This is a genomic window from Rhodoferax mekongensis (assembly GCF_032191775.1).
In the GTDB taxonomy this organism is placed as follows: domain Bacteria; phylum Pseudomonadota; class Gammaproteobacteria; order Burkholderiales; family Burkholderiaceae_C; genus Allorhodoferax; species Allorhodoferax mekongensis.
This window is the reverse complement of sequence record NZ_CP132507.1, coordinates 983,326-1,040,996: the sequence shown is the minus strand read 5'-3', so window position 1 is coordinate 1,040,996 and position 57,671 is coordinate 983,326. Positions and strand designations below refer to the sequence as shown.

Genomic DNA, 57,671 nt, shown 5'->3' with positions numbered 1-57,671 from the left:
GCACCGTGCGTGCCGACAACCTGCGCTTTGATCTCGGCTTGGACAATGTAGGCCGCGTAGTCGGCAACGGTCGCATTGCTGCAAACCTTGTAAACGCAGGTCAAGTTCGCGTAGGGGCTGGCGAGGCCATGCTCTTGAGCGGCACCACGCACACCAACGCTGGCACGATAGAAGTGCGCAATGGTGGCGAGTTGGAGATAAGCGGCTCGGTAACCCAAGCAGCCAATGGCCGCACGCTCCTGGACAACGCCACCTTGCGCTTCAACAACGGATTGACCAATGCCGGCCAAGTGAACGTGGGCTTTGGCGGTGCATCGGTGTTTGGCGAGGTGGTCAATGCAGCGGGGGGCAAAGTCATTGTGTCGGGCAATAGCCAGGCCACTTTTTATGACACCGTAGAAGCCAAGTCCGGTAGCGAACTGCGCGTTTCTGCAGGCAGCACCGCGCTGTTCTTCGGGCAGGTGTTGCAGCGTAACGGCGCGGCATTCACTGGCAGCGGTACCAAGTTCTATGAAGGAGGCTTGTCGGTGGGCAATTCACCCGGCGCTGCTAACGACGAAGGCTCTGTGAACTTTGGCAGTGGCAACCTGTACCTGGCCGAAATTGGCGGCACGCAGGCAGGCACGGGGTTTGACTACTACAACGTGGCGGGCAACCTGCACTTTGGTGGCACGCTCAAGCTGGTGTCGTATGGCGCCTTCATCGGCCAGGCTGGCCAAACGTTTGACCTGTTTGACTGGGGCACCAGCAGCGGCACGTTTGCCAGCATTGACAGCAGCAGCTTCCACCTTGCTGCGGGTACACGGCTGGATACATCCCACCTGTACCAAAACGGCACGATCAGTGTGGCTGCTGTGCCTGAGCCTGAAACCTACGCCATGTTGTTGGCTGGCTTGGGACTGATGGGGGCGATGGTACGTCGCCGACAGACCAAAGCGTAAGCAAAGGCTGTGAGAAAACACGCATCACCCGACCGTTTTGTCAAATATCAATTTTCCAAGGAGATTCATCATGCATCACTCTTCACCTGTGAGTTCACCAAGCGCTGTAAAAGATGCTCGCAAAGCATCGCGCATCTCGCGACCCCTGATCTCGCTATTTCTCGCTCTAAGCGCACTGTTCCTCGCCATGCCGGCAAGCGCCGGCTTGACAGTCTTCTCAGACTCGGGAAGCTTCTTGGCAGCCACTGGTTCTGTTCAAACTGAAACATTCAATAGTTACACCAACGACCAAGCGGCCAACAACCTTAACTTCGGGGCATTTGTGGGACACAACAGCCTGCAGGTCGATGCACCGGACCTGAAACTTAGCATTGACGGCACCACCAACCTCTATTCCGATATCTCCTACGGCGGCTGGTTCACGCTGCGATTCAATGCGCCGATCATGGCCTACGGTGCATGGTTCTCCGGGTTGAGTTCACGCATAGGTCTTACGGTTGCTGCCGACAGCCTTTCAGGCTATGGCTCATATTCCACTTTGGGCCGCTATCAAGCAACAGCGAGTCCAGATAACACGCCGCAATTCATCGGATTTACCTCGACAGAAGCTTTCAACGGCATTACCTTTGAATCCAATGGCTGCTGCAGCGCCAGATTCGCCTTAGACAACGTGATGTACACCCATGCACTGGCACCCGTGCCCGAACCCGAAACTTACGCCATGCTGCTGGCAGGCTTGGGTGTAATGGGTGCAGTGGTACGTCGGCGCAAGCAAACAAATTGATGGCTCTGGTTCTCGTGACGCGCAGCACCGGTTTGTTCAGCGGACGCACCCTTCTGCGTTGCGGGTTGACTGCTTCAACCGTCTTACGTGTGCTCTACCTCGGCACACTGATGAGTGTTCCGCCACTGCTTCATGCTCAACCGACCGCAGAAGATGGGCCGCCGCCATCAACGTTGGCCGCCGACATGTTTGAGACCGTGACTAAACTGCCGGTCACAGTCAAAGACATGTACGGCAAATCCATCGACGGTCAGATGGTGCTCACCCATTTCAAGCCGCCGGGGGATGGACCTTTCCCCGCCGTGATCATGAACCATGGCCGTGACTCCAACCAGCGGGCAAACCCCTCGCGCTATAGATACTCAGACGTTGCACGCTACTGGTTGCGCCGGGGTGTTGCGGTATTCGTACCCACCCGCCTGGGTTACGGCGACAGTGGCATGGAACAGGATCCGGAATTCACCGGAGAATGCAACTCCAAAAACTTCGACGCAGCCGCCGCCGTCACCAATGTCCAGACATTGGCCACGGTGGAATTCGCCATCAAGCAGCCCTGGGTCAATCCCAGCAAAGTCATTCTCATGGGGCAGTCCATGGGCGGCTTTGCCACCGTGGTGGCCATGGGGACCAAACACCCATCGGTCATTGCAGGCATCAACTTTGCCGGGGGAAGCGGTGGCGATGCAGTCAACCGCAAAGCCAACCCATGCGGCTACCACCGCGTAGCCGCTACGTTTGAGAAAGCTGCCAAAGCCAACGGGGGCAGCACGCCCATGCTGTGGCTGTACTCCGAAAACGACAACTACTGGGGCCCTGACATTCCCCGCAAGTGGCACACCGCCTACACCGGCGCAGGGGGTAAGGCCGAGTTTGCGCCATTCGGCCCGGTGAGCACCGATGGTCACAGCCTGCTGGCCAAAGGCATGTCCATGTGGCGACCTGTGCTGGATCAATTTGTACGTCTCCAGGGCATCGCGATTCCTCAAGCCACTGGTGCGCCACCGGCCAGTGGTTTCGCCGCCATCGGAGACGCCAGCAAGCTCCCCCTTGTCAAACAGGACGTGAAGGAGACGGGCTATGTGCGCTTTCTCGCACTGGACCTGCCTCGCGCACTTGCCATTGGACCCAAGGGCGAATGGGCATTTTTCTCGGGGGAGAACGTGATTGCGCGAACGCTGGATCGCTGCGCCCAAACTGCCAAGACCGCGTGCAAGCTGTACGCTGTGGACGACAACGTCGTGTGGCAGCCTTAAATCAACGCTCGCGTCAAAAGACTACACCGACCACTGCAGCAAGGGCTGCAGCACACTGGCACCCAGCTTCTTGGAACGTTGACCGCTCCAGCCGGTGGTAGGGTCGGGAAGGTTGACATTGTCCTTGAAGGGCATCTCGATCGTCAGAGCCATACAACCGAAGCGCTGGGCGATCCAGTTGGTGGCCAGTGACATATTGGCCTGGCCTGCCGCCACGCGGCCGTAATTGAGCGTGTCCTGGAAGTCGGGGCAGGCACGCATCCAGTCGGTCTTGAAGTCGTCTTCCAGCTCGGCAATACGCGGGGTGTAGCCCGGCGTGCCTTCAGAGCCGACTACAAAGTTGCAAGGCAGCGCTTCGTCGCCGTGCACATCCAGGCACAGGTCCACGCCAGTGGCCTCCATGGCTTGGCGCACCAGGGCCACTTCAGGCGAGCGCTCCATGCTGGGCGCGGCCCACTCCCGGTTCAGGTTAGCGCCCGCAGCGTTGGTGCGCAGGTTGCCCAGCACGGCGCCATCCGGGTTCATGTTGGGCACCACATGGAAGTTGCAGCGCTGAAGCAGGGTGCGGCTGACGGAGTCGTCGGCGTCCAGCAGGCGTTCCAGAAAGCCTTCCACAAACCACTCGGCCATGGTCTCACCGGGGTGCTGCCGGGCGATGACCCACACGTCCTTTTTGTCTTCCTCAGCCACCAGGCTATGCACGTCAGCAACGCGCAGCACGCTCATATCACGCCCCTGCACGGTCGTGCCCAGCCGTTCCACGGTGACCAGCGACGAGGCTGCTGCCGACGCCAGCAGGTCCAGGTGCTGCTCGTACGAATAGGGTTCGAAGTAAGCGAAGTAGATGGCGTTGGTCTGCGGTGTGATGCGCGCAGTCATGACCTCGCCGTCATAACTGGTCTCAATACGGCTCCAGTGTTGGCGATCCTCGCTGCAGACCACCTGGTAACCCTCCCAGCCCTTGGGGTAGGCGCATTGCTTGGCGTTCATGAACCGCAGGGTTACCGGCTCGCCGGCCGCTCCATGTAAGCAGAAGTGGAACCACTGGGCAAACTCTGCTGCCGTGTCCTGGCGGATGCGCAACTGGATGTCGTGCGCAACGTCGAGCCGCAACACCTCGATGGCGCCGGAATCGAACTGAGAAGAGATAGAGAGTGGATTCATAGTGTTTTCAGGCAGTGGCGCTCATGGAATGAGCGCAAGCAGCTACTAAAAATATAGCAAATTACTGCGGCAGCACGACTTTAACCAGTTGACCGGGCGTAGGCTCCCCGCCGCCATAAAAACCATTGATCAAGCGCAACTGTTGCTCAGGTCGGGCAATCGGCGAAGTGCGGGCCAGCTCGGCAAAGCCGCCTTTGGGGTAGGGCACGGACTTGATCACCCAGGGCCGGGCGGCGGCCTTGTCGGCCGTGGTCAGCGCCCGGAAGCTGCCTTCAGCTTCGCGCAGGCCGGCTCGTGCACGCGCCAGTGCATTGGCATCTTTGGCGGTGGACTGCAGCAGATACACCCGATCTCCCGGCCCGGAGACGACCGTGGCTTCCAGTGCCACGGTGGTGCCATTGGCATTGGACCGCGCACCAGTGAATCGCGAGGCCTGCAGGCCATTGATGGTGGTGGCCTCCAGCTTGCCCTGGGTGGGCTTGAGCAGGTTGCGCACCACATCAGCAGGTGCCTTGCCGGCCTGGGCCGGCACCACACGCACCAACAAGGCAGCGTCACGGGCCGTGTTGATGAAGGCGAGTTGCTCCGCATCGTTCTGGATGTACCAGCCGGCAGGTGCTGTGAGCGCCAGGCCCAGAGGCTCATGGTAAAAATTGCGCCCGCGCACCAGCCCCTGGTCCGGGCTGTCGCCGAAGTTCATGTTGCTGATCGCCTGCAAATAGCGGGCCCGGCCTTCGTCGTTGTAACGGTCCTTGCTCTGGTACTGCGCGGCCAGACGGGTAATGGTCTCCAGGCGCTGGTCATTGCTGGGGTGGGATGCCAGCCAGTCGCCTTTGGCAGGCGCCGGACGTCCTTCGGCCTTGGCCTGGTCGGCCGCAAACAGCTCCTGATTTTTGAGGACCTTGATCACGTCGATCATGTTGCGGGGGTCGTAGCGGGTGCGGTAGAGGTATTCAGCACCCAGGCCATCTGCCTGCAATTCCTGCTCGCGCCCGTACGACGCGATATAGCCCGCCGCCACGTTTTGCGACACCTGGCCCGCCAGCTGCCCGGCACCGGTAACGCCGTAGGCCTCTGCCACCGCACCCAACACGCTGGCAGCGAACACGCCCAAGCCCGCGTTTTGCTGGCTGGTGGCGCGCTGTGCACCATGGCGGGCAGTGACGTGGCCGATCTCATGGCCGATCACCCCGGCCAGATCGGCCTCGCTTTCCATGTAGGCCATGATGCCGCGCGTGACATACACATAGCCGCCGGGCAGGGCAAACGCGTTGATCTCGGGGCTGTCCAGCACGGTGAAGTGCCACTGCAACTGGGACCGGTGACTCTGCGCTGCCAGCTTTTGGCCCAAGGCGTTCACATAGGCCTGCAGCTCCGGGTTTTTGACCACACCGTATTCCTGCAACACCTGCTGGTGCCCCTTGGCGCCCTCGGCCAACTCGGCCTCTTCGCTCATGGCCGAACGCTCAGTTTGCCCGGTCACCGGGTTGACCACATTGGTGCCGCAAGCCACCAGCAATGCGCTGCTGACCAGCGCCACACTCCACCAATAACGCATGAGGAAACCTTAGATTACGCGCCGCAACGCCAAGCCCGAATTTTAAGGAAGTCCTGTGGGTCCGTCGTGCCACATCGTCCGGTTGCGGCCCGCCGTTTTGGCCCGGTACAAAGCCAGATCGGCCTGGTGCAACAAACGCGTCAAAAACACCATATCACGCCCCTGGTGCAAAGTCTGTTGGGCGCATGACACCCCGATACTGACCGTGACTGGCTTGTTGTCCACCCTCACCTCCCGCACCAGCTGATGCACCCGCTGGGCAATGGCACTGGCACCATCAGGCCCGGTACCCGGTAGCCAGAGGGCAAACTCCTCACCACCGTAGCGCACCACCACGTCACTGCTGCGCTTGCAGGCCTGCAATTGGCGAGCCAGCTCCTGAAGCACCCGATCACCCTCGTCGTGGCCATAGCGGTCGTTCACGCGCTTGAAGTGATCCACATCCACCATCATCAAGGCAGCGGGAGCCCCCAGTTCGGACTGCATTTGCCATTGCTCAACCGCACGCTCCAGCGCACGCCGGTTACCCAGTCGGGTGAGGGGGTCGGTCAGGCTGAGCGTGGCCAGTTCCCGGTTTTGGGATTCCACGCTTTGGGCGTGCTGAGACAACTGCTGGTGTACCGATTGCAACTCCGCATTGGCTTGTGACAACTCCGCAGCCAAACGTTGCGCGCGTGCACGCGCTTCGACCAACTCGGCCTCAAAGCGGCTGCGCTCCAGGGCTACAAAGAACACCCAAACAATGCACTCCTGCCCGTCCCACTGCCCGCGCCGCGCATTCACCATCACCGGCACCCGCTCGCCCGCCCCATTGATGAGGTGCAGATAAATCTCCTTCACATATCCATGTCGCAGCATCAAGGGCCACACATGGGTCTGCAAAAAGACCCGGCTGGGCGCGGGTAAAAAGCCGTCCAGATAGCGCCCCCGCCAATGTTCTGCATCCTTGCCTACCAAGGCCAACAAGTCACTATTGGCAGTCACGATATGCCCCTGCGCGTCCGTCACCAGTACCGGGCTCGGAAGCAGATCCAGGCGATCCATGAGTGACGCCCCAAGCAAAGCTTCGGGACTCAATCTTTACGGGCCAGGTACGTCTTCATTGCGTCCACCACCAGATGCGGGTGAGACATATGGCAGCAGTGCCCCACGACGTCCAGCACCTGGTAGGTGCTATTGCGCAAGTGCTTATGCAAATACTCCCCCACCTCCACGGGCGCCAATGCGTCATAGCGGTGCTGCAAGATCAAGCTGGGGCAGCTCACGTGCGGCAGGTCAGCCCGGTTGTCCGCATAAAACGTAGCCTCGGCGAAGATGCGCGCAATCACCGGGTCCGTGGAGCAGAAGCTGTCTGACAAATTGTCTGCCACCGGTCCGCCACCCTGTTCACCCGAAATGACAGGGGTGAGATAGTTGGCCCAACCAATGTAGTTCTGGTCCATCAAGGCCAACAAGCCCTCCAGATCGGTGCGCTCAAAGCCCCCCACATAGTCCGGAGGCTGGTTGATGAAGCACGGCGACGGACCCAGCAGGACCAACCGGTCAAACAGTCCGGGCCGTGCGATGGATGCCAACATGCCAATGGAGCAACTCACCGAATGCCCCACAAAGGTGACGCCCGATGTCAGCCCCAACGCATCGCACACATCCAGCACGTCCTGGGCATAGCCGTTCAAGGTGCTGTAACGCCGGCTATCGAAGGCCGAAATGTCGGACTGACCGCTGCCCACATAGTCAAACAGCACCTGCCGGTGGCTTGAGGTAAAAGCAGGTACCACCTGCGACCACATGTGCTGGCTGCAGCCGAAGCCATGGGCATAAAGCAAGACTTTGTCGCCTTCGCCAGTTTCATGGACGTTATTGCGCTTCAAGACATTCATGGACAAGGCTCCCGACGCCTAGGTTGTATTGGGAGACAGTCTAGGTCAAAAACCCTGCCTGTGAAAGAAATCCATGCGGCACTATTCGCACGCGGGTGGGTGGGTGGCGACGGCGGCAATGGGGCTGAACACTTGCTTGACATGGAGTTGCTATTCATCGGCTCAGCGACGATCCTGTGGCCTCTGTGCGTTTGGTATTTGCTGCTGAAACCTTGGTTCGCACATCGCTATGCAGCCAAACAAACCTGAAATCACGCTTCCAGCCTTAAGCCAAAGTACCAAACCGCATCCCCGCTGCCCGCGAAGCGAGACGGAGAACACGGGTCACGCCGCCTGCCGTGCCCCCACCAGCCCCGCCAGACGGTAATTCAGCTCAAAACCTGCCTCTGGCGCTCATGGAACATGCGCGAGCAGCTATAAAAACAATAGCAAAAGCCAGGCCAAGCAAGCCTACGCAAACCACACCGCCGATAATCGGAGCATGACAGCTTTCTCCACCCTTCCCCTCGCACCTGCCACGCTGGCCAACCTGCAACAGTTGGGCTTTGATGCCATGACACCCATCCAGGCCGCCAGCCTGCCCGTGGCCCTGGCCGGCAAAGACCTGATTGCCCAGGCCAAAACCGGCAGCGGTAAGACGGCCGCCTTTGCCTTGCCCCTGCTGGCCAAGCTCAACCCCCGCTGGTTTGCAGTGCAAGCCATGGTGCTGTGCCCCACCCGTGAGCTGGCCGACCAGGTGACGGTGGAAATCCGCCGCTTGGCCCGCGCGCAAGACAACATCAAGGTTGTGACCCTGTGCGGCGGCGTGGCCACCCGCGGCCAGCGCGCTTCGCTGGAAAACGGCGCGCACATTGTCGTGGGCACGCCCGGCCGCATCATGGACCTGCTGGAGCGCGAGTACCTCACGCTCGAAGGCCTGAACACCCTGGTGCTGGACGAAGCCGACCGCATGCTGGACATGGGCTTTTTTGAAGATATCGTGACCGTGGCACGCCAGTGCCCCAAAGAGCGCCAGACCCTGCTGTTTTCTGCCACCTACCCCGAAGGCATCGAAAAGCTGGCCAAGCAGTTCATGCAAGACCCGCAGCAAATCAAGGTGGAAGCCCCGGTGGCCGACAACACCATCGAGCAGCGCTTTTTTGAGGTGGATCGCGAGTCCCGCTTCAGCGCGGTTAGCAGCATCCTCAACCACTTCCGCCCGATCAGCACGATAGCCTTTTGCAACACCAAGCAGCAGTGCAACGAACTAGTGGACACGCTGGTGGCTGACGGATTTGTGGCCCAAGCCCTGCATGGCGACCTGGACCAGCGCGAGCGCGACCAGGTGCTGGCCCAATTTGCCAACCGCAGCTGCTCGGTGCTGGTGGCCACCGACGTGGCCTCCCGTGGGCTGGACGTGAAAGAGCTGGACATCGTCATCAACGTGGACATCACACCCGACCCGGAAGTGCATGTGCACCGCATCGGCCGCACCGGCCGCGCGGGCGAGAAAGGGCTGGCCCTGAGCCTGGCCAGCATGCGCGAGATGGGCGCGGTCGGCAAGATCGAGCAGTACCAGAACGCGCCCTCGGTGTGGCACAAGCTCGACGAGCTGACTCCGAACGGCACGGGCCGCTTGCTGCCCCCCATGGTCACCGTGCAGATTGCCGGCGGCCGCAAAGAAAAAATCCGTCCCGGCGACGTGCTGGGCGCGCTCACCAACGACGAGGGCGGCCCTGCCTTCACCCGTGAGCAGATCGGCAAGATCCAGGTCACCGAGTTCTGCACCTTTGTCGGTGTGGCGCGTGACGTGGCCCAGGCCGCATGCAACAAGCTCAATGCCGGCCGCGTCAAAGGCAAGAGTGTGCGAGCACGTTTGCTGTAAACCCAGGCTCCGTAGTGGCGGGCAAGAAGCCAGTTTATCCGGCTTTGTAAGGGAAATTCCTACACGTTTTCCAGCGCTTGTCTGACTCCACTTTTTGGAGTGCGTGGCTACAGTTCCTCCAAGCGCCAAAGTCACTCGATGGCGCAAACTTTCACCGGAGAACTGCCATGAAAACCACTGCCACCGCACTCAACCCCTTCAGCCTGATGATGGAGCCCGAGCTGGTTCTGCAAACCATGGAGCGCTCCCAGCAATTGCGCGGCCTGCGCCGCCACAAGCTGCGCCCCTTGGACAAACCGCTGATCCCCTACACCAAAGAAGCATTGGCCGCCCGCGCTGCCTTTGACGCCGCCATTGACGCGGAAGATTTCGAAGCCAACGCCGACAGCTACTTGCTGAACTGAACGGAGGCTTGCGCTTTCTGCAACGGTGCAGCGGAAAGCAGGGGTGTTGGGCCGATAATGAAACGGTCCACCCCTCCACAAGGAAAGTTTGCAATGCACCTGCCCCGTTCTGCCCCCTCCCGCCTGGTTTTGACCGCCGCTTTGGCTGCCGCGACTGCAGGTGCCTGGGCCCAGTCCACCGAACCCGTTCGTGTTGGTTTGCTCAGTACCTTGTCCGGCCCCGGCGCCGGCTTGGGCGTGGATATCCGTGACGGCTTCCAACTCGCTGTGAAACTCAACGGCGGCAAACTCGGCGGTCGCCCTGCCGAGGTCATCGTGGCCGATGACCAGGCCAACCCCGAAGTGGGTCGCCAAACCGCAGACCGACTGATCAAACGCGACAAGGTCGACTTCATGACCGGTATCGTGTTCTCCAACGTGATGTTGGCCGTAGGCACCCCGACCTTCCAGTCCAAGATTTTCTACATCAGCGCCAACGCAGGCCCCTCACAGTACGCGGGCGAGCAGTGCAACCCCTACTTCTTCAGTGCCTCGTACCAAAACGACAACATGCACGAGGCCGTGGGCAAGACGGTCACCGACAAAGGCTTCAAGCGCGTGGCGCTGATCGCCCCCAACTACCCCGCGGGCAAAGACGCCCTCACCGGCTTCAAGCGCTTCTACCAGGGCGAGATTGCTTCCGAGACCTACACCGCCCTCAACCAGCTCGACTACGGCGCCGAGCTCTCCAAGCTCCGCGCCACCAAGCCGGACGCGGTGTACATCTTTCTGCCCGGCGGCCTGGGCATCAACTTCATCAAGCAATTTGTGGGCGCCGGCCTGTCCAAGGACATCACGCTGTTCGGCCCCGGCTTCTCGGGCGATGAGGACGTGATCAAGGCGGTGGGCGACCCGATGCTGGGCATGTTCAACACCTCCCAGTGGGGCCACGACATGGACAACGCGGCCAACAAGAAGTTTGTGGCCGAGTTTGAAAAAGAATACGGCCGCCTGCCCACCCTGTACGCAGCCCAGGGCTATGACGCCGCCCGCCTGATGGACGCCGGCGTGCGCGACAGCAAGGGCAAGCTGGACGACAAAGCCGCCGTCAAGAAGGCACTGGAAGCCGCCAAGTTCGACTCGGTGCGTGGCGCCTTCAAGTTCAACACCAACCACTTCCCTATCCAGGACTACTACCTGCGCGTCATCACCCGCGACGCCAAGGGCCGCGTCACCAACCGCACCCTGGGCACCGTGTTCAAAAACCACGCCGACGCCTACGCCGCCAACTGCAAGATGCCCGGCCTCTAAGGCCTGACGCACGCGCATGAGCGGAATTCTGCTGCTGGAGCAGGCCCTGAACGGCCTGCAGCTCGGCCTGATGCTGTTTTTGCTGGCAGCCGGGCTGACGCTGGTGTTCGGCATCATGGACATGGTGAACCTGGCCCATGGTTCGCTGTACATGGTGGGTGCCTACCTGATTGCCACAGCCACCCAAGCCAGCGGATCGTTCTGGTGGGGCTTGGCTGCGGGTGTGGCGGGCACCGCCCTTTTCGGGGTGCTGCTGGAGGTGTCCGTCCTGCGCAGGCTCTACCGGCGCGACCACGTCACCCAAGTGCTGGGCACCTTTGCCATTCTGCTCATGTGCAATGAAACCGTGCGCATGATCTGGGGATCACAACCCCTGTCGCTCAACCCGCCGGCCGCACTCTCGGGCCCGGTGGAGTTGTTGCCCGGCTTTTTCTACCCGGCTTTCCGCTTGCTCATCATCGTGGTCGGCTTGGCCACGGCGCTGCTGCTCTACCTGCTGGTGACCCGCACCCGGCTGGGCATGCAAGTGCGTGCCGGTGCTTCCAACCGCGACATGGCACTGGCCATGGGCACCAATGTGCAGCGCCTGTTCACTGCGGTGTTCGGGCTGGGCGCCGCTTTGTGCGCGCTGGCCGGCGGCATGCTCGGGCCGCTGCTGGCGGTGCAGGTGGGCATGGGCGAGAGCATTCTGATTCTGGCCTTTGTGGTCATCGTGATCGGCGGCATCGGCTCCATCCGCGGTGCACTGGTCGGCGCACTGCTGGTGGGGATGGTGGACTCCGGCGGGCGCACCCTGCTGCCCATGGTGTTCGAGTCGCTGTTCGGCGCAGCGCTGGCGGCTGATGCGGCACCGGCGGTGGCCTCCATCCTGATTTATGTGTTGATGGCTGCGGTGCTGTTCTTCAAGCCGCGCGGCCTGTTCCCTGCCCATGGTTGATTCGAACAACGCCCGCACATCGCTGCACCACACACTGCACCTGCGGGCTGCACTTCCTGTGTTTCTGGTGCTGCTGGCCCTGCCGCAGATCACGGCGGCCTTGCACGCGGAGTTCTACGTCACGCTGGCCACCCGCATTGCGATTTTTGCCCTGGCTGCCAGCAGCCTGAACCTGATTCTGGGCTTCGGCGGCTTGGTGAGCTTCGGGCATGCGGCCTTTGTGGGCGCGGGCGCCTACACCGTGGGCATCCTGATGCAGCATGGCACCGTGCCTGCTGCCATTGCCTGGCCCGCTGCCATGCTGGTGAGCGCGGGCCTGGCCTGCCTGATCGGCTTTATCAGCCTGCGAACCCAGGGCGTGTACTTCATCATGATCACGCTGGCCTTCGCGCAAATGCTGTACTACCTGGCCGTCTCCCTCAAAACCTACGGTGGGGACGACGGGTTGCCGCTGGCCGGGCGCAACACCTGGGCCGGCATTGCCCCCGGCGACACGGCGCTCTATTACCTCGCCCTCGGTGCGCTCACGCTGTGCCTGCTGTTCACCCAGCGCCTGCTCAACGCGCGCTTCGGCCAGGTGCTGCAAGGCCTGCGCGAGAACCCGGTGCGCATGCAGGCACTGGGTTTTCCGGTGCTGCGCACGCAGCTCACCGCCTTCACCCTGGCGGGCGCGATGGCCGGTCTGGCCGGCACCTTGCTGGCCAACCAGGGCGGTTTTGTCAGCCCGTCCATGATGCAGTGGAGCCAGAGCGGCATGCTGATGGTGATGGTGATTCTGGGTGGCGTGGGCCACCTGTATGGCGGCGTGCTGGGTGCTGCCGCTTTCCTGCTGCTCGAAGAAGTGCTGGGCCACACCACTGAACACTGGCAGCTGGGCTTGGGCGCCATGTTGCTGGCCGTCGTGTTGCTGGCACCGCGCGGCTTGGCCAGCTTGCGCAGCGTGTGGACGCGGAGTCAGGCATGAACACCGGCGCCACCCCCTTGCTGCAGATCGACACACTGGTGAAGCGCTTCGGCGCGCTCAGCGCCACCGACCACGCCAGCCTGCAAGTGCACAAAGGCGAGGTCCATGCCCTGATAGGCCCGAATGGCGCAGGCAAGACCACGCTCATCCACCAGATTTCGGGCGCGCTGCAGCCGGATTCCGGGCGCCTGTTACTCAACGGGGCAGACATCACCCGCCTGCCCATGCACGCCCGGGTGAAGCGCGGGCTGGCCCGCTCGTACCAGATCACCAACGTGTTTTTGCGCCTGAGCGTGCAGGACAACCTGGCCCTCGCCCTGCAGGCAGTGGCGGGCAGCAGCATGCGCTTCTGGCGCCCGGTGCACACCGAGACCCAGCGTATGCAGGCGGCGGCAGATGTGGCTGCGCGCGTAGGTTTGCAGGCCCAGTTGCAACGCACCGCGGGCGCCTTGTCGCATGCCGAGCAACGACAGTTAGAGGTGGGCTTGGCGTTGGCCAGCCGCCCGCAGTTGCTGGTGCTGGACGAACCCTTGGCCGGCATGGGGCCGGACGAATCCCAGCGCATGGTGGCACTGCTGCAATCGCTGCGCGCCGAGACCACGCTGCTGCTGGTGGAGCACGACATGGACGCCGTGTTCCAACTCGCCGACACCATCTCGGTACTGGTGGCCGGCCGCGTGATTGCCAGTGGCCAGCCCGATGCCATCCGCCAGAGCGACGACGTGAAGCGCGCCTACCTTGGCGATGAAGCCTTGCCGGAGGCCCACCCATGAGCACCGAGACCCTGCTCGACATTCAGGGCCTGGAGACGGCTTACGGTAACAGCCAGGTGCTCTTCGGGCTGGACATGCAGCTCCAGGCCGGCACCACCTCCACTCTGCTGGGTCGCAACGGCATGGGCAAAACCACCACGGTGCGCAGCATCCTGGGGCTGACGCCAGCGCGCAGCGGCAGCATCCGTTTCCGGGGCGAGCGCATTGAGGGCTTGAGCCCCGACCGCATCGCCCGCATGGGCGTGGCTTTGGTGCCCGAGGGACGGCAGATTTTCCCTAACCTCACGGTGCAAGAAAACCTGATTGCCTTTGCCGCGCGGCGCAATGCCAGCGCCGAGCCCTGGACGCTGGAGCGGATCTACCACCTCTTCCCGGTGCTGGAGCACCGCGCGCGCAACATGGGCAACCAGCTCTCCGGCGGCGAGCAGCAGATGCTGGCCATTGGCCGCGCGCTAATGACCAACCCGCACCTGCTGATCCTGGACGAGGCCACCGAAGGCCTGGCGCCACTGATTCGTGAAGACATCTGGCGCTGCCTGGACACCCTGCGCACCCAAGGCCAGAGCGTGCTGGTCATCGACAAGTATGTGCAGCGTCTGATCGCGCTGGCCGGCCACCACACCATCATGGAGCGCGGCCGCGCGGTCTGGAGTGGCGACTCGACCACCTTGGCCGCACAACCCGAACTCTGGCACCGCTACGTCGGCATTTGATTTCAAGGACACCCCATGCCCAAGCTCTACCGCGACTTTGACACCCAGGCGCAGATCGACGCGCAATACAACCCCTCCATCGCGCTGCCCGACCCGGCTGCTCCCGGCAAGCACTTTGCGGCGCAGGCCGAAAAAGCCCGCAGCACCCTCAAGCACCATGCCGGCATCCCCTTCGGGCCCACGGTGCACGAGACGCTGGACATCTTTCCGGCGGACGTGCCCAACGCGCCAGTCTTCGTGTTCATCCACGGCGGCTACTGGCGCGCCTTCCAGAGCAAAGACTTTCATGGCGTCGCCTTGGGCCTGCACGCCAGCGGCATCACGACCGTGGTGGTGAACTACGCGCTGGCACCCTTTGTGACCATAGACGAAATCACGCGACAGGTGCGCTCGGCCATGGCCTGGACGCTGCGCAACATCCAGAACTACGGCGGCGACCCGACCCGCGTGGGCGTGGGCGGCCACTCCGCCGGCGGCCACCTGGGCGCCATGTGCCTGCAAACCGCGTGGGACACCGACTACGGCCTGCCGCGCGACCCGCTCAAGGCGGGCCTGCTGTTCAGCGGCCTCTACGAGTTGGAACCCCTGCGCTACAGCTACCTGCAACCCATGATCCAGCTGGATGACGGCATCATCCGCCGCCAGTCCCCCACGCCTAACCTGCGTGCGTGCCCTACGCCAACCTGGGTGATCTGGGGCGGTGCCGAGTCCGGTGAATTCGCCCGCCAGTCCACCGGCTACCGGGATGCGGCAGTGGCTCTGGGCAACCCGGTAGAGCTGAGCGCCATCGATGGTGCCGACCACTTCACCGTGATCCACGGGCTGGAAGACGCTAACAGCCCGGTGTGCCGCTGGCTGCACCAGAAGCTGACCACCTGACCTGATGCGCGGCGCACTGCTGCGCTCTCTCCCTGTTTACCCAACCGAAAGCCCCATGCTCACCGGCGACCTCAAAAGCAAAATCGACCAGATCTGGAACGCCTTCTGGTCCGGCGGCATCGCCAACCCCATCGAAGTGATTGAGCAAATCACCTACCTGCTCTTCCTGCGCCGCCTGGACGACTTGCACACCCTGGAAGAAAACAAGGCCACGCGTCTGAAGAAGCCCATGGAGCGCCGCATCTTCCCCGAGGGCAACGACCCACGGGGCCGCGCCTATGACACCCTGCGCTGGAGCCGCTTCAAAAACGAAGCGCCCAGCGAAATGTTTGTCATCGTGGGCGAACACGTCTTTCCCTTTCTGCGCACGCTGGGCTCGGACGATTCGACGTACGCCCACCACATGAAAGACGCGCGCTTCACCATCCCCACGCCAGCCCTCCTGGCCAAGGTGGTGGACCTGCTGGACGCCGTGCCCATGGACAACCGCGACACCAAGGGCGACCTCTACGAATACATGCTGAGCAAGATCGCCAGCGCCGGGCAAAACGGCCAGTTTCGCACCCCGCGCCACATCATCCAGCTCATGGTGGAAATGACCGCGCCCACGCCGACCGACACCATTTGCGACCCGGCCAGCGGCACCTGCGGCTTTTTGGTGGCAGCAGGCGAATACTTGCGCGAGGCGCACCCCGCACTGTTCCACGACGCCAAGCTGAACCAGCACTTCAACCATGACATGTTCCATGGCTACGACTTTGACAACACCATGCTGCGCATCGGCAGCATGAACATGATGCTGCACGGCGTGGACAACCCCGCCATCACCTACCGCGACTCGCTGGGCCAGGAGCATGGGCTGGAGGAAGACCGCTATAGCCTGGTGCTGGCCAACCCGCCCTTCGCTGGCAGCCTGGACTATGAGAACGTCGCCAAGGATTTGCTGCAGACGGTGAAGACCAAAAAGACCGAGCTGCTGTTTCTGGCCCTGTTCCTGCGCCTGCTGAAACCCGGTGGCCGCGCGGCGGTCATCGTGCCCGACGGTGTGCTGTTTGGCTCCAGCACCGCGCACAAGGCGCTGCGCAAAATGCTGGTGGAAGACCAAAAGCTCGACGGCATCGTCAGCCTGCCCGGCGGTGTGTTCAAGCCCTATGCGGGTGTGAGCACCGCCATCCTGTTCTTCACCAAGACCAACAGCGGTGGCACCGATAACGTGTGGTTCTACGACATGCAGGCCGACGGCTACAGCCTGGACGATAAGCGCCAGCCGCTCTTGCCTGAGCATCTTTTAGGCCTCCAGCGCCCGTCGAATGTGCGCGAGCAGCTATCAAAAGAAGAGCATGCCAAAAACAACCTGCCCGACGTGCTGGCCCGCTGGGCACAGCGGGAGGGCACAGAACGCCAGCGCAGCCGCACCGAACAAAGCTTCTGCGTGCCCAAAGCCGACATCGCCGCCAACGGCTACGACCTGAGCATCAACCGCTACAAGGAAGTGGTGCATGCGCAAGTGCAGCACCGCGCACCGCAGGAGATATTGGCGGAGCTGGCCAAGCTGGAGGACGAGATTGCGGCGGGGATGAGGGCGTTGGAGGGGATGTTGAAGTGAGTAGCTTCACAACGATCGCTGACGCGTGCGAACTCGTAACCGACGGCACTCACTACACGCCAAAAGATGTGGGTAATGGCATTCCATTCTTGACCGTCAAAGACGTCTCAGACAGCGGATTGGACTTTGCTGGCTGCTCTTTCATTTCAGAGAGCGACTACCTCGCTGCTAAAGCTGGCAACAGTGCGCCCCTCAGGGGCGATGTCCTTTTTTCGAAGGACGGAACAGTCGGCAAAGTTCATGTGGTTGCCACCGACCAATCGTTTGCAGTGCTTTCCTCGCTGGCAATTCTCAGGCCCAAGGCCGGATTGGTCGATCCAGGCTATCTCGGTCATGTTTTGCGTTCCCCAGCGGTCTTGGACGACGCTCTTAAGAAAAAGACTGGCTCAGCCATTCGGAGAATCGTTCTCGGCGACTTGAAGCGCGTTCGGCTTCCATTGCCCACTTTGGAAGAGCAACGCCTCATCGCCGCCATCCTAGACCAGGCCGAAACCCTCCGCATCCAACGCCGCCAAGCCCTGGCCCACCTCGACACCCTCACCCAGTCCCTCTTTCTCGATATGTTTGGCGACCCGGTGGTGAACCCGAAGGGCTTGCCTGTCGTGAAGTTTGGTGATGTGGGTACTCTGGATCGCGGCATTTCCAAGCACCGACCACGCAATGCGCCGGAACTTCTTGGCGGGGACCATCCTCTGGTGCAGACCGGCGAGGTGTCCAACTGCGATGGCTACATCCGCAGCTACACCCACACTTATTCCGACATTGGTTTACGGCAAAGCAAGATGTGGCCTGCTGGTACGCTGTGCATCACCATCGCTGCGAATATTGCAAAAACTGGCATCCTGACATTTGATGCTTGCTTCCCCGACAGTGTTGTTGGCTTTCGCGCTGACGACCCAGCTACCGTTGAGTACGTCAGAGTGTGGTTGTCCATCTTGCAAAAGGCGCTTGAAGACTCCGCACCTGAATCCGCACAAAAGAACATCAACCTCGCAATATTGCGAGGGCTAAACATTCCGTTGCCCTCGCTCCCCCTCCAACAAACCTTCGCCACCCGCATCCAAGCCATCGAAGCCCTCAAAGCCACCCACCGCACCGCCCTGGCCCAGCTGGATGCATTATTTGCCTCGCTCCAGCAGCGGGCGTTTACCGGAAATCTATAAAAATTTAAAGGGAGATAAGAATGAAACTGCGACGTATTGAGATAGAGAATTTTCGAGGGTTCGCTCACCCTGTTGAAATCGACGTGGATGATTTCACAGCGTTGATTGGTCGGAATGACATTGGAAAGTCTTCCGTACTTTCGGCACTGACAATTTTTTTGGAGGGTGATGGCGTCAAAATTGACTCAGATGACGGGGCCATCAATGGTGACAAAACCCAGGTTCGAATTAGCTGTGAGTTCGATGGTTACCCTGGGAGCATTGTTCTCGATGACCAGTTTGAAACCAGTTTGGCTTCCGAGCGCTTGTTGACTGGTGCTAATCGTCTTCGTATCACAAAGATTTTCGATTGTTCAAAATCCAAGATTGCGCCCGAGGTATTCATTGAAGCGGATGAGCACCCCGTGGACCAAAACGGAGAGTCGCTGATTCCTTTGACTTTGGCAGAGTTAAAGAAGCGTGCAGTCGAGTACGGTGTGGCTCTGGAGGTTGGCGAAGCCACGGTGAAAGCAAAGATTCGTCAAGCAATTGCAAATCGCTCAGCAGCTTTGACGCCTAAGTCGGTCCGTATTCCTGTCTCAAAGAATGATTCAAAAACACTTTGGGATCAGCTTATCCGTGTGTTGCCCATTTGCGCCCTTTTTGTTTCGGATCGAGCCAGCTCTGAGAAGGACAAGGAAGCCCAGACGCCGATGGGCATTGCAGTTGAGGCTGCACTGAATGAAATTCAGGACAAATTAGATGACATTTCCCTCATTATTGAGACGCGGGTTCAGGACGTTGCGAATCGAACGCTAGCAAAACTTCAAGAAATGAACCCTGAGTTGGCGGGGCAACTTCAAGCTTCCTTGCGCGAAAAGCCGAAGTGGAAAGATTTGTTCAAGTACACGCTTAACAGTGATCAAGGTGTGCCAATTGATAAGCGTGGTTCCGGAGTGCGGAGATTGGTGCTTTTGAACTTCTTCCGTGCCGAAGCAGAGAGGCGCGCATTGAACGAGGGTGGTAGGCCCATCATTTATGCAATTGAGGAGCCAGAGACAGCTCAACATCCCGATCACCAAAAAATCCTCGTCAAGGCCCTCATCGAGATTGCATCGAAAGGCGGTCAAGTCATTTTGACGACACATGCGCCTGGATTGGCGGGAGAACTTCCGACGCCTAGCTTAAGGTTTCTGGATGCCGCGGAAGATGGAAGGCGAGTGATCCGCAGCGTTGCCACCGAAGACGCCAACAATTTGTTTGTATTCATCGCCGAGCGCCTTGGGATGTTGCCCGACAACCAAGTTCGAGTATTGATTTGCGTCGAGGGCGCGAACGATGTGCGGTTCTTGAAAGCGGTGAGCTGCACTCTTAGCGAAACAGACGCTTCGATACCCGACTTGTCTCGTGATCCACGCTTTGTTTTTGTACCGATGAAGGGCGGCAATCTCATCGACGTTGTGAATTTACACATCTTCAAGAACTTCCGAAAGCCAGAATTTCACATCTACGATCAAGATGAAGGGCAAACGTACGCTGATCAAGCGGCAGAGGTGAATGCGCGGGGTGATGGGTCTAAAGCTGTGCAGACCAAGAAGCGGTACATGGAGAGTTACGTTCATGCCGATGCGTTGGACAGAACGAAGGGTGTCAAGCTAGTAATTGATGACTCCATTGATTACACGCCGCAATTGGCCGGACTATTGGGTGTAAAGAAGGCAGAAGCAAAGGCCATCCTTTCTTGTGAAGTTGCCCCAGCAATGTCAGTCGAGGAAATTGATGAGGCGGATGGCACTGGTGAAATCCGCAGTTGGCTGATAGAAATTTCAGCTATGGCCGCGTGATGTTCAACTTCAAGGTGATGGGCGCGGTGGAAGCTGGCGCAATACGCGATATTTAAACAGGAAGATATCTAGAAATGCTTTAGGGGAGGTTTGTTTTGAAAATAAATTCAATAAAAACAAAGACTTATAAAACATGGGATTACAAGAGAGCGATGCTGAGCGCAAGCTTTAGCGCGTATGGCTCTTGCTTTAAAAATCTGACCCTATGAGGTCAAATCTGCTGCTTTTGCGAGCAATCAGCCGGTTTTTGCCCTCATGGGGTCAAAAATAATGGCCTCCAACTTCTCATTCCTGCAGGCTGAATGGCCAGCGCTATATGCCGAGGCCACCAAGGCCGAGCAGGCTGCGCTGACCGACCCGCGCACCGCCTGCTTCTATGCGCGGCGCACGCTGGAGCTGGCGGTGGTGTGGCTGTTCCAGGCAGAAGGCGGGCGCTCTGGTCGGCTGCAAATGCCGTACAAGCCGGACCTGTCGGCGTTTTTGTTTGAGCCCAGCTTCAAGGTGCTGGTGGGCCCGGCACTGCACGCCAAGATGGACGTGGTGCGCAAGCAGGGCAACAACGCCGTGCACAGCGCCCGGCCTATCACTGCAAGTGACGGCACCGCCGTGCTGCGCGAGCTGTTTCAGGTGGCCTTCTGGCTGGCGCGTAACTACGGACGTAACGTGGCCGCGCGGCCCGACCCGGCGCTGCAGTTCCGTGCAGAGCTGCTGCCCCGCCCTATCAATGCTGCAGCAGAACAAGCCGCCGCCCAAGCCAGTGCTCAAGCCACACAGGCCGCGCTGCAAAAGCTGGCCACCCTGGCCGACGAGCTGGCAGCGCGCGATGCAGCGCTGGCCGCCGCCCAGCAGAAAACGGCGGCACTGGACGCCGAGCTGGCACAGCTGCGCGCCGAGGTAGCTGCCGCCAAAGCAGCCAACACCGCCACACCGGATTCCCACGACTACAACGAAGCCGAAACGCGCGACCTCTATATCGACCTGCTGCTCAAGGAAGCGGGCTGGAAGCTGGACCAAGCACGCGACCGCGAATTTGAAGTGCAGGGCATGCCCAATAACCAGGGCGTGGGCTATGTGGACTATGTGTTGTGGGGTGACGATGGCAAACCCCTGGCTGTGGTGGAAGCCAAGCGCACCCGGCGGGACGCGCGCGTGGGCCAGCAGCAGGCCAAACTGTATGCCGACTGCCTGCAAACCCAGTTTGGCCAGCGCCCGCTGATCTACACCACCAACGGCTACGAACACTGGTTTTGGGACGACAGCACCTACCCGCCGCGCCCGGTGCAGGGCTTTCATAAAAAGGACGAGCTGCAGCTGCTGGTGCAGCGCCGCACCAGTGCAAAACCGCTGGCGGGTGTGACCATCAACCCCGAGATCGTGGAGCGGCACTACCAGCTGCGCGCCATTCGCCGGATTGGCGAAACTTTTGAGCGCGACCGCCAGCGCAAAGCTCTGGTGGTGATGGCTACCGGTGCTGGCAAGACCCGCACCGTGATTGCGCTGGTGGACTTGCTGCAGCGCGCCAATTGGACCAAGCGCATTCTGTTTCTAGCCGACCGCGTGGCGCTGGTGAACCAGGCGGCTAACGCCTTTAAAGCGCATTTGCCGGATGCAGCGGCGGTGAATTTGGTGACCGACAAGGAAACCGAAGGCCGGGTGTTTGTGAGCACCTACCCCACAATGATGGGGCTGATTAATGAGACAGACGATGGGCTGCGCCGCTTTGGCGTGGGGCACTTTGACCTGATCATCGTGGACGAGGCGCACCGCTCCATCTACCAAAAGTACAAAGCCATCTTTGCCTATTTTGATGCGCTGCTGGTGGGCCTGACGGCCACGCCCAAAGACGAGATTGACCGCAACACCTACAGCCTTTTTGAGCTGGAAAACGGTGTGCCCACCGATGCCTACGGCCTGGAAGATGCGATTGCCGAGAAGTATTTGGTGCCGCCGCGCGCGGTGTCGGTGCCGTTGAAGTTTCAGCGCGAGGGCATCAAATACGCGGAGCTGAGCGAAGACGAGCGCGCGCAGTGGGACGCGCTGGACTGGGATGATGAAGGCCATGCCCCCGACGAGGTGGGCGCGGAGGCGGTGAACAAGTGGCTGTTCAACACCGACACCGTAGACAAGGTGCTGGAGCTGCTGATGACCCGCGGCCACAAAGTGGCGGGCGGCGACCGCTTGGGCAAGACCATTGTGTTTGCCAAAAACAATGCGCATGCCAACTTCATTGCAGACCGCTTCAACGCCAACTACCCGCACTACGCGGGGCAGTTTGCCCGCGTAATCACTTACCAGACCGAGTACGCGCAGAGCTTGATTGACGACTTCTCCATCAAAGAGAAGGCGCCGCACATTGCCATTTCGGTAGACATGCTGGACACCGGCATTGACGTGCCCGAGGTGGTGAACCTGGTGTTCTTCAAAATCGTGCGGTCCAAAGCCAAGTTCTGGCAAATGGTGGGGCGCGGCACCCGCCTCTGCAAAAACCTGTTTGGGCCGGATCAGCACAAGCAGGAGTTTGTGATCTTTGACTTCTGCCAAAACCTGGAGTTCTTTAGCCAGAACTTGGAGGGCAGCAAAGGCAATGTGGCCGAGCCATTGAGCCAAAAGACGTTCAAGGCGCGGCTGGAGTTGTTGAGCGTGCTGGACGAGCAGCTGGCGCAGGAGCAGGGCAGCGCCAGGGTGACCGAGCCTGTAGCGGGCTACGGCCTGACCGCTGCCGCCATGCGGACAGACACTGCCAACCACCTGCACACGGTGGTGGCGGGTATGCAGCTGGACAACTTTGTAGTGCGCCCCCAGCGCCGCTGGGTGGAGCCGTGGAGCCAGGCAGACGCATGGCACAAGGTCACCGGCGACCAGCTGGCGGATTTGGCGCAACACGTCTCCGGTCTGCCCAGCGCTGTGCGCGACGACGATGAAGAAGCCAAGCGCTTTGATTTGCTCATGCTGCGCACCCAGCTGGGTAGCGCGCGCGGAGATGTGGGCTTTGCCGGCTTGCGGGAAAAGGTGCGCGCGCTGGCAGACGGGCTAAGTGAGCTGGGCAGCATCCCGGATGTGAATAAGCACATGGTGCTGATTGAGGCCGTGGCGGGCGAAGAGTGGTGGCAGGACGTGACCCTGCCCATGCTGGAGCAGGCGCGCAGACACTTGCGTGGGCTCATCAAGCTGCTGGAGAAAACGCGGCGCAAAGTGGTCTACACCGACTTTGAGGATGCGGTGGGCGAAACCACCGAGGTGGCTTTGCCCTTGGGCGGCAGTGCGGGTGACTTTGAGCGCTTCCGGCTCAAGGTGCGAGCCTTCTTACGCACGCACGAAAACCACATCACCCTGCACAAGCTGCGCCGCAACCAGCCACTCACCGCGACCGACCTGGCCGAGCTGGAGCGATTGCTGATCGACAGCGGAACCGCCACCGCGGAAGACGTGGCCCGCGCGGGACAAGAGGCCCATGGACTGGGATTGTTCGTACGTGGGCTGGTGGGCTTAGACCGTGAGGCGGCGACCCAAGCGCTCAATGGTTTTGTGGCGGGCAAGACCTTGACGGCCAACCAACTGGAGTTTGTGAACCTGATCGTTACCCACCTGACGGAGCGTGGCGTGATGGATGTAGGGCTGCTGTACGAGCCGCCATTCACCAGCTATGCACCGCAAGGGCCCGACGCGCTATTCACGTCTGCCCAAGTGGACGAGTTATTTGGGGTGCTGGACCACATCAAGGCCACAGCGCTAGCGGCCTGACCCGCCAGATTACAAGCAAAATCGGCCTCTAGCGCACACAGAATGAGCGCGAGCAGCTCCTGAAACAATAGCAAGCTAGCCGGCGATCGGCGGCCGGCGACGGTCCTCGCGCAGGGCGTGGCTGCGCAGGTAGCTCACCCACTCGGCCAAAGGGATCGGGCGGCTGAAGCAGTAGCCCTGCAGCTCGTCGCAGCCCAGTGCGGTCAGGGTCTGGGCGGTAGGCAAGTTCTCTACCCCTTCCGCCACCACCTTCAGGCCCAAAGTGTGGCCCAGCGCAATCACCGCATGCACGATGGCGGCATCGGCACTGTCTTCCAACATGCCCAGCACAAAGGACTGGTCCACCTTGAGCTTGTCGATGTCGAAACGCTTGAGATAAGCCAGGCTGGAGTAACCGGTACCGAAGTCATCAATCGCCACCTTCACACCCAGCGCCTTGAGCGCGGCCACCTGTTGCTGGGCGGCCACCGGGTTGTCCATCAGGTGGGATTCAGTGAGCTCGAGTTCGAGTTGTGCGGGTGGCATGCGGGTATCGCGCAGCACGGCGCTGAGCTGGTCCACCAGCTCGGGGTCGGCCAGCTGCGCGACAGACAAGTTGACCGACAGCTCCAGCCCCTTGCAGATGCCTTGCTCTTCCATGGCCATCCAGTTGCGGCAGGCCTCGCGCAGCACCCAGGCGCCTATGGGTTTGATCAAACCGCTTTCTTCGGCTACGTGGATGAACTCACCCGGAGGCACCTGCCCCAGCAACGGGTTTTTCCAGCGTAGCAGGGCCTCGGCACCCTGCACCTTGCGCGTGCGGGCGTTCAGCCGCGGTTGGTAATGCAGGCTGAACTCTTCATTGGCCAGCGCCTGGCGCAACTGCGTCTCCATGGACTGCCGGGCAAGCACGCGCTGGTCGGTCTCGGGAGAGAAAAAGCGTGCCGTATCGCGCCCGGCGGATTTGGCCTCATACATGGCCGCATCGGCGCGGCGCATCAGCTCGTCCTGGTCCGTTGCATCCTCGGGGTAAAGCGCCACGCCCACACTGCAGGACACGGTGAGCACATGGCCATCCACCGTGGCGGTCTGGCGGATGGTCGGAATCAGGCGGTCGTTGACCATGGCGGTCAGCTCCGGCAGGTCGGTCACATGGCGCAGGATGATGACGAATTCGTCCCCACCCAGACGGCTGACCGTATCGTCTGAACGCACCGCGCTGCTGAGGCGGCGCGCCACGGTGCGCAGCAAGCCATCGCCGATGTGGTGGCCCAGGGTGTCGTTGATGAGCTTGAATCGGTCCAGGTCGATGAACAGCACCGCCACCTTCTCGCCGGTGTGGCGTGCACTGGCAATCGCCTCACCTAGACGCTGCTGGCACAAGGCACGGTTGGGCAACTCGGTCAGCACATCGTGCTGGGCCAGGAAGCGGATACGTTCCTCCTTGGCTTTGCGGTCGGTGATGTCGATGGAGATGCCAATGTAGTTCACCACCTCGCCGCTGGTCGCACTCTTGTGTACGGAGGAGACCATCAGCCATGCGGGGTAGGTGTCACCATTTTGTTTGCAGAAGTGCACTTCGCCTTGCCAGTCGTTCTGGTCTTCGAGGTCGGCCCACACGGTGTCTTGCGGGGTGTTCATCACAAAGCTCAGGTCCTGCCCGAGCGCCTCGTAAAAGTCGTAACCGGTGCTGCGGCAGAAAGCCTGGTTCACGCTGATGATTTTGCGGGCCTCGTCCATGATGATGATGCTTTCGCTGGACGCCTCAAACACCTTGGCCCACAGCTCCAGCCGCTGCTCCATCACCTTGAGTTTGTTGATGGGGGTGAACGCGGTGAGCACGGCGTCGCGACCCTGGAAGTTCAGACGCCGGGCAGACAGCACCGCCCAGGAGGGCGCAGTGCCGCCGTGCCAGCGCACCTCGAATTCATCCACCGCATCAAAGTCCGCCAGACGCTGAAAAAAGCGACCGCGCACACCGGGCTCCAGCCCATGGCGCCAGGGGTCGCCGGTGCGGCCGTTGAGCCAGGGGCGGGCGGGCGTATTCACGTGCAGCACTTCGTGGTCCGGCACCGAAGTCACCACCATGGGAATGGGGAAGGCCTCCACCAATTCTCGCTGGGCTTCCGCAGCGCGGGCGCTGGCGGCCAGCTCCTGCTGCACCAGCCGGTCGCGGTCCAGTTGCTCCAGCATGCCGTTGAAAGCGGCAAACAGTTGACCGATTTCATCCCGGCTGTGCCACTCGGCGCGCAGGCTGTAGTCGGCCTTGCGGCGCACATCGTGGGCCACACGGGCCAAGCCTTGCAGGGGTTTGGCAATCTGGCTGGCCACCAGATACACCAGGCTCAAAATGCAGCCCAGCAACAGCAGCGCCGTACCCAAGTGCAGCCACATGCGTTTGAAAAGCTGGTCCACACGGGTCTGCAACAGGATTTGGAGCTGCGCAATACCCACGCGCCAGCTCTCTGACAAGTCCTGGAGTGCGGCCCGGTAACTCGCATCCAGAAGTGCTGCCTGTTCGCTCGACATGCTGGCACTGTTGACGTCATGCACCGCACGCGCAAATTGGCTGAGTGATGTGCGCAAGGCCTCGCGTGCCGGCCCGAGGGCTGCACGCAGCTCCGGCGAACCGGCCAGCCAGGTTTGCTCATAGTCAGACTCCAGCCCCTGTTGCACCGCGTCCAGCCGGCCCAAGAGGGTGAGCAATTGCGCGTTGGGGTTGAAGCCAGGCACCCGCAAGCCCCAGTTCGCCATGAAGTTGTGGGTGTCCAGCAGCACCTGCAAGAGTTCGGGCAGGCGAAGCAGGGTCAGGGACATGACGTAGTAACTGTCGAGGTCTGGATCCAGAATCAGGTTGGACTGGTTGCCCACGATGGTGAGCAGGTCACGCGCCTGCCCGAGCATGCGGGCATGTTCCGCATCGGTGCGGGACTCGACCAGCAGTTCATGCAAGCGCTGGGACGCAGCTGCCGTATTGAGCTCTGCGTCATAAGCAGCCCGGGCTTTGTCGAACTCCGGCAGGGTTGCCACGCCGGGGCGGTCCGCGGGCAACAAAATCGCGTCCATCACGTTGTGACGCACCGCTTCGGTGTAGCTGGCACCCACGATTTCTTTGCGGGCGAAGTCAATCGCGAGGTATTTTTCGTGGATCAGGATGCCGGACACATAAATGACCGCAGTCAAATCCAGCAGGTAAATGAGCGTGAGTTTGCGCCCGACACTCAGGCGCCCCAACCACAAGGGAATTTTTGACAGCATGTGTAAGGCCCGATCTTCAGAGCCACCCGCCCACGCGGGCTCCAACGGCTTACCAACACGCAAGCAATAAACGCACCAGACGCGCCCCAATAGGGTGCGCGCCTTAGAAACCACGCACTACATATTCCGCCGGTACTGCCCGCCCACCTCGAAAAGCGCACTCGTGATCTGGCCCAGGGAGCACACCCGCACCGCATCCATCAGCACCTCAAACACGTTCCGGTTGTCGATAACGGCCTGCTGCAGCTTTTTGAGCATGGTGGGGGCCTGCGCAGCATGGCGGGTGTGAAAGTCCTGCAGGCGCTTGAGTTGGTTTTGCTTTTCGTCGTCGGTACTGCGGGCCAGCTCCAGCTTGTCCAGCACCGCGTCGCCATGCGGGTTGCGGAAGGTGTTTACACCGATGATGGGCAGCTCGCCGGTGTGCTTGAGCATCTCGTAGTGCATGGATTCGTCTTGAATCTTGCCGCGCTGGTAGCCGGTTTCCATGGCGCCCAGTACGCCGCCGCGCTCGGCAATCCGCTCAAACTCGCCCAGCACCGCTTCTTCCACCAGTTCGGTCAACTCTTCGATGATGAAAGCGCCCTGGTTGGGGTTCTCGTTCTTGGCCAGGCCCCACTCGCGGTTGATGATGAGCTGGATGGCCATGGCACGGCGCACCGAGTCTTCGGTGGGCGTGGTGATGGCTTCGTCAAACGCGTTGGTGTGCAGGCTGTTGCAGTTGTCGTAAATCGCAATCAAAGCCTGCAGCGTGGTGCGGATATCGTTGAACTGGATTTCTTGCGCGTGCAGGCTGCGGCCGCTGGTCTGGATGTGGTACTTGAGCTTCTGGCTGCGTTCGTTGGCACCGTATTTCTCCTTCATCGCCACGGCCCAGATGCGGCGGGCCACGCGGCCCATCACCGTGTACTCGGGGTCCATGCCATTGCTGAAGAAGAAGCTCAGGTTGGGCGCGAAGTCGTCAATGTGCATGCCGCGCGCCAGATACGCCTCCACAAAGGTGAAGCCGTTGGACAAGGTGAACGCCAACTGGCTGATGGGGTTGGCCCCCGCCTCGGCAATGTGGTAACCGCTGATGGACACGCTGTAGAAGTTGCGCACGTCGTGGTGCACAAAGTATTCTGCAATGTCGCCCATCACCTTGAGCGAGAACTCGGTGCTGAAGATGCAGGTGTTCTGGCCCTGGTCTTCTTTCAGGATGTCGGCCTGCACCGTGCCGCGCACATTGGCCAGCACCCATTCCTTGATTTTGGCGACCTCGGTGTCGGTAGGCTCGCGGCCGTTGTCTGCTTTGAACTTATCGATGTTCTGGTCGATGGCCGTGTTCATGAACATCGCCAGGATGCTTGGAGCCGGGCCATTGATGGTCATGGACACACTTGTGCTCGGGCTGCACAAATCAAACCCACCGTAGAGCACCTTCATGTCGTCCAGCGTGGCGATGCTCACGCCGCTGTTACCTACCTTGCCATAAATGTCCGGGCGCGGGTCAGGATCGTTGCCGTACAGCGTGACCGAGTCGAAAGCGGTTGAGAGGCGCTTGGCCGCCATGCCGCTGCTGAGCAGCTTGAAGCGCGTGTTGGTGCGGAAGGCATCGCCCTCGCCCGCGAACATGCGGGTCGGGTCCTCGCCCTCGCGCTTGAAGGCAAAGGTACCTGCGGTGTAAGGGTAGCTGCCGGGCACGTTGTCCAGCATGAGCCACTTGAGAATTTCGCCATGGTCCTCGTACTGCGGCAAGGCCACTTTGCGGATGGTGGTGCCGCTGAGGGACTTTGTGGTGAGCGCGGTGCGGATTTCCTTGTCGCGGATCTTCACCACGTACTCGTCGCCCGCATAGGCCTTTTGCATCTCGGGCCACTGGGTCAGCAGCTTGCGCTCTGCGGCACCCATGCGCTCTTCGCGTTCAGCGGCCAGTTGGGTGACCGCGGTGACCGCATTCATCTTGTCGGGATTGGCTTCGCGCAACATGCGGCCGGACTCACGCAGTTGCTGGATTTCGCGCGCCAGGCGGGCTTGCTCTTTGGCGCGTTTTTTATAGCCGCGCACGGTGTCGCTGATCTCGGCCAGGTAGCGGGTGCGCGCCGCGGGCACCACCGGCGTTTGGTTGGAGCTGTGGCGTACGTTCACGCGGGGCAGGCTGCCCTCATTCAGTGGCACGCCCAGTGACTTGAGACGCGGCAACAGGGCCTGGTACAGGGCGGTGACGCCATCGTCATTGAAGCGCGCGGCCATGGTGCCGAACACCGGCATCTGCTCGGTAGGTGTGTTCCAAGCTTCCTTGTTGCGCTGCACCTGCTTCGCCACGTCGCGCAGCGCATCGCTGGCACCCTTGCGGTCGAACTTGTTGATGGCCACGAACTCTGCAAAATCGAGCATGTCGATTTTTTCGAGCTGGCTGGCAGCGCCGAACTCAGGCGTCATCACGTACAGCGGCACATCCACATGTGGGACGATAGCCGCATCCCCTTGGCCGATGCCCGAGGTTTCCACCACCACCAAATCGAAGCCCGCCACCTTGCACGCAGCGATCACATCCGGCAAGGCCGCGCTGATTTCGGAACCGAAGTCACGGGTCGCAAGCGAGCGCATGAAGACGCGGCTTCCCTGCTGCCAAGGCGAAATGGCATTCATGCGGATGCGGTCACCCAGCAGAGCACCCCCGCTCTTGCGGCGGCTCGGGTCGATGGAGATGACGGCGACGCGCAAGGCGTCATTCTGGTCCAGCCGCAAGCGGCGGATCAGCTCGTCCGTCAGGCTGGACTTGCCCGCACCACCCGTACCGGTGATGCCGATAGTCGCTATGTTTTTGGTAGCTGCTTGCGCACGTATTTCCTGCGCTAGAGCCGGATTGAGCTTGGAAGCCTCAATAGCGGTCAGCAACTGGGCCAGTGCACGCCAACTGGCCTCGGTATGGCCCTGAATGGCGGACAAGTCGGTAGGTGCCAGTGCCGTGATGTCCTTGTCGCAGCGCATCACCATTTCGCCGATCATGCCTTGCAGTCCCATGCGCTGGCCGTCTTCGGGGCTGTAGATGCGGGACACGCCATAGGCATGCAGATCGCGAATCTCGGGCGGCACAATCACGCCGCCGCCGCCGCCAAACACCTGGATGTGCGCACCGCCACGGCTTTTCAGCAGGTCCACCATGTACTTGAAGTACTCCACATGCCCGCCCTGGTAGGAGCTGATGGCAATGCCTTGCACGTCTTCCTGCAAAGCGGCGGTCACGACCTCGTCCACACTGCGGTTGTGGCCCAGGTGGATGACTTCGGCGCCCATGCCCTGCAGGATGCGGCGCATGATGTTGATGGCGGCGTCGTGGCCGTCAAACAGGCTGGCCGCAGTGACAAAGCGCACCTTGTGGGTGGGGCGGTAGTTGGCCAGGGCTTTGAAGTCGGCAGACAGATCGGTCATAGGGCACCAGTGGACGGTTAATTGACGTTTACGTAAACGTCAACTGTAAACCAAGCAGCCTGACAGCGGCTTACAGCCTGCATGGGGGTAAGTACCTAGAGCCCGCCTGCAAATCCGGACGGGCGGCGCGCCGAATCCGGTAGAGTGCGAGCCATAGAGACACAGCTCCCCGGCACCATGACCTTTCTCGCGTTGGACATCGGCAATACCCGCCTCAAATGGGCGCACTATGCGTCCCCCCGCCCCGGCGCCGCCTTGCTGGCACAAGGCGCGGAGTTTCTGGAAAACATCGACAAGCTGGCAGACGGCGCATGGCGCGACATGCCAGCACCTGCCCAGGTTTTGGGTTGCGTGGTCGCCGGTGACGCCGTCAAGCGACGTGTGCAAGAACAAATGGACCCCTGGGACGTGGTGCCGCAATGGGTGGTTGCCAGTGAAGGCGAAGCCGGTTTGCGCAACGGCTATGACCACCCGACCCGCCTGGGGGCAGACCGCTGGGTGGCCATGATCGGGGCCTACCACCACATGTTGAACCAGGGTACGCCCCGCCCCATGGTGGTGGTCATGGTGGGCACCGCGGTGACCGTAGAAGCCATTGCTGCTGACGGCAAGTTTCTGGGCGGGCTGATTCTGCCGGGCCACGGCATCATGTTGCGCGCCCTCGAATCCGGTACGGCCGGCCTGCACGTGCCTACCGGCGAAGTGCGTGAATTCCCCACCAACACCAGCGATGCACTCACCAGCGGCGGCACCTTTGCCATCGCCGGTGCGGTAGAGCGCATGGTGCAACATGTGAGGGCGCACTGCGGTGCCGAGCCCGCCTGCATCATGACCGGTGGGGCCGGCTGGAAAATGGCACCCAGCATGACCCGCCCTTTCGAGCTGGTGGACAACCTGATTTTTGATGGCCTGCTGCAAATGGCCAAGGTCCGCTTCCCGGTGGCCCAAGCGGCCTGAAGGGCTCCGCTGGCGCTACAGGTCCAGCAGCTGGGAAAAGTCGGTATTGCTGGTTCCGGGCGTCTCGCCGGACACCACGGCAGCGGAGTCGAAGGCGTGGTCCAGCACCCGCACTCCGTCACCCGGCGCACTCTGCGCGGAGAGCACCGCACGGTCTACCAAGCGTATCAACTGCGCCCGTGCTGCCTCCTGGGACAAACCATTCAAATCCACGGTCGCCGTGAGGGTCAGCCGCACGGTGGCCAGTTCTGGCACGCGCTGCTCCGGCCGTCCGACAGCACCTGTGTCTTGCAATACCGCGCCGTCCTGGCCGATAAACAGAATGCGTGCACGGCCCTTGGGCGACAACACATGGGACTGCGCATCCGGGTTCACCACCAGCATGGTGCCATTGGCAAAGTCGCGGGCCCAAGCGGTTTTACCCCCCTCAAATCCACGAATCACAAAACCGTATTCACGAGGGGACGCGAAAAAGCGGCCGCTGGCGTCGAGGGCCGGGTCGTCAATCTCCAGCTCATCATGCACAAAGGTGTAGCGGTACTCGCCAGGCCGCGACTGCCGGCGCACGGCAGCCTGCAATCCGCCGGACCGTTCACGCGGGTTGATTTCGCTCCACTGTGTCATGACTCCCCCCCTGTTACATCTTGTAAATCATGATAGCGATTTCAGATGTCAGACGCGAGCCATTCTTCTGCCAAACGCACCCAAAAGGTGGCGCCCAAGGGCAGCAGCTCGTCATTGAAGTCATAGCTCGGGTTGTGCAAAGTGCAAGGGCCGGCGCCATGGCCCAGGGTACGGTGGTCACCATCTCCGTTACCGATAAAGGCGTAGCAGCCGGGTTTGGCTTGCAACATGAATGAGAAGTCTTCGGCGCCCATGGTGGGCTCCTGGGTGAACACCTTGTCGGCGCCCACAATGCTTTCCATCACCTTCGCAGCAAACGCCGCCTCCTTGGGCGCGTTGATGGTGGGCGGGTAGTTGCGCACAAATTCAAACTCCACGCGGGTGTTGAATGCGGCACACAGGTTCTCACTCATCTCGCGCATGCGACGCTCAATCAGGTCCAACACTTCGATGGAGAACGTACGCACCGTGCCCTGCAACTCGCAGCGGTCAGGAATCACATTGGTGGCTTCGCCGGCGTTGATCATGGTGACCGAGATCACACCCGCATCGATCGGTTTCACATTGCGACTGATGATGGTCTGAAAGCCCTGCACCAGCTGGCAAGCTACCACCACCGGGTCGATGGCGTTGTGCGGGATGGCCGCATGGCCGCCCTTGCCGCGGATGGTGATCTTGAATTCGTTGCTGGAGGCCATCACCGGGCCTGCGCTGGCTGCGAATGTGCCCGCTGCCATGCCCGGCCAGTTGTGCATGCCGAACACGGCCTCGACTGGAAACTGTTCAAACAAGCCGTCCTTGATCATTTCGCGGGCACCGCCGCCGCCCTCTTCGGCGGGCTGGAAAACCAGGTACACGGTGCCGTCGAAGTTGCGGTGCTTGGCAAAGTGCTGGGCCGCAGCCAGCAGCATGGCGGTGTGGCCATCGTGCCCGCAGGCGTGCATCTTGCCGGCATGTTTGCTGGCGTGGGCAAAGGTGTTGAACTCTTGCATGGTCAGGGCGTCCATATCGGCGCGCAAGGCCAGTGCGCGACTGGAGGTGCCGGCTTTCACAATACCCACCACCCCGGTAGTGGCCATCCCGCGGTGGATGGGAATGCCCCACTCTGTCAGCTTGGCAGCCACCACATCCGCCGTGCGAACTTCCTGGAAGCACAGCTCCGGATGGGCATGGATATCTTTGCGCAGGGCCGCAATTTCGGGGGTGTTGGCAACAATGGGCTCTATCAGTTTCATGGCAAGTGTCCTCCGCAGGAAGAGAAATGTCCCTCCCTTGTCATCTCAAGAGCATACGCAATTCGGTAAAGTCCGCACCATGCACTCAGACACTCCCGCGACCTCTCCATCCCCCGCAGGCACCGCCCACATTTTGGGCGCCTGCCCCCACGACTGCCCCGATACCTGCTCCATGCTGGTCACCGTGCAGGATGGCGTGGCCATCAAGGTCCAGGGCAATCCGGATCACCCCGCCACCCACGGCGCGCTGTGCACCAAGGTATCGCGCTACACCGAGCGCACCTACCACCCCGAACGGCTGCTGCACCCGCTCAAACGTGTGGGCCCCAAGGGTTCAGGCCAATTTGAGCGCGTGAGCTGGGACCAGGCTCTGAGCGACATTGCCGAGAAGCTCCAGAGCATTGCAAAGCGCGACCCGCAGGCCATCCAGCCTTACAGCTATGCCGGCACCATGGGGCGTGTGCAGGGCGAAGGCATGGCGGCCCGCTTCTTCAACAGATTAGGCGCCGCCCGGCTGGACCGCACCATTTGCGCCTCGGCTGGCGCCGAAGCCATGACGCTCACCCTGGGCAACAAGGTCGGTACCAAGGTGGAGTTTTTTGCAGAGGCCAAACTCATCCTGATCTGGGGCAGCAACTCGATTGCCAGCAATGTGCACTTCTGGCGCCATGTGCAAACCGCCAAACGCAATGGCGCACGCATCATCTGCATAGACCCGCGCCGCTCCGAGACGGCCGAGAAATGCCACCAGCACATCGCCCTGCTGCCCGGCACCGATGCTGCCCTCGCGCTGGGCCTGATGCATGAGCTGATCACCCACGACTGGCTGGACCACGACTACATCGCCCGCCACACTGAGGGGTGGGAAGGGCTGCGTGCGCGCGCCCTGCAATGGACGCCCGAGCGCACCGCAGAGGTCTGTGGCATTACTGCTGACGAAGTGCGCACACTGGCCCGCGAATACGGCCAGACCGCACGCACTGGCTTGCCCGTTGCCATTCGCATGAACTACGGGCTACAGCGGGTGCGTGGCGGCGGCAACGCGGTGCGCGCGATTGCCTGCCTGCCCGCACTGGTGGGCGCCTGGCGGCACCGCGCAGGCGGCGTGTTGCTGTCCAGCTCGGGCTATGTACCCATCCAGACCATGGCGCTTGAACAGCCCGAGCTGCTGGCCGGCCGCACGCCCCGCACCATCAACATGAGCACCATTGGCGACGACTTGCTGCGCCAGGCCAGCCCCGAGTTCGGACCCGCGATTGAAGCCCTCATCGTCTACAACAGCAACCCCGTTGCGGTCGCCCCGGAGTCCGCCAAGGTGGTGCAAGGCTTTGCGCGCGAAGACTTGTTTACCGTGGTGCTGGAACACTTCCAGACCGACACGGCCGACTATGCCGACTACGTGTTGCCCGCCACCACCCAGCTGGAGCACTGGGACGTGCACAGCAGCTACGGCCATACTGACATCCTGCTCAACCGCCCTTCCATTGCCCCGCTGGGCGAGGCGCGCACCAACACCCAGTTCTTCCGCGACCTGGCACAGCACATGGGCTATACCGAAGACGTGTTTTCGGAGTCCGATGAGAGCTTGTGCCGGACTGCCTTTGGCGACAAGGTGGACTTTGGCTTGTTACTGCGCCAGGGCTATGCGCCCCTGCCCGTGCCGGATGCCCCGTTTGCCGATGGTGGCTTTCCGACGCCCAGCGGAAAGTGTGAGTTTTTCAGTGCACGTCTGGCCGAGCGCAGTGAAGACGGCCTGCCCGACCATGTGCCGAACTACGAGCCCGCTGGCGCAGACCCGCGCTACCCCCTGGCCATGATTTCGCCGCCCGCGCGCAACTTTTTGAACTCCACTTTCGTGAATGTGAGAAGTCTGCGCGACATTGAAGGCGAGCCTTTGGTAGAGCTGCATGAAGCCGATGCTACGCCACGCGGTATTGCGGATGGGGATGAGGTCACGGTGTTCAACGCCCGCGGCACCCACCGTTGTGTGGCCCGCGTGTCCGCCCGTGCGCGACCCGGAGTGGTCAATGGCTTGGGCATCTGGTGGCGCAAACTGGGCCGCGACGGCACCAATGTGAACGAGCTGACCAGCCAACGCCTGACCGACATGGGACGGGCGCCCACGTTTTACGACTGCGCAGTGGAAGTGAAAAAAAGTTAGCGCTTTTTGCGCCCGAAATTGAGCAGGCGGGTGGCGATGAAGGTCTCCACCATGAAGCAGATCAGCGCGCTCAGAAAGCACACCACCCCGCCCAAGAAACTGAAGATGGAAATGCGCAGGCCGGGGAAGTCGATGGTCTCTCCGAGGAACAGCACCACGATGGTGAGGCCGATAAGGAAGGCGCACGCGGTCAGCAGTGCAATGCTGGTGTTGGCCAGCAGGCCACGGCTACGCAACTCGGCGAGTTCTGCGTAACCGTCGGCGTCTTCCGCAGGATGCGTGCCTTGTTTGATCCGGGTCTCCACATTGCGTGCGCGATCGATGATGCGCGCCAGGCGCTGTGCCACCGCACCGATCATGCCGGACACCGCCGTGAGCAAAAACACCGGCGCGACCGCCAGCTGGATGCCGTGCGACACCGTATCGGGATCCATTGGAAAAACCATAGCGACTACCTCATCAGAAACAACAACGCGGCCCCGCGGCCGCGCTGTTGCCGGATTGTAGGCCTGACCTTAGCCTTGCTGCGCCAGTTGCTGCTCCAACTGGTGCAACACGCGGTAGCAGTCCAGCACGCGCCCCACGCTGGAGTTGGGTTCACGGCCTTCCTTGATGGCAGCGAAAAACTCGCGGTCTTGCAGTTCGATGCCGTTCATGCTGACAGCCACGTTGCTCACGTCGATTTTCTCTTCCTTGCCGGTGAACAGGTCGTCGTAACGGGCGATGTAGGTCGCTGTATCGCCGATGTAGCGGAAGTAGGTGCCCAAGGGGCCGTCGTTGTTGAAGCTCAGTGACAAGGTGCAAATCGCACCATTGGCTGCGCGCAGCTGGATGCTCATGTCCATGGCGATGCCCAGCACCGGGTGGATGGGGCCTTGGATGGCGTTGGCCTGCACGATGGGACTATTGGCCTGGTAGGCAAACAAGTCCACGGTATGCGCAGCGTGGTGCCACAGCAAGTGGTCGGTCCAGCTGCGGGCTTGGCCTAGCGCGTTGGTGTTGGTGCGGCGGAAGAAGTAGGTCTGCACATCCATCTGCTGGATGTTGAACTTGCCTGCCGTGATCTGCTGGTTCACATACTGGTGGCTGGGGTTGAAGCGGCGGGTATGGCCGCACATGGCAACCAGACCGGTCTTCTTTTGCTCGGCCACCACGGCATCGGCGCCCGCCCAGCTATCCGCCAAGGGTATTTCCACTTGCACGTGCTTACCGGCTTTCAAACAGGCCAGCGTTTGCTCCGCGTGCATCTGGGTCGGGGTGCACAAAATCACAGCATCCAGCTCAGGGATTGCCAGACTTTCAGACAGCTCGGTAGTCACATGGCCCACGCCATACTTGGCGGCCACTTCTTTGGTTTTATCCAGCTCACGGCCAATGAGGGAAATAACTTCCACGCCCTCGATGTTTTGGATGCCGTCCAGGTGTTTGACGCCGAAAGCGCCAGCGCCTGCCAGCGCCACTTTGATGGTTTTGGTCATATCAGTTGTTTTCCAGAATGAGGTGTCCCACCGCCGTGTTGCTGGCGGGTACATGATAAAAACGGTGCTTGACGCTCACGGAGTGTGCGCGGGCTGCTTCCAAATCTGTAGCATCGTAGGGTACGTCCGACATGGCGCCGCGGGCGATCAGCCACATCACCAACTCAATGCCTTCGCTGCCGGCTTCGCGCACGTAGTCGATGTGCGGCGTGGCGGCGCAGGCGGCCGGGTCGGCAATCATCTGGTCCAGCCAGGCGTTATCCCACGCGCGGTTGATCAGGCCGGCACGCGCGCCTTGCAGCTGGTGGCTCATGCCACCGGTGCCCCAGATGTGCACATTCAGATCTTCGTCGTAGCTTTCCACCGCCTTGCGGATCGCCTTGCCCAAGTTGAAGCAGCGCTGGCCGCTGGGCACGGGGTACTGCACCACGTTGACCGCAAACGGAATCACCGGGCAGGGCCAGCTGTCCTTCACAGGGTCTTTTTCGCCGCACATCAGGCTCAGGGGTACGGTCAGGCCGTGGTCCACATCCATTTTGTTGACGATGGTGAGGTCAAAGTCCTGCTGGATCACCGAGTGAGCAATGTGCGAGGCCAGGTCAGGGTGGCCTTGCACCTTGGGCACCGGGCGGGGGCCGAAGCCCTCGTCGGCCGGTGTGTACTCCGCAGCGGTACCGATGGCGAAGGTGGGAATCATGTCCAGGCTGAAGGCGGTCGCGTGGTCATTGAAGACCAGGAAGATCACGTCAGGCTTGTTGTCCTTCATCCACTGCTTGGAATACTCATAGCCGGCAAACAGCGGCTTCCAGTAGTCCTCCTGGGTCTTGCCCAGATCCATGGCGGCGCCGATGGCCGGCACGTGGGAGGTGAATACAGAGGCGGTAATTTTGGCCATGGGGTTCAGTCTTTCTTGCCACCAACGGTGGATTGTTGGCCTTGGGGTTGGCGGTGGGCCTGGGCGTCGCCGTCCTCACCAATGTAGCGGTTTCCTTCGGCCGAGCGGCCACCGGCCAGCATCATGGCGCGGTACTCTTCTTCGGTCATGCCGGTCATGCTGCCGGCCATCTGCTGGAAGCTGCGGCCATGGGTGGCGCCGATCTTGGCCAGGAAGTAGATATTGCCGCCCAGCTGCATGGCGCGGTTCAGGTCCATGTCAATCACGGCCTGCTTCTGCTCCTCGCTCATGGGCCACTCGTTCAGGTAGGCGCGCTGGTCGGCCTTGAAGCGGGTGCGGTTGTCGGCCTTCATGAGGCTCATGCAGAACTGGTTGAGCCAGTAGCCTCTGCGGCTCTGCTCGGCATCAAAAATGATGGTGCCAGGGATGTCCTGGTAGGGTTTATCGAGTGCCATTCAGTACTTTCTCAAAACAATAGAAATCGCCGCAGGGCCGCCCCAAGGCGATTTGCGCCCCCTCCGGGGGCAGCGATCCGCGCAGCGGCAGATCGTGGGGGCCGTCAATCCTTCCAATAGAGGCGGTTGGGGTTGTCCACCAGCAGCTTGCGTTGCAGCTCTGGGGTGGTGGCGATGTGGGGAATGAAGTCCACCAGCAGGCCGTCATCGGGCATGTGGTCCTTCAGGTTGGGGTGCGGCCAATCGGTACCCCACAACACGCGATCCGGGAACTGCTCGACGATGCGTTTGGCAAAGGGGATCACGTCGCGGTAAGCGTGTTGCTCGCCGTTCAAAGCTTTGGGGCCACTAACGCTCAGGCGTTCGGGGCAGCTCACTTTGCTCCACACATTGCTGTGCTCTCGCATGAACTTTTCAAACAAGGCGAATTGCGGACCATCTACCGGCAGCGACACATCGGGCCGGCCCATGTGGTCCACCACCACCGTGGTCGGCAGTGCGGTAAAAAAGTCCCACAGTTCGGGCAGGTCCACCGCCTCAAAGTAGATCACCACGTGCCAGCCCCACTTCGCAATGCGGCCGGCAATTTCCATCAGCTCGTCCTTGGGCGTGAAGTCCACCAGGCGCTTGACGAAGTTGAAGCGTACGCCGCGCACACCGGCATCGTGCATGGCCTGGATCTCTTCGTCGGTGACGCTGCGCTTGACGGTGGCCACACCGCGCGCTTTGCCATTGCTGGCGATGAGTGCATCCACCATGGCACGGTTGTCAGCGCCATGGCAGGTGGCTTGGACAATCACGTTTTTCTCAAAGCCCAAGTGGTCGCGCAAGGCAAACAACTGGTGCTTAGAGGCATCACACGGCGTGTACTTGCGCTCGGGCGCATAGGGGAATTCGGCACCGGGGCCGAACACATGGCAGTGCGCGTCGACAGCTCCTGCAGGCAGTTGGAACGCGGGTTTGGCAGGACCGCTGTACCAATCCAGCCAGCCCGGGGTTTTTTCAAATTGCATGGTTCACTTTCTATGGTTACCTGTAGCCACAGCGGCAGGCTCTTTGCCACTGAGAGCGGATGCCACAACGCGCCGGAACTCCACTGAGTTCATGGCAACCTGGGTTTGGTTGGGCAACTCCACATTGCCTCCTTCAATCGCACGCACTGTCGCCAGCACGCGCGGACGGCCGTCTCGCACGACAACGAAATAGCTATCGCGGTTGAGGTCACCAAAGTAGTCGTAGCTGGTCGAGCTCAGCAGCTCGGGGTATTTGCGCAGTTCAAAGCGGGTGTCGCGCATGGCTTTCATGAACGCTGTCTGGTCGACCTTGCCAGCCACACCCAAGCCTGCCTTGATCGCCTGCACCACGAAATAGCCTTTGATGGCGTTGTGGTCCGGCCGCGCACCGTAGCGCGCAACAAAACGGTTGCTGAAAGCCTGCACTGTGGGAACCGGCGCCTCGGCCGATGCAATCATGTGCGCCAGTATTCCCTCTCCCGCGCCCCCAGCAGCCTCGAGTACGGTCTGACTGGCCACCAGACCGTCAGTAAACACCGGCTTGCTGAAGTTCTGGCGCCGCAGCTCCTTGAGAAGCTCAATTGCTTCCGTCTCGGTCGTGTAAAACAGCAAGGCATCCGGTGCTGCCGCAATCAGCTCGCTCACCTCTTTGCTGAAATCCGCCTGTCCGGGCTTGATGGCCCGATCAAAGCCGATGTTTACATTGCGCCGCTTGAGCACCGTGCTGAGCGCGGCTTTTCCATCGCGTCCGAGATCATTGTCAATGGTGATCAAGGCCAGGCTTTTGAGTTCCAGCCCGAAGGACACCAGCGACGCCAAGCGCGGTGCGGAAGACGGCTGCGACAACGAGCTGCGCAGCAACGTCGGATGGAACTGCCGGGTCACTGACGCCGCCTCACCGGCGGTGAAGTGCGGAATACCAGTGCCGGCCGTCAAGGGCATGGAGGCGAGCGTCAGGCCCGAAAACACGGGACCGATCACCGCAAAAGGCTTGGTGGCAACTGCTTGCGCCATGGCCTCTTTGGCAGCCTCGGGCTTGGTATCAATGTCGTACTGGGTGAGCACCAGCTTTTGGCCGAGCACGCCACCCGCCGCATTGATTTCGTCCACTGCCATGCGGTAGCCGTTTTTGAAGCTGTTGCCTGCCAGGGCGCCGGGGCCCTTGGCCTCGGTCACCGCGGCTAGCGGAATCTGCGCATGGGCCGCCACGACACCGGCGCAGGCCAACGCACACAGGCCGCGCAGTGCTTGAGGTGCCATTTTTCGCAACACGATGGCGCTTCAGTCGATGTACTTCAAACCCAGCGCAGCCAGGGGCTCGCGCATCTTGTACATGTCCAGCCCCAGCACGCCGGCGGCCAGCTTCTCGCGCTTTTCGCCTTCGAAGCTTTCACGCTTTTGGGCAGCGGCCAGCGTGGCAACGGCTTTGGCTGCGGGCACACACACCACGCCATCGTCATCTGCCACGATCACATCACCGGGGGTCACCAGCATGCCGGCACACACGATAGGAATGTTGACCGAGCCCAAGGTGGCCTTGATGGTGCCCTTGCTGCTGATGGCCTTGCTCCACACGGGAAAGCCCATGCGCTGCAGCTCTTTCACGTCGCGCACACCGCCATCAATGATCAACGCGCGGGCGCCGCGGGCTTGGAAGCTGGTCGCCAGCAAGTCACCGAAGAAACCGTCGGTGCACTCTGCCGTGACCGTGGCCACCACGATATCACCGTGCCGCCACATGCATCATCCAGTTGTCGCCGGGTTGCAGCAGCACGGTCACTGCGGTGCCGGACACCTGCACGCCGCTCTGGATGGGGCGCATATAGGGCTTGAGCAAGCCCACGCGGCCCATGGCTTCGTGCACGGTGGCAGAGCCCAAGGCGGCCAAGCCATCTGCGGCTGCGCGGTCTGCGCGGGTGATGTTGCGGTAGCAAACGCCTAATTCATACATATTCAAGACTCCTTCATATTTCTGGCTGCATTTCTCACTGGACCTGCTTTTCGCTGGACCTGCAGCAGAGCAGGGGCAAGTACCTTCGTTCATGTCCCCCGCCCGCTGCGCGGGCTCCTCCTTGTTTTCACTGCGGCACTCACCCCTGCTCTGCTGCTGCGAACGAAATTGGCTTCATTCAGCCACCTATCCAAAAACGCTGGCAAGGCTTGGGGTGGTTATGCGTTTTGCGAAGGTCAAGGAGGAGCCCGCAAAGCGGGCGGGGGACACGCAGCAAAACGCATGGCCACCACTAGCCCTCCAAGAGCAGCGCAAAACCAAATTACCGCCCCTTGGCCTTCAAAACCGCATCCAGCCGCGGAAACACGCGGCGGGCATTCCCCTCGTAAATCTGGTGCCGATCATCCGCACTCAGGATCTTGGACGCCTCGATATACCGCTTGGTGTCGTCGTAATAGTGGCCGGTCTGCGGATCAATCCCGCGCACCGCACCAATCATCTCGGACGCGAACAACACGTTCTTCACCGGGATCACGGTGTTGAGCAAGTCAATACCGGGCTGGTGGTACACGCAGGTATCGAAGTAAATGTTGTTGAGCAAATGCTCCTCCAGCAGCGGCTTCTTCAACTCCTGCGCCAAGCCGCGGAAACGGCCCCAGTGGTAAGGCACAGCGCCGCCGCCGTGTGGAATCAGGAACTTGAGCGTTGGGAACTGCTTGAACAGGTCGCTGGTCAGGCACTGCATGAAGGCGGTGGTGTCCGCGTTCAGGTAGTGGGCGCCGGTGGTGTGGAAGCAGGCGTTGCAGCTGGTGGACACGTGAATCATCGCGGGGATGTCGTACTCCACCATCTTTTCGTAAATGGGGTACCAGTGCTTGTCGCTCAAGGGGGGCGATGTCCAGTGACCGCCGCTGGGGTCGGGGTTCAGGTTGATGCCCACGTTGCCGTATTGCTCCACGCACTTCACCAGCTCAGGGATGCAGGTGGCGGGGTCCACACCGGGGCTTTGCGGCAGCATGGCGGCAGGGATGAAGTTGTCGGGGAACAGCTGGCTCACGCGGAAACACAGCTCGTTGCAGATAGCCGCCCAGGTGGCACTGGTGTTGAAGTCGCCGATGTGGTGGGCCATGAAACTGGCGCGCGGGCTGAAGATGGTGAGGTCAGAGCCCCGCTCTTTCATCAGGCGCAGCTGATTGGATTCGATGGTTTCGATCAGCTCGTCATCGCTGATCTTCAGGTCCGCCACCTTGGGGCCCAGTTCGGGCGTGGACAGGTTGGCGATCTGGGCATTGCGCCAGTTTTCCAGCGCCTTGGGGGCCGTGGTGTAGTGGCCGTGGCAATCAATGATCATGGAAGTCTCCGGTGATGTTGTCGGTATGTGTGCTTATGCGGGCTCCATGCCCTGGCGCAGCTTGGCGGCATGGGCCTGGGGCGATGCCATGTAGTCCAGCAGCGCGCGCACGGCGTCGGCTCGGCTGCTGTGCGCACCGAGGCCCGCAGAAAAGGTGGTGGTGATCTGTATCTCTGCGGGCAGCGGGCCCACGATGCGGATGCCATTCACGTGGATCAATTCGCTGAGCTGCTGAAAGCCCAACGCCACTTCGCCCCGCGCTACCAGCGTGCCTACCGGCACGCCGGGGGGCGCTTGCACGATGCGGCTTTGAATCTCGTCGGCAATGCCCCAGCGCTCAAACAGCTTGGCCAGCGCCACACCGCTCGGGCCGGTGGAGTAGCTCAGGGTAGGCGCTGCCAGCACGGCTGCACGCACTGCAGCTTCCGAGCTAATGTCAGGCGCCGCGGCGCCCTCTTTCACCGCAACGGCGACGCCGGAGTGCACCAGATCTACGCGGCTACCGGCAGCCAGATGGCCTGCCGCCAACAGCTTGTCAATGGCGTCCGACGCCAGAAACACGATGTCGAACACCTCACCCGCTTGCACCCGCTTGGCGGCGTCTACTCCGCCCACAGACTCCAGCGCGAGGTGCACGCCCGTGGCAGCCTCATACGCCTTAGCCAGCTCCGTCAACACTTGGCGCGTGGCCATGGAGGAGATAGCTTTCAGGGTCAGTCCCGCAGGGGCGTGGGAGGGAAAGGCAGGGGTTTGCATGCTGGCTATTCTGTTCGGCCAAGCAGGCTTTGATAAGCCGAGGGGGCGACTAGCAGCTATCACATATCGGCATAATTGACGCGCAGCTATTCTCAGAAGAAACTCGCTCATCTGGGAAAGCCGCTATGGAATTGTTGCTATGGACTTGAAACAGTTGGAATACTTTGTGCGCGTGGCCGAAATGGGCAGTTTTACCCGCGCCTCCATCTCGCTGGACGTGGCCCAGCCTGCGCTGAGCCGCCAGATCCGTCTGCTGGAGGTGGAGCTGCGCCAGAACCTGCTCACCCGCAATGGCCGTGGCGCAGTGCCCACTGAAGCCGGCAAGTTGTTGCTGGAGCACGGCCGCGGCATCCTGCACCAGGTGCAACTCACCCGGGAAGAGATGGGCGCCGCCCGCGGCGCGCTGGCCGGAAGGGTGTCCATAGGCCTGCCGCCCAGCCTGTCCAAGCTGATTACCGTGCCGCTGGTGAAAGCCTTTCGCGAAGCCCTGCCCCACGCCCACCTGACCCTGACCGAGGGCTTCTCGGTGCAAATGCACGAAGGCCTGCGCCTGGGTAACCTCGACATGGCGGTGCTTTACAACCCCGGCCAGAGCACCGACCTGGAAATGAGCACGCTGGATGAAGACGAGCTCTCGCTCATCTCGCACAACCCCAGCGGCGGCAAAAAAGGCAAAGGCAAAGCGGCGCCCGCCATCAGCCTCAAAGAAGTAGCGGCGCTACCGCTCATCCTGCCCAGCCGGCCCAATGCCTTTCGCATCCTGCTGGAGGGCGAGATGATGGCGCTGGGCCGCCGGCCTGAAGTGCTGCTGGAGGTCGACGGGCTCAACGCCATCCTGAACCTGGTGAAAGAAGGCATGGGCCACGCTGTGCTGCCCAGCTACACGCTGAGCAACTTCGACAACCCCGAGACCTTCACCGTGCAATCCATCCACAGCCCGCGCATCATGAGCCAGCTGATGCTGGTGTGGTCCGCTCGCCGCCCTACCACCCAGACCCAGCGCAAGGCGATGGACGTGGTCAGCAAGGTGGTGCTGGAAGCCATTCACCGCTAGCGTGCTCACAGTTTTTTGCATAGCTGCTATTCCGTGCACTGCTTGCTATGCAACCGGCACTGCCCCCACACTGCCGGCACAACTATTCAGAGGAGACACCCATGACCCGGATCGCTACCAAATTCATAGCTGCTTGCGCAATCTTGACGGGCGCTAGCGGCCTGTTTCTATCGCAATCTGCAGTGGCACAGACTGCCGGCACCTACCCTGCCAAACCCATCCGGCTGGTCGTGCCTTTCACACCCGGCGGGTCCACTGACATCCTGGCGCGCGCCATCGGCCAGAAGCTCAACGAAGCCTGGGGCCAGCCGGTGGTCATCGACAACGTGCCCGGTGCAGGTGGCTCGATTGGTGCCGACCGCGTGGCCAAAGCCCCGGCCGACGGCTACACCCTGCTCATGGGCCACATCGGCACGCTGGCGGTCAACCCTTCGCTGTACCCCAACCTGCCCTACGACCCCATCAAGAGCTTTGCGCCTGTATCCTGGGTGGCGCGCGTGCCCAACGTCTTGGTGGTGCACCCCAGCGTGCCGGCCAAGAGCGTGAAAGAACTGGTGGCATTGGCCAAGTCCAAGCCCGGCCAGCTGAACTACGGCTCCGGCGGCAACGGCAGCGCGGCCAACCTGGCGACAGAGTACTTCAAACTGCAAACCGGCAGCTCGCTGCTGCACATCCCCTACCGCGGCACGGCCCCTGCGGTCACCGACCTGGTGGGCGGCCAGATTCAGGTGTTGTTTACCGGCGCACCGGCCGTCATTAACCAGGTCAAGGCCGGGCAACTGCGTGCGCTGGCCGTCTCCAGCCCCAAACGCCTGGACGCATTGCCGGACCTGCCCACCGTGGCGGAAACGGGCTACAAAGACTTCGAAGCTGACCAGTGGTATGGCGTGGTGGCTCCGGCCGGCACGCCCGCCGAGGTGGTGGCCAAGCTCAATACCCAGATCAATCTGGCGTTGAACTCGCCCGAACTCAAAACCCGTCTGAACACAGAAGGCGCCATCGCCACGCCGGACACCCCTGCCAACTTCGGCAAACTGATTGCAGCCGAAATTGCCCGCTGGAAGCCGGTGATCAGTGGCGGGCGGGTGAAGGCGGACTGAGGACACTCACGTGCACCGCAGAAGCGCGCTCCTTCTTTTGGCGATGCTGGTTTCTGGCTGCGCACACCTCACAGGGCAGCGCAGCGAAACGGTGTTGCCCGTGAGCCGTGCCTGGGTGGATGGCCGGCAGGTGGAATATGTGACCACCGATATCTCTGACGCCACCATGGCAAGCGCCCTGGGCGTGAACTACGTCCCCCGCTTGCGCCATGCCATAGGCGCGCCGCAGTCCCTGTTGGAACGCGTTTACAAGTTCAGTGGGAACGAGCAGATCAGCATTTTTCAGTCAGCGCCACTACCTATCGGCGCGCTCAATGCGGACAATGCCTACAGCCCGCTCTGGCGACTCGTGCTGGTCACATGGCGCGCACCTCACACGGCGCGTGTACTGACATCAGAGGAAGAACTGCTGGCTGCGGAAGACGCCGGACAGGTCCGCCTAGACCTCACCGACATCGTGGTCAACTGCCCCGTCACGAAGGCGGTGGGCGGCGAAGGGCTTAGCGGGGTTCGCTGAGCGCATTACACCGGCATCACTGACGCCGACGCCCTCCCCGTAGTGCCTGACTGCACTGGCACCATGGCATCCATGCGCCTCAGAGCGGATAGTGCTTCAACACCCACAACAGCACATTCAACGTGAAGAACGAGCCCACCGTCGCGGCCAGCAATGTGGCTGCGCTCACTTCTTCATGGCCGTACTTCAGCGCGAGGATAGGGTAGACGCCCAGCATGGGCATGGCGGCAAACAGCAAAGCTGCGGTGCGCAGCTGCGGGTCAGCAATCGGCACCACAAAGGTAAACGCGAGAAACACGCACAGCGGGTGCAGCACCAGCTTGCCGAGGGTGATCTGCCCCACTAACCGGCGCTTGCCCTTGAGCTGCAAACCAACGAGAGCCCCGCCAATGACAAACAGCGCAAGGCCGGTAGTCGCCTGCGAGAACAGCGTGATGGTGCGCGCCAATGGGCCGGGTAGAGCCCAGCCCATGACGGACACCAGCAGTGCCAACGGAATCACCACCAGCATGGGCGTGCGCACCCAGCCCCGGGCGATGTCCCGCAGCACGGTGCCCCAGGTGCGGTGCGCGCCGGCATCGGCGTTGTCGGCCAGGGTGAGCAGCACGGGCAGCTTGATGAGGTTTTCAAACAGCATGTTGAGCGCCAGCGCTACCGGCGCAATGCTGCCCAGCACCAGTTGGGCCACGGGGTAGCCCATGTAGCCGCTGTTGGAGCAGGCGGTGCCCATGGCAAAGAAGGCGCGGTAGCTGCCGGTGCTGCGGTTCATATAACGGGCCCACAGGTAGCTGCACAGTAGCATGACCCCTGAGCCCAGGCCATAGGCCAGCAGGTAATCCATGTGCATCACATCCCGCAGGGGGCGCTGGGCAATGGCATTGAACAGCAGCGCAGGCAAGGCCAGGTTGAGCACGAATTTGCCCAGTATCCGCAAATCCGGTTTGCTGAACACACCCGTACGGGTGCAGAGGTAACCCATGGCAATGCACAGGTAAATGGGGCCGGTGATGGCCAGGATATCAAGCATCAGTACCTGTCAGTCAGTGGTGCGGCGGGCGAGGAGCGCGTCAGCGTAATCCTGCCAAATGGCGTTGGGGGCGACGTTTGCAAAGGCGCCGGTGCGGGCCTGGTCAGCCACCCACTGCTGTTTGTCGGCAATGGCGCCGGCCATGGTGGGCGCAAAGCCGGCCTCGCCCACGGTGCGGGCGGATTCGCGCATTTCTTCGGCGCGCCGCTGGCCGTGCTGGGCGACGCGGCTGAAGAAGTAGGAGCCCTGCTTCTCCCAATCGATGCTCGGAAAGGTTTCGGCCAATGTGGGCAGGACATGGGCCTCCACCCCGTAGGCACGCGCGGTGGTGTAGCTTTCGATGACCAGGGCCTCCAGCCCCTTGATCATGACGCTGCGGCACATTTTGATGGCCGAGGCCACACCGATGTCGGCCGACACGGCCTTGGCATCCATGCCCAGCGCCTGCAAAGCGGCGGCCAAGCTGGCGGCCTGCGGGCCACCCAGCAACATGGGCACGCGGATGCCATAGGGCGGCACCGAGGTCATGACGCCGGCTTCCACATAGTGCGCACCGGTGGCCTGCACCAGTGCAGCGGCTTGCTGCTTGGTGCCGGGAGAGGCGGAGTTGAGGTCCAGAAACACCATGCCCGCGCGAAGGTGCGGGGCTGCAGCTTGCGCCACCGACAGGGTGTTGGACGCGGTCACCGCGCTGATCACCCAATCGCTTGCATCGCACAGCGCTTGCATGGAGGTCGCTTGCAGCACGCCGCCCGTGGTGGCCGCACCCGCAGCGTCATGAAATTGGATGTCCCATGCGCTGACGCTTTGAAAGTGCGGTAACAGGCCGGCACTGAAAATGCGCCCGACTTCGCCATACCCCACCAGCCCGAGCCGGCTCGCTGACAGATTCATCTTCCACCCTTGAATTTTTAAGTAATTGGCTGCTAGCGCCCACGCAACATGCGCGAGCAGCTCCTGAAACCATAGCAACTTTCACAAACGCGGCACACCGGCTTTGGAAATGACTTCGCTCCAGCGCTTGATCTCGCTGCCCAACAGCTCGCCTAATTTCTCGGGTGAGGAGCCCTTGGCTTGCACGTTGAGTTCAAACAGCTTTTTCTTCACGTCGGGGTGGGCTAAGGCGGCTTGTACTTCCTTGTTCAGCCGCGCAATCACGTCCTTGGGTGTTTTGGCAGGCGCTGCCAGCGCGTTCCAGGACGACACATCGAAATTGGCCACGCCACTTTGCATGACGGTGGGCACATCGGGCACCTGCGCAGCGCGCTCGTCCCCCAGAATGGCCAGCGGGCGCACCGCCTTGGAGTTGACCTGACCCATCATGGGCCCGAGGATTTCGATAGCCACATCTACCTGCCCACCGCGCAGGGCCGTGGTGAGGGCGGGTGTGCCGTTGAAGGGCACGATCAAGAAGTCCAGCCCGGTGCGCGACTTGAACAACTCGGCCGCAAGGTGCTGGGTGCTACCGATGTTGATGGTGCCCACATTGAGCTTGCCGGGGTTGGCCTTGGCATAGGCCATGAGCTCGCCCAGATTTTTGTAAGGTGCATTGGCCGATGCGAGCACGGCCAAGTCAAAGTAACCCAGCGTGGAGATGGGCGCGAAGTCGTGCTGCGCGTCGAATGGCAGGCTCTTGAAGAGGCCGGCACTCACTGCAGTGCCATTGGACATCAACAGCAGCGTATGGCCATCGGGCTCCGCCTTGGCCACCGCCTCGCCCGCGCCCACACCACCGGCGCCCGGCTTGTTATCGATAATGACCGGCTGCCCCAGCGACTCCGAGAGCTTTTGCGCCACAGTGCGGGCCGTCAGGTCGGCCACACCACCGGCGCCGAAGGGCACCACGATGCGGATGGGCTTGCTCGGGAAGGTGTCGGCAAGAGCGGGGATTGCTGCGGTCAGCGCAGACGCAGCGATAGCAGCCATTGCGCTGCGGCGTGTGAAACGGTTCATGCTTGTCTCCTTTAAAGTAAAAAGAGCTACTGGCGCTTATGGAATATGCGCGAGCAGCTCTTGTTTTGATAGCAAATTACCAGCTATCGGGCCACGCCCAGCAGCCTGTCGAGCAGCTCAGGCTGCTCGCGCAGTCCTTGGGCGGTGCCACTGTGGACTACGGTGCCGCGGTCCAGTACCGCAGCGGTGTCGCTGATGGCCAGAATGGCTTGCGGGTGCTGCTCCACGATGATGGCAGAGAGGCCCTCTTCGCGGGTGATACGGCGGATGGCACGCAACAACTCCTGCACGATGATGGGCGCCAAGCCTTCACAAGGCTCATCCAGCAGCAGAAGCGTGGGGTTCAGCACCAGCGCGCGGCCCACGGCCAGCATTTGCTGCTCGCCACCGGAGAGCTGGGTGCCCAGGTTGGTCTTGCGCTCGGCCAGACGGGGAAATAGCTCGTACACGCGCTCGGGGGTCCACATCGCGGCCTTGCGGCCGGCGCGGGCCGGGCGCGCCACCGCGGTGAGGTTTTCATCCACCGTGAGCGACTTGAAGATGTTGCGCTCTTGCGGCACCCAGCCGATACCGGCGGCCGCCCGCTCGTGCTGGGGCATTTTGTGCAAGTCGGCGCCCCCTAAGCGCATGGTGCCGGCGTGCTGCCGGGTGGCGCCGGCCAGGGTGTTCATGAACGTGGTTTTGCCGGTGCCATTGCGACCCAGCAGCGCCAGCGTTTCGCCTTCGTTGATAGACACTGACACGCCGTGCAACACCACAGCCTCACCGTAACCGGCAGACAGGTTTTCTACTTTGAGCAGCTCACTCATGATGACCTCCCGCCCCCAAGCTCGCCACTCCGTGTGCTCCGCTGCCCCCCGAGGGGGCTTTCGCGTCTTGGGGCGGCCCGGCGTCGCTCGCTCCTTCGCCTTCGGCGTGGCCGAGGTACACCGCCTTGACCTGCGGGTCATTGGCAATTTCTTCGGGGTTGCCCTCGGTGAGCATGGTGCCGTTGACGAGCACCGTCATGCGGTTTGCAAAGCTGAAGACCAGATCCATGTCATGTTCAATCAAAAGGATGGACACATCCGCCGGCAGGGCTGCCACGGTTTGCAGCAGCTCTTCGCGCTCGCCGGCAGGCACACCGGCCACCGGTTCGTCGAGCAAGAGCACGCGCGGCTCGCAGGCCAGCGCAATCGCAATCTCCAGCAGGCGGCGCTTGCCGTAAGCCAGCACCCGGGTTTCCTGGTGCATGACGCTGCTGAGGTGGAACTGCTCGAGCAGTTGCTCGCACCGCTCCAGCACACTGCGCTGGGCGCCCAGCGGCTGCCACCACTTGCCGCCCAGGCCCTGGTGCTGGCTGACCACCATGGCCAGGGTTTGCATCGGGCTCATGCTGTCAAACAGTTGGTTGATCTGAAAGGTACGCACCATGCCGCGGCGCACACGCTGGTGCGGTGCCAAATGCGTGATGTCTTCCCCTTCGAGGACGATGCGGCCTTCCGTAGGCTGGAGCACGCCGGTCAACAGGTTGATGAGTGTGGTTTTGCCGGCGCCGTTGGGGCCGATGAGTGCATGGCGCGCACCTTTTTGCAGGTTAAGCGTGACGTTGTTGGTGGCGGTGATGCCGCCAAACTTCATCACCAGCCCTTGCGCGCTGAGTACGGTGTTGGAATTCATGGGAGTAGAGGTGGCGCTCATGCAGCACCTTCCTTCTTCTTGGAGGACGATGTGCCGAACCAGGTCCAGGGGCGCACCACACGCTCGCGGCCCACCAGCATGAGCACCACGAGGAAAAGGCCGATCCAGAAGGTCCAGTACTGCGGGGTGATGCTGGAGATAGCGTCCTGCAACACCTTGAACACGATGGCACCGATGACGCCGCCATACAACCAGCCCACGCCGCCGATCACCAGCAGTAGCACCAAGTCTGCTGAGCGGTGGAACTCGAACACGTCGAGCGAGGCAAAGCCGGTGGTCTGCGCCAGCAGCGCCCCGGCCATGCCGGCAGCACCTGCAGCTACCGTGTAGGCCACTGCGATGCGGCTGGCCACTGGAATGCCGATGGCCATGGCGCGCAAGCGGTTGTCGTGAATGGCCTTGAGCGTGCTGCCGAAAGGCGAGTTCACAAAGCGGCGTGCCAACACAAACATGATGAACAACACCACGATGGAATAGGTGGCCGCCGTGCTGCCGTACAGGTCGAACTCGAAGCGGCCGAGCAAGGGGCCCATCATCACGCCCTGCAGGCCGTCGGCACCGCCGGTGAGCCAGTCGAGCTTGTTGGCGAGTTCCATCAGGATCAGGCCCACGCCCATGGTCACCATGAGGCGGGTCAGGTCGGTACCGCGCTGCACGGTCACACTGCAAATGGCGCCCAGCACCGTGGATACGACCATGGCCACTGCCAGACCGAACAAGGGGTCGGGGTTGATGTGCTTGGAGAACAAGGCTGCGGTATAGGCGCCCATGCCGAAGAAGGCCGCATGGCCCAGCGACACAATGCCGGTGTACCCGAGGATGATGTCCAGGGACAGGGCAAACAGGGCAACGATGGCAATCTCGTTGATGATGAGTGCGTGGGTGTTCATGACCCAGGGCAATGACAGGGCCACTGCCCAGAGCAGCAGCTCCCACCAGCGCCAGCGGCCGGCACGCATCAGGATATTGGTGTTGTTCATGGAAGAAGAGTCCGGGGTGTTCATGCCTTGCCACCTTTGCGCACAAAGAGGCCTTGCGGGCGCCAGACCAGGATGATGATCATCAGGCTGTACACAATGAAGGCGCCGAGTTTGGGGATGTAGTACTTGCCTGCGACGTCAGCAATGCCCAAGAGCAATGCTGCCAAGAGTGGCCCGGTAATGCTGGAGGTACCGCCCACGGCCACCACGATCAAGAAGTAAATCATGAACTTGAGCGGGAAGGTGGGATCCATGCCCAGCACGTCGGCGCCCAGCGCGCCGCCCAGACCGGCAAGGCCGGAGCCCACCGCAAAGGTAGCCAGAAACACCACATTCACATTGATGCCCAAACCGGCGGCCACCCGTTGGTCGTCCACCGATGCGCGCAGGCGGCTGCCGAAGCGGGTTTTGGTCAGGATGTGCTGCAGGGCAATGGTCAGTGCGGCACACACGGCGATGTTGAACAGGCGGTAGTGGCCCATGCCCAGCATCCAGGCACCCTCACCGATTTCGGTGCGTCCTTTGAGCCATTCAGGCAGCTGCACGATCTGCTGGGTGGAGCCCACAAAGTAGTCCACCGCGGCCACCGCCATGAAGGTCAAGCCGATGGAGAACATCACCTGGTCCAGGTGCGGCCGCTTGTACAAGGGGCGATACAGGGTGCGCTCCAGGATGGCACCCAGCACAGCCGACGTTAGAAATGCAATGGGCAGGCAGACAAGAAAAGGCACATTCAGGCGCTGCATCAACAGCACAGTGACGTAGCCGCCAACCATGGCGAAGGCGCCGTGTGCGAGGTTGACGAAGTTCATCAAGCCCATGGTGACGGCGAGGCCGACCGCGAGGATGAACAACAACATGCCGTAAGCAATGCCGTCAAAGAGGATGGTCAACATAAAGGTGGTGTCCGGGTCGTTCTTGCTGGAAATCGGCGGAGTCCGGGCAACAAAAAAGCGAGGGGGTTGCCATCGCTTTTTTGCCTGCAGACTGCCGCCGGTCGTCAGCGGTCAGATAAGTCGATTAACGGGCTTTGCCTGGGTCTTTGACGTCTTTGATCACATCAAATTCCACGTTGTACAACTGGCCGTCTTTCTTCTCCACTTTGCGCAAATAGATGTTCTGCACGATGTCGCGGGTCTGGGCGTCGATGAAGATCGGGCCGCGGGGGCTCTCGAAAATCTGGCCCTTCATGGCTGCCAACAAGGCATCACCACCGCCCTGGCCCTTGGTAGCCTTGAGCGCTTCGTAGATCACGCGCATACCGTCGTAGCCACCCACCGCCATGAAGTTGGGACGCAAGTTGTTGTTGGCCTTTTTGAAGGCTTCGACAAACTTCTTGTTGACGGCGGAGGGGTGGGCTGCCGAGTAGTGGTGCGAAGTGACCACACCCAAGGCGCCATCGCCCATGTCGTTCAACTGGTCGTCATCGGTAATGTCGCCGGGGCCGATGAGCTTGATGCCGGCCTTGTCCATGCCGCGCTCCAAGAACTGCTTCATCACCGCTGCGCCTGCGCCGGAGGGCACGAACACAAACAATGCATCGGGCTTCAGGTCGCGCACTTTTTGCAGGAAGGGGGCGAAATCAGGGTTGCGCATGGGCACGCGCAGGCTGTCGACGATGGTGCCGCCATTGAAGGTCAGGCGATCCTTGAAGAACTTCTCTGCATCGAGGCCGGGACCGTAGTCAGACACCAGGGTCACAACTTTCTTGATGCCGTTTTTGGGAGCCCAGTCAGCAATGGCGACTGCAGCTTGCGGCAGCGTGAAGCTGGTGCGCACGATATAGGGCGACGCTTCTGTAATACTGGAAGTGGCAGCAGCCATCACCACCTGAGGGGTCTTGGACTGGGTGGCCAGAGGCGCTGTTGCCAGCGCGGAGGGGGTGATACCGAAGCCGGCCAATACATTGACCTTGTCATTGACGATCAGCTCTTGCGCCATGCGCTTGGTCACGTCAGGGATGCTGGTGTCGTCCTTGATGATGAGCTGGATTTTCTTGCCGGCAACGGTGTCACCGTTTTGGGCCATGTAGAGCTTGGCGGCTGCCTCAATCTGGCGACCTGTGGTGGCCTGCTGTCCGGTCATGGGCAGGATCAAGCCGATTTTGAAAATATTGTCTTGGGCAAAGACAGTGGAACCGGCGATTGCCAACGAGGCCAATGCGGTTGCGCGGAGGAAGTGGCGTTTGTTCATGTTTGTCTCCTGAACGGTTTTTCGAATCACACTGCGTGCGACTATCGCCCTTTGCAACTGCTATTGCAACTGCGGATATGCACTCTTAGTTATTCCATTTTGCAATATCCGCCCACTCCGTGCTACATCAATGTGGCCCCGAGGGTTATCGAACTCGCCACTCCAGTCACGGATTTCTCAAGGCTTGCAGCTGCTGGCGCAGTTCCGCGTTCTCTGCTTCCAGTGCCGCTACTCGCTGTTGAAGTGCTGCGACGGTGGCTAAGGGGTCTATTCCCTCTGTGGCAGCGTCGTCAGGTGCGAAGGCCGGCACACTATGTTCAGCCATCGCTTCACGGGCTGCACGCTTGGCGTCCCGCACGCGCTTGGCAGCAAGCTTGAGCTCCTCTTTGCCGGCGCTCGCTGCTGCGACCTGCTCTTCTGCGGGCAAAGTAGCCACTGCAGCGGCTGCATTGATGGAGATGACACCTGATTTCACGGCGGCCACCAGCTCTGGAGCCGCTTGCTTCTGGATTTTTTCAATCATCACCACCTGGCTGCTGCTCAGGCGTGCGGCCTTGGCAAGGTCTTCCCGACTTTTGAAGGCGGGTGCAACCGGTGCGTCGGTGATTGGAGTTGAGGTGACCGTGCTTTCGCTTGTCGCCTGTGGGGCAGGTTCTGCCGACAAGGCGTCTACGAGGGCCAGCTGTTGGCGCGCCGCCAGAATTTCGCGTTTGCGCAAAGCCAGAACACCGCGCTGAAAGTCAGACACACTTCGGCGCCCCAGATGCTGGTCGATCATCCAAAGGTGCACGTCATCCATGGATTTGAACAAGGCACTCTGCACGGTGTTGAATGGCAGGCCGTGCTTGCGGCAGATGCCATAGCGGTTGTGGCCATCCACCAGCACATCACCCCATAGCACGAGGGCGTCCCGGCACCCCTCATTCAGGATGCTTCGCTCCAACGCAGCATGCTCTTCAGGGGTAAGTGGGTCGATGTAAGCCTTGAGCTCTTCGTTGACGATAATGTCCATGCTGAATGTGCGCGCAAAAGGGCTGGATTGTAGGTCGTGGCCCTGCGCGATCACCCCGCCACAGCGAAGCGCTCCAGGTAGCCCATGAAGGCCTCTGCCAAGGGTGACAGGCGCTTGCCCTGCAAATGCACTGTGTACCAGTTGGAAACGATGGGAAAGCCTTTCACTTCCAGTACGGCGAGTCCTTGGCCTGCGATGTCCGGACCCAACGCGTGCCGTGAAACCACCGATAGGCCCAGCCCCCCTGCGACCGCTTGCTTAAGGGCCTCGTTGCTTCCCATTTCCAAGCGGATACGCGGAATGAAATGGTGTGACGCAAAGTGGGCATCGGTATTGAGGCGAGTGCCGGACCCTTTTTCGCGCAGTACGAAGCGCTCGGCCTGCAAGTCTTCCAATGCAATGTTTTTTGTCAGCGCCATTGGATGGGCCAGTGGTGCAATCAACACGAGGGGATTGGCCAGAAATGCGTGGGCGACGGCATCAATGTCGGCGGGTGGCTTGGACATGATGTAGAGGTCATCCACGTTCTCGCGTAAGCGCTGCACCACGCCGTCGCGATTCAGTACTTCCAGCGATATCTCCACCTCTGGATGCATGCGACAGAAATCTCCCAACAAACGGGGCGTGAAGTATTTGGCGGTGCTCACCACGGCCAGCCGAAGACGACCCGCAGTCAGCCCACGCCTTGCGGCAATGCCTTGTTCGAACAGGTCCCATTCATGGAGCATGGCCCGTGCGGTGGCCTCGAGGTCGCGGCCGGCCTCGGTTAACTGCAGTTTTTTGCCCGTTACCTCGTACAAGGGCATGCCGACACTGTCGGTTATCTCCTTGAGCTGCATGGAGACGGTGGGCTGCGTGACGTGCAATGCACGAGAGGCGGCAGTAATGCTCTCTTGCTCGGCTAAGGCGAGAAAGGTTCGCAGTTGCTTGAAAGTGACGTTCATAGATATACACCTATGGTGCAATGCGGTAATTTTGATTTTACTTTATGAGTTCTTGTTTTTAGGATCGCTACATCCTCCAGGACTCTCACATGCAAGCACTTCTAGACCCCGCTATCCTTTTCTTCCTTCTGGGCGTTCTCGCCGGTTTTCTCAAATCGAATCTGGAAGTCCCCGCTCAAATTTCGCGCTTTCTGGCGCTGTACCTCCTCATGGCTTTAGGTCTGAAAGGTGGTTTTGCGTTGGCTAAATCGGGGTTTACCGCGGATGTGGCCATGGCTTTGGCACTCGCGCTCTTACTGGCAGTCTTGATCCCCGGAATCGGATACTTGGTCATGCGCAAGCTGTTGGCACCGTTTGACGCCGCCGCGGTTGCTGCGACTTACGGGTCCGTGAGTGCAGTGACCTTCATCACCGCTGTTCAGTACATGGAGTCCCGCGGTTACGCGTTTGGTGGCCACATGGCCGCAGCCATGGCGTTGATGGAGTCACCTGCAATCATTATTGCCATCGCAATCGCAGCTCAGCTCCGTAAGCGCCAGCCTGTCGTGGCCAATGCGTCACCAAATGCGCCTGCACAAGGTAGTTTGAAAAGTGTCCTGCATGAGGCGCTGACCGACGGTGCGCAGTTTCTCTTGCTGGGTTCCATGGCCATCGGCTTCATGACAGGGCAGGATGGCAAGCTGGCTATGGAACCCTTTACGGGCAGCCTGTTCAAGGGGATGCTGGCGTTTTTCCTCCTCGACATGGGACTCAGTGCGGCCCGCAACCTTCCCAAGTTGAAAGGACAGACACCATGGATCTACGCCTACGCGGTGGTTGCCCCTTTGCTACATGCCGGTCTTGCCTTGGGTTTGGGATATGTCTTTGGTCTGGCGGCTGGGGACTTGGCGCTTTTAATGGTGCTTGCCGCGAGCGCCTCGTACATTGCCGTACCAGCAGTGTTGAAACATTCGATGCCTGAAGCGAATCCGGCGCTGTATTTCGGAATGTCACTGGGGATCACTTTACCGCTCAACTTGGTGATCGGTATCCCACTGTATGTGCAGCTTGCATTTCAGGCCGTCGGCACTCCTGGGCCTTAACATCGGCGCATGAACTTAGCTAGCACAACGATTACATCGCGACTACAGCAAGAATATTCACGACTTTTCCTGGTCGCAGGTCGTAATGGGGATTGCTTGATCAATGAATTGGGGTTGGTGCGCGCCCTCGTTGTGGAAGTCACTGTGCCATTGGGTTGGAAGGCACTTTCCCAGGTTTGGTACGGGGTTCAAACCGATTTCGGACTTCCTGCCTGTTGATTCCAACTGAACACTGGGCCACTTTGAGGCGAATTCTAGTCGAAAACTGAGCCACGTTATCCACAATCCTTGCTTCATTTTTAAGCAGGGGTACATAGGAGTGATAGACGTGGGAACCCTCAGCAAACTCAGACGTATGGTGTTACGTGAGAACGTATCCGTGCGCGAAGCGGCCAGACGGCTGCGTATCTCCAGGAACACCGCAGCCAAGTGGTTGAATGAATCACAGATGGTGGAGCCGCGCTACCCACAGCGCGCAGCTGTGCCAAGCCTGCTGGATCCGTATCGAGAGCAATTGGCCAATTGGCTCAAAGCCGACAGTTACCGTGGCAAACATGAGCGCCGTAGTGTGCGGGCTTACTTTGAGGCGATCCGTGCCATGGGTTTTACCGGCAGCAAGAATCTGGTTTATGGTTTTTGCAGCAACTGGCGGCAAGAGCAGGCCAACGTCCCGCGCAATGCGGGGTTTGTGCCGCTGAGCTTTGAACTCGGCGAGGCATTCCAGTTTGACTGGAGCTGCGAATACGTAGTAATTGGGGGCTTGCGCAAACGTCTGGAAGTGGCGCACACCAAGTTGGCGGCAAGTCGGGCGTTCGTGTTGGTGGCTTACTTCACCCAGTCGCACGAGATGCTGTTTGACGCACACAAC

General features: G+C 61.1%; 47 protein-coding genes and 2 pseudogenes (1 of these 49 running past the window's edge). 22 read left to right on the top strand and 27 right to left on the bottom strand.

Annotated features, from left to right (window positions below; genetic code table 11):
• Window positions 1-842 precede the first annotated feature (842 nt).
• The 3 genes and pseudogenes from RAN89_RS18595 to RAN89_RS04935 form a co-directional block, all read left to right on the top strand.
• Window positions 843-941 (top strand): annotated as a pseudogene (locus RAN89_RS18595) (PEPxxWA-CTERM sorting domain-containing protein); the annotation flags it as partial.
• 70 nt (window positions 942-1,011) lie between these two features.
• A complete protein-coding gene (locus RAN89_RS04940; RefSeq protein WP_313868517.1) occupies window positions 1,012-1,725 on the top strand; it encodes a PEP-CTERM sorting domain-containing protein in 714 nt (237 codons plus the stop codon).
• Window positions 1,725-2,978 carry an alpha/beta hydrolase family protein gene (locus RAN89_RS04935; protein WP_313868516.1) on the top strand — a complete coding sequence of 418 codons (1,254 nt, stop codon included), beginning with the start codon at window positions 1,725-1,727 and terminating at the stop codon, window positions 2,976-2,978. Before RAN89_RS04940 ends, RAN89_RS04935 begins: the two co-directional genes overlap by 1 nt.
• A 21-nt stretch (window positions 2,979-2,999) precedes the next feature.
• Here RAN89_RS04935 and RAN89_RS04930 read toward each other — a convergent pair whose 3' ends face one another.
• From RAN89_RS04930 to RAN89_RS04915, 4 genes are all read right to left on the bottom strand, one after another.
• The gene (locus RAN89_RS04930; protein ID WP_313868515.1) at window positions 3,000-4,142 is read right to left on the bottom strand and encodes a M14 family metallopeptidase; all 1,143 of its coding nucleotides are present in this window, start codon (window positions 4,140-4,142) and stop codon (window positions 3,000-3,002) included.
• 61 nt (window positions 4,143-4,203) lie between these two features.
• Complete coding sequence (locus RAN89_RS04925) at window positions 4,204-5,700, bottom strand: M48 family metalloprotease (protein ID WP_313868514.1); 1,497 nt, start codon at window positions 5,698-5,700, stop codon at window positions 4,204-4,206.
• A gap of 42 nt (window positions 5,701-5,742) precedes the next feature.
• Complete coding sequence (locus RAN89_RS04920; protein WP_313868513.1) at window positions 5,743-6,744, bottom strand: GGDEF domain-containing protein; 1,002 nt, start codon at window positions 6,742-6,744, stop codon at window positions 5,743-5,745.
• Between the two features lie 29 nt (window positions 6,745-6,773).
• Window positions 6,774-7,580, bottom strand: a complete 807-nt coding sequence (locus tag RAN89_RS04915; RefSeq protein ID WP_313868512.1) for an alpha/beta fold hydrolase — start codon at window positions 7,578-7,580, stop codon at window positions 6,774-6,776.
• Window positions 7,581-8,061: 481 nt separating this feature from the next.
• On the opposite strand from RAN89_RS04915, the gene dbpA reads away from it, so the two are divergent.
• The 12 genes from dbpA (at window position 8,062) to RAN89_RS04855 (ending at window position 23,737) form a co-directional block, all read left to right on the top strand.
• Window positions 8,062-9,444: an ATP-dependent RNA helicase DbpA gene (gene dbpA / locus RAN89_RS04910; RefSeq protein WP_313868511.1), complete on the top strand. Its 1,383-nt coding sequence runs from the start codon at window positions 8,062-8,064 to the stop codon at window positions 9,442-9,444.
• Between the two features lie 167 nt (window positions 9,445-9,611).
• Complete coding sequence (locus tag RAN89_RS04905; RefSeq protein ID WP_313868510.1) at window positions 9,612-9,848, top strand: hypothetical protein; 237 nt, start codon at window positions 9,612-9,614, stop codon at window positions 9,846-9,848.
• Window positions 9,849-9,941: 93 nt separating this feature from the next.
• Complete coding sequence (locus RAN89_RS04900; RefSeq protein ID WP_313868509.1) at window positions 9,942-11,138, top strand: ABC transporter substrate-binding protein; 1,197 nt, start codon at window positions 9,942-9,944, stop codon at window positions 11,136-11,138.
• A 16-nt stretch (window positions 11,139-11,154) separates the two neighbouring features.
• Window positions 11,155-12,075, top strand: a complete 921-nt coding sequence (locus RAN89_RS04895; RefSeq protein ID WP_138512440.1) for a branched-chain amino acid ABC transporter permease — start codon at window positions 11,155-11,157, stop codon at window positions 12,073-12,075.
• On the top strand, window positions 12,068-13,039 hold the full coding sequence (locus RAN89_RS04890) for a branched-chain amino acid ABC transporter permease (RefSeq protein ID WP_313868508.1): 972 nt from the start codon (window positions 12,068-12,070) through the stop codon (window positions 13,037-13,039). The genes RAN89_RS04895 and RAN89_RS04890 overlap by 8 nt, the downstream gene beginning before the upstream one ends.
• Window positions 13,036-13,812, top strand: coding sequence for an ABC transporter ATP-binding protein (locus RAN89_RS04885; protein ID WP_313868507.1), 777 nt, complete (start codon window positions 13,036-13,038; stop codon window positions 13,810-13,812). The genes RAN89_RS04890 and RAN89_RS04885 overlap by 4 nt, the downstream gene beginning before the upstream one ends.
• Window positions 13,809-14,525: an ABC transporter ATP-binding protein gene (locus tag RAN89_RS04880; RefSeq protein WP_313868506.1), complete on the top strand. Its 717-nt coding sequence runs from the start codon at window positions 13,809-13,811 to the stop codon at window positions 14,523-14,525. The genes RAN89_RS04885 and RAN89_RS04880 overlap by 4 nt, the downstream gene beginning before the upstream one ends.
• 15 nt (window positions 14,526-14,540) lie before the next feature.
• Entirely contained in the window at window positions 14,541-15,404 is an 864-nt protein-coding gene (locus tag RAN89_RS04875) for an alpha/beta hydrolase (protein WP_313868505.1), read from the top strand.
• A gap of 55 nt (window positions 15,405-15,459) precedes the next feature.
• The gene (locus RAN89_RS04870; protein WP_313868504.1) at window positions 15,460-17,010 is read left to right on the top strand and encodes a class I SAM-dependent DNA methyltransferase; all 1,551 of its coding nucleotides are present in this window, start codon (window positions 15,460-15,462) and stop codon (window positions 17,008-17,010) included.
• Window positions 17,007-18,173 (top strand): restriction endonuclease subunit S, encoded by a 1,167-nt coding sequence (locus tag RAN89_RS04865; RefSeq protein WP_313868503.1) that lies wholly within the window; start codon window positions 17,007-17,009, stop codon window positions 18,171-18,173. Before RAN89_RS04870 ends, RAN89_RS04865 begins: the two co-directional genes overlap by 4 nt.
• Window positions 18,174-18,193: 20 nt before the next feature.
• Window positions 18,194-19,996 (top strand): ATP-binding protein, encoded by a 1,803-nt coding sequence (locus RAN89_RS04860; protein WP_313868502.1) that lies wholly within the window; start codon window positions 18,194-18,196, stop codon window positions 19,994-19,996.
• Between the two features lie 270 nt (window positions 19,997-20,266).
• Window positions 20,267-23,737, top strand: a complete 3,471-nt coding sequence (locus RAN89_RS04855; protein ID WP_313868501.1) for a DEAD/DEAH box helicase family protein — start codon at window positions 20,267-20,269, stop codon at window positions 23,735-23,737.
• A 75-nt stretch (window positions 23,738-23,812) separates the two neighbouring features.
• Here RAN89_RS04855 and RAN89_RS04850 read toward each other — a convergent pair whose 3' ends face one another.
• Window positions 23,813-26,974 carry a bifunctional diguanylate cyclase/phosphodiesterase gene (locus tag RAN89_RS04850; RefSeq protein ID WP_313868500.1) on the bottom strand — a complete coding sequence of 1,054 codons (3,162 nt, stop codon included), beginning with the start codon at window positions 26,972-26,974 and terminating at the stop codon, window positions 23,813-23,815.
• A gap of 117 nt (window positions 26,975-27,091) precedes the next feature.
• The gene (gene icmF / locus RAN89_RS04845) at window positions 27,092-30,385 is read right to left on the bottom strand and encodes a fused isobutyryl-CoA mutase/GTPase IcmF (protein ID WP_313868499.1); all 3,294 of its coding nucleotides are present in this window, start codon (window positions 30,383-30,385) and stop codon (window positions 27,092-27,094) included.
• Window positions 30,386-30,562: 177 nt separating this feature from the next.
• Between icmF and RAN89_RS04840 the strand changes: the two genes are divergently transcribed.
• Complete coding sequence (locus RAN89_RS04840; RefSeq protein WP_313868498.1) at window positions 30,563-31,342, top strand: type III pantothenate kinase; 780 nt, start codon at window positions 30,563-30,565, stop codon at window positions 31,340-31,342.
• Between the two features lie 15 nt (window positions 31,343-31,357).
• Here the strand turns inward: RAN89_RS04840 and RAN89_RS04835 are convergent, their stop codons facing one another.
• The gene (locus RAN89_RS04835; protein WP_313868497.1) at window positions 31,358-31,966 is read right to left on the bottom strand and encodes a hypothetical protein; all 609 of its coding nucleotides are present in this window, start codon (window positions 31,964-31,966) and stop codon (window positions 31,358-31,360) included.
• 41 nt (window positions 31,967-32,007) lie between these two features.
• Window positions 32,008-33,201, bottom strand: coding sequence for a M20 aminoacylase family protein (locus tag RAN89_RS04830; protein ID WP_313868496.1), 1,194 nt, complete (start codon window positions 33,199-33,201; stop codon window positions 32,008-32,010).
• A gap of 79 nt (window positions 33,202-33,280) precedes the next feature.
• On the opposite strand from RAN89_RS04830, the gene RAN89_RS04825 reads away from it, so the two are divergent.
• Window positions 33,281-35,362, top strand: coding sequence for a molybdopterin-containing oxidoreductase family protein (locus tag RAN89_RS04825; RefSeq protein WP_313868495.1), 2,082 nt, complete (start codon window positions 33,281-33,283; stop codon window positions 35,360-35,362).
• Here RAN89_RS04825 and RAN89_RS04820 read toward each other — a convergent pair.
• The 9 genes and pseudogenes from RAN89_RS04820 to RAN89_RS04780 all read right to left on the bottom strand — a co-directional run bounded on the left by RAN89_RS04820 (window position 35,359) and on the right by RAN89_RS04780 (window position 43,261).
• On the bottom strand, window positions 35,359-35,808 hold the full coding sequence (locus tag RAN89_RS04820) for a DUF2721 domain-containing protein (protein WP_313868494.1): 450 nt from the start codon (window positions 35,806-35,808) through the stop codon (window positions 35,359-35,361). The two genes, RAN89_RS04825 and RAN89_RS04820, sit on opposite strands and share 4 nt — an antisense overlap.
• Window positions 35,809-35,877: 69 nt before the next feature.
• The gene (locus tag RAN89_RS04815) at window positions 35,878-36,840 is read right to left on the bottom strand and encodes a Gfo/Idh/MocA family oxidoreductase (RefSeq protein ID WP_313868493.1); all 963 of its coding nucleotides are present in this window, start codon (window positions 36,838-36,840) and stop codon (window positions 35,878-35,880) included.
• A gap of 1 nt (window position 36,841) precedes the next feature.
• Window positions 36,842-37,735, bottom strand: a complete 894-nt coding sequence (locus RAN89_RS04810; RefSeq protein ID WP_313868492.1) for a class III extradiol dioxygenase subunit beta — start codon at window positions 37,733-37,735, stop codon at window positions 36,842-36,844.
• A 5-nt stretch (window positions 37,736-37,740) separates the two neighbouring features.
• On the bottom strand, window positions 37,741-38,190 hold the full coding sequence (gene ligA / locus RAN89_RS04805) for a protocatechuate 4,5-dioxygenase subunit alpha (protein WP_313868491.1): 450 nt from the start codon (window positions 38,188-38,190) through the stop codon (window positions 37,741-37,743).
• 104 nt (window positions 38,191-38,294) lie between these two features.
• Entirely contained in the window at window positions 38,295-39,203 is a 909-nt protein-coding gene (locus RAN89_RS04800; protein ID WP_313868490.1) for an amidohydrolase family protein, read from the bottom strand.
• 3 nt (window positions 39,204-39,206) lie between these two features.
• Window positions 39,207-40,463: an ABC transporter substrate-binding protein gene (locus tag RAN89_RS04795; RefSeq protein ID WP_313868489.1), complete on the bottom strand. Its 1,257-nt coding sequence runs from the start codon at window positions 40,461-40,463 to the stop codon at window positions 39,207-39,209.
• A gap of 21 nt (window positions 40,464-40,484) precedes the next feature.
• Window positions 40,485-41,154: pseudogene (ligK, locus tag RAN89_RS04790) on the bottom strand (4-carboxy-4-hydroxy-2-oxoadipate aldolase/oxaloacetate decarboxylase).
• 322 nt (window positions 41,155-41,476) lie between these two features.
• The gene (locus RAN89_RS04785; protein ID WP_313868488.1) at window positions 41,477-42,505 is read right to left on the bottom strand and encodes an amidohydrolase family protein; all 1,029 of its coding nucleotides are present in this window, start codon (window positions 42,503-42,505) and stop codon (window positions 41,477-41,479) included.
• 33 nt (window positions 42,506-42,538) lie between these two features.
• Complete coding sequence (locus RAN89_RS04780; protein ID WP_313868487.1) at window positions 42,539-43,261, bottom strand: substrate-binding domain-containing protein; 723 nt, start codon at window positions 43,259-43,261, stop codon at window positions 42,539-42,541.
• Between the two features lie 139 nt (window positions 43,262-43,400).
• Between RAN89_RS04780 and RAN89_RS04775 the strand changes: the two genes are divergently transcribed.
• The 3 genes from RAN89_RS04775 (at window position 43,401) to RAN89_RS04765 (ending at window position 45,932) form a co-directional block, all read left to right on the top strand.
• Window positions 43,401-44,315: a LysR family transcriptional regulator gene (locus RAN89_RS04775; protein WP_313868486.1), complete on the top strand. Its 915-nt coding sequence runs from the start codon at window positions 43,401-43,403 to the stop codon at window positions 44,313-44,315.
• 101 nt (window positions 44,316-44,416) lie between these two features.
• Window positions 44,417-45,415: a Bug family tripartite tricarboxylate transporter substrate binding protein gene (locus tag RAN89_RS04770; RefSeq protein WP_313868485.1), complete on the top strand. Its 999-nt coding sequence runs from the start codon at window positions 44,417-44,419 to the stop codon at window positions 45,413-45,415.
• A gap of 10 nt (window positions 45,416-45,425) precedes the next feature.
• Window positions 45,426-45,932, top strand: a complete 507-nt coding sequence (locus tag RAN89_RS04765) for a DUF7482 domain-containing protein (protein ID WP_313868484.1) — start codon at window positions 45,426-45,428, stop codon at window positions 45,930-45,932.
• Between the two features lie 79 nt (window positions 45,933-46,011).
• Here the strand turns inward: RAN89_RS04765 and RAN89_RS04760 are convergent, their stop codons facing one another.
• The 10 genes from RAN89_RS04760 to RAN89_RS04715 form a co-directional block, all read right to left on the bottom strand.
• Window positions 46,012-46,959, bottom strand: coding sequence for an AEC family transporter (locus RAN89_RS04760; RefSeq protein WP_313868483.1), 948 nt, complete (start codon window positions 46,957-46,959; stop codon window positions 46,012-46,014).
• Between the two features lie 9 nt (window positions 46,960-46,968).
• Window positions 46,969-47,853 carry a DUF1932 domain-containing protein gene (locus RAN89_RS04755; protein ID WP_428984478.1) on the bottom strand — a complete coding sequence of 295 codons (885 nt, stop codon included), beginning with the start codon at window positions 47,851-47,853 and terminating at the stop codon, window positions 46,969-46,971.
• Window positions 47,854-47,934: 81 nt separating this feature from the next.
• Window positions 47,935-48,912: a Bug family tripartite tricarboxylate transporter substrate binding protein gene (locus RAN89_RS04750; RefSeq protein WP_313868482.1), complete on the bottom strand. Its 978-nt coding sequence runs from the start codon at window positions 48,910-48,912 to the stop codon at window positions 47,935-47,937.
• A gap of 83 nt (window positions 48,913-48,995) precedes the next feature.
• Window positions 48,996-49,721 (bottom strand): ABC transporter ATP-binding protein, encoded by a 726-nt coding sequence (locus tag RAN89_RS04745; protein WP_313868481.1) that lies wholly within the window; start codon window positions 49,719-49,721, stop codon window positions 48,996-48,998.
• Window positions 49,714-50,592: an ABC transporter ATP-binding protein gene (locus RAN89_RS04740; RefSeq protein WP_313868480.1), complete on the bottom strand. Its 879-nt coding sequence runs from the start codon at window positions 50,590-50,592 to the stop codon at window positions 49,714-49,716. The genes RAN89_RS04745 and RAN89_RS04740 overlap by 8 nt, the downstream gene beginning before the upstream one ends.
• Window positions 50,589-51,596: a branched-chain amino acid ABC transporter permease gene (locus RAN89_RS04735; RefSeq protein ID WP_313868479.1), complete on the bottom strand. Its 1,008-nt coding sequence runs from the start codon at window positions 51,594-51,596 to the stop codon at window positions 50,589-50,591. The genes RAN89_RS04740 and RAN89_RS04735 overlap by 4 nt, the downstream gene beginning before the upstream one ends.
• Window positions 51,593-52,468, bottom strand: a complete 876-nt coding sequence (locus RAN89_RS04730; protein WP_313868478.1) for a branched-chain amino acid ABC transporter permease — start codon at window positions 52,466-52,468, stop codon at window positions 51,593-51,595. Before RAN89_RS04730 ends, RAN89_RS04735 begins: the two co-directional genes overlap by 4 nt.
• 124 nt (window positions 52,469-52,592) lie before the next feature.
• Window positions 52,593-53,765: an ABC transporter substrate-binding protein gene (locus RAN89_RS04725; protein WP_313868477.1), complete on the bottom strand. Its 1,173-nt coding sequence runs from the start codon at window positions 53,763-53,765 to the stop codon at window positions 52,593-52,595.
• Window positions 53,766-53,931: 166 nt separating this feature from the next.
• Window positions 53,932-54,777, bottom strand: a complete 846-nt coding sequence (locus RAN89_RS04720; RefSeq protein WP_313868476.1) for a ParB N-terminal domain-containing protein — start codon at window positions 54,775-54,777, stop codon at window positions 53,932-53,934.
• Between the two features lie 50 nt (window positions 54,778-54,827).
• Window positions 54,828-55,721: a LysR family transcriptional regulator gene (locus RAN89_RS04715; protein ID WP_313868475.1), complete on the bottom strand. Its 894-nt coding sequence runs from the start codon at window positions 55,719-55,721 to the stop codon at window positions 54,828-54,830.
• Window positions 55,722-55,810: 89 nt separating this feature from the next.
• Between RAN89_RS04715 and RAN89_RS04710 the strand changes: the two genes are divergently transcribed.
• Together RAN89_RS04710 and istA are read left to right on the top strand one after the other, a co-directional pair.
• Window positions 55,811-56,803 (top strand): sodium-dependent bicarbonate transport family permease, encoded by a 993-nt coding sequence (locus RAN89_RS04710; RefSeq protein ID WP_313868474.1) that lies wholly within the window; start codon window positions 55,811-55,813, stop codon window positions 56,801-56,803.
• Window positions 56,804-57,131: 328 nt separating this feature from the next.
• Window positions 57,132-57,671, top strand: partial view of an IS21 family transposase gene (istA, locus tag RAN89_RS04705; protein WP_313868473.1) — the start only. Its footprint extends 975 nt past the window's final position; only the first 540 of its 1,515 coding nucleotides appear in the window; it begins with the start codon at window positions 57,132-57,134; the stop codon falls past the right edge of the window.

What these genes read in the sequence shown, in the direction of transcription:
- RAN89_RS04800 (WP_313868490.1), bottom strand. Translation starts at nt 39,203, where the DNA reads ATGCAATTTGAAAAAACCCCGGGCTGGCTGGATTGGTACAGCGGTCCT.
- dbpA (WP_313868511.1), top strand. Translation starts at nt 8,062, where the DNA reads ATGACAGCTTTCTCCACCCTTCCCCTCGCACCTGCCACGCTGGCCAAC.
- RAN89_RS04935 (WP_313868516.1), top strand. Translation starts at nt 1,725, where the DNA reads ATGGCTCTGGTTCTCGTGACGCGCAGCACCGGTTTGTTCAGCGGACGC.
- RAN89_RS04840 (WP_313868498.1), top strand. Translation starts at nt 30,563, where the DNA reads ATGACCTTTCTCGCGTTGGACATCGGCAATACCCGCCTCAAATGGGCG.
- RAN89_RS04715 (WP_313868475.1), bottom strand. Translation starts at nt 55,721, where the DNA reads ATGAACGTCACTTTCAAGCAACTGCGAACCTTTCTCGCCTTAGCCGAG.
- RAN89_RS04740 (WP_313868480.1), bottom strand. Translation starts at nt 50,592, where the DNA reads ATGAGCGCCACCTCTACTCCCATGAATTCCAACACCGTACTCAGCGCG.
- RAN89_RS04835 (WP_313868497.1), bottom strand. Translation starts at nt 31,966, where the DNA reads ATGACACAGTGGAGCGAAATCAACCCGCGTGAACGGTCCGGCGGATTG.
- RAN89_RS04775 (WP_313868486.1), top strand. Translation starts at nt 43,401, where the DNA reads ATGGACTTGAAACAGTTGGAATACTTTGTGCGCGTGGCCGAAATGGGC.
- RAN89_RS04745 (WP_313868481.1), bottom strand. Translation starts at nt 49,721, where the DNA reads ATGAGTGAGCTGCTCAAAGTAGAAAACCTGTCTGCCGGTTACGGTGAG.
- RAN89_RS04730 (WP_313868478.1), bottom strand. Translation starts at nt 52,468, where the DNA reads ATGTTGACCATCCTCTTTGACGGCATTGCTTACGGCATGTTGTTGTTC.
- RAN89_RS04940 (WP_313868517.1), top strand. Translation starts at nt 1,012, where the DNA reads ATGCATCACTCTTCACCTGTGAGTTCACCAAGCGCTGTAAAAGATGCT.
- RAN89_RS04885 (WP_313868507.1), top strand. Translation starts at nt 13,036, where the DNA reads ATGAACACCGGCGCCACCCCCTTGCTGCAGATCGACACACTGGTGAAG.
- RAN89_RS04905 (WP_313868510.1), top strand. Translation starts at nt 9,612, where the DNA reads ATGAAAACCACTGCCACCGCACTCAACCCCTTCAGCCTGATGATGGAG.
- RAN89_RS04860 (WP_313868502.1), top strand. Translation starts at nt 18,194, where the DNA reads ATGAAACTGCGACGTATTGAGATAGAGAATTTTCGAGGGTTCGCTCAC.
- icmF (WP_313868499.1), bottom strand. Translation starts at nt 30,385, where the DNA reads ATGACCGATCTGTCTGCCGACTTCAAAGCCCTGGCCAACTACCGCCCC.
- RAN89_RS04755 (WP_428984478.1), bottom strand. Translation starts at nt 47,853, where the DNA reads ATGAATCTGTCAGCGAGCCGGCTCGGGCTGGTGGGGTATGGCGAAGTC.
- RAN89_RS04780 (WP_313868487.1), bottom strand. Translation starts at nt 43,261, where the DNA reads ATGCAAACCCCTGCCTTTCCCTCCCACGCCCCTGCGGGACTGACCCTG.
- RAN89_RS04710 (WP_313868474.1), top strand. Translation starts at nt 55,811, where the DNA reads ATGCAAGCACTTCTAGACCCCGCTATCCTTTTCTTCCTTCTGGGCGTT.
- RAN89_RS04830 (WP_313868496.1), bottom strand. Translation starts at nt 33,201, where the DNA reads ATGAAACTGATAGAGCCCATTGTTGCCAACACCCCCGAAATTGCGGCC.
- RAN89_RS04770 (WP_313868485.1), top strand. Translation starts at nt 44,417, where the DNA reads ATGACCCGGATCGCTACCAAATTCATAGCTGCTTGCGCAATCTTGACG.
- RAN89_RS04735 (WP_313868479.1), bottom strand. Translation starts at nt 51,596, where the DNA reads ATGAACACCCCGGACTCTTCTTCCATGAACAACACCAATATCCTGATG.
- RAN89_RS04750 (WP_313868482.1), bottom strand. Translation starts at nt 48,912, where the DNA reads ATGAACCGTTTCACACGCCGCAGCGCAATGGCTGCTATCGCTGCGTCT.
- RAN89_RS04915 (WP_313868512.1), bottom strand. Translation starts at nt 7,580, where the DNA reads ATGAATGTCTTGAAGCGCAATAACGTCCATGAAACTGGCGAAGGCGAC.
- RAN89_RS04880 (WP_313868506.1), top strand. Translation starts at nt 13,809, where the DNA reads ATGAGCACCGAGACCCTGCTCGACATTCAGGGCCTGGAGACGGCTTAC.
- RAN89_RS04725 (WP_313868477.1), bottom strand. Translation starts at nt 53,765, where the DNA reads ATGAACAAACGCCACTTCCTCCGCGCAACCGCATTGGCCTCGTTGGCA.
- ligA (WP_313868491.1), bottom strand. Translation starts at nt 38,190, where the DNA reads ATGGCACTCGATAAACCCTACCAGGACATCCCTGGCACCATCATTTTT.
- RAN89_RS04720 (WP_313868476.1), bottom strand. Translation starts at nt 54,777, where the DNA reads ATGGACATTATCGTCAACGAAGAGCTCAAGGCTTACATCGACCCACTT.
- RAN89_RS04815 (WP_313868493.1), bottom strand. Translation starts at nt 36,840, where the DNA reads ATGACCAAAACCATCAAAGTGGCGCTGGCAGGCGCTGGCGCTTTCGGC.
- RAN89_RS04850 (WP_313868500.1), bottom strand. Translation starts at nt 26,974, where the DNA reads ATGCTGTCAAAAATTCCCTTGTGGTTGGGGCGCCTGAGTGTCGGGCGC.
- RAN89_RS04810 (WP_313868492.1), bottom strand. Translation starts at nt 37,735, where the DNA reads ATGGCCAAAATTACCGCCTCTGTATTCACCTCCCACGTGCCGGCCATC.
- RAN89_RS04920 (WP_313868513.1), bottom strand. Translation starts at nt 6,744, where the DNA reads ATGGATCGCCTGGATCTGCTTCCGAGCCCGGTACTGGTGACGGACGCG.
- RAN89_RS04930 (WP_313868515.1), bottom strand. Translation starts at nt 4,142, where the DNA reads ATGAATCCACTCTCTATCTCTTCTCAGTTCGATTCCGGCGCCATCGAG.
- RAN89_RS04890 (WP_313868508.1), top strand. Translation starts at nt 12,068, where the DNA reads ATGGTTGATTCGAACAACGCCCGCACATCGCTGCACCACACACTGCAC.
- RAN89_RS04925 (WP_313868514.1), bottom strand. Translation starts at nt 5,700, where the DNA reads ATGCGTTATTGGTGGAGTGTGGCGCTGGTCAGCAGCGCATTGCTGGTG.
- RAN89_RS04870 (WP_313868504.1), top strand. Translation starts at nt 15,460, where the DNA reads ATGCTCACCGGCGACCTCAAAAGCAAAATCGACCAGATCTGGAACGCC.
- RAN89_RS04855 (WP_313868501.1), top strand. Translation starts at nt 20,267, where the DNA reads ATGGCCTCCAACTTCTCATTCCTGCAGGCTGAATGGCCAGCGCTATAT.
- RAN89_RS04785 (WP_313868488.1), bottom strand. Translation starts at nt 42,505, where the DNA reads ATGATCATTGATTGCCACGGCCACTACACCACGGCCCCCAAGGCGCTG.
- RAN89_RS04760 (WP_313868483.1), bottom strand. Translation starts at nt 46,959, where the DNA reads ATGCTTGATATCCTGGCCATCACCGGCCCCATTTACCTGTGCATTGCC.
- RAN89_RS04820 (WP_313868494.1), bottom strand. Translation starts at nt 35,808, where the DNA reads ATGGTTTTTCCAATGGATCCCGATACGGTGTCGCACGGCATCCAGCTG.
- RAN89_RS04795 (WP_313868489.1), bottom strand. Translation starts at nt 40,463, where the DNA reads ATGGCACCTCAAGCACTGCGCGGCCTGTGTGCGTTGGCCTGCGCCGGT.
- RAN89_RS04875 (WP_313868505.1), top strand. Translation starts at nt 14,541, where the DNA reads ATGCCCAAGCTCTACCGCGACTTTGACACCCAGGCGCAGATCGACGCG.
- RAN89_RS04895 (WP_138512440.1), top strand. Translation starts at nt 11,155, where the DNA reads ATGAGCGGAATTCTGCTGCTGGAGCAGGCCCTGAACGGCCTGCAGCTC.
- RAN89_RS04900 (WP_313868509.1), top strand. Translation starts at nt 9,942, where the DNA reads ATGCACCTGCCCCGTTCTGCCCCCTCCCGCCTGGTTTTGACCGCCGCT.
- RAN89_RS04825 (WP_313868495.1), top strand. Translation starts at nt 33,281, where the DNA reads ATGCACTCAGACACTCCCGCGACCTCTCCATCCCCCGCAGGCACCGCC.